Origin of the sequence: Bacillus sp. AR4-2 (genome assembly GCF_008274865.1) — a bacterium.
GTDB lineage: Bacteria > Bacillota > Bacilli > Bacillales > Bacillaceae_G > Bacillus_A > Bacillus_A cereus.
Genome location: NZ_CP031062.1, coordinates 3725891 through 3783561 on the forward strand (window position 1 = coordinate 3725891; position 57671 = coordinate 3783561).

The following is a 57671-nucleotide window of genomic DNA, read 5'->3' on the forward strand; positions in this document are numbered from 1 at the left end:
TTCTTGCCTTCTAATAATGTTTGAATAATAATTAATACAACACCAATACATAATGCTGAATCAGCTATATTGAATACTGGATAGTTGTACGAGAAAATATACACGTGAATGAAATCCACTACTTCTTGTCTAAATACACGATCAATAAAGTTACCAATTGCCCCGCCCAAAATTAGGCCTAACGAAATACCTAGAAGCTTGTCTGTTTTCGCATACTTTTTCATATAAAATACAATAAACACTACAAAAACAACTGTAATAATGTAGAAGAACCACATTTTATTTTCTAAAATACCCCAAGCAGCGCCTCTATTTCGATGTGATGTTATGTATAATACATTGTCGATAATCGGAATACTCGTACCCAATTCCATGTTCTTTACAATTAACCACTTCGATATTTGATCGATAGCAATGACGAATAACGCTATTACATAATATATCATTTTCATTTCCCCCACAAAGACAGTGTACCTCAAAATTTTAGCATAGCTGCTACCTTTTCACAATGAACCTTTATAGAAGAATAAAATAAATTAAAAAAAGGTAATATAATATCGTTGTGCGTATTCATACATTTACCTTTTCATAAAAGAATTCATGAATCGTACGGGCAGTCGGCATTGTCTTCATTTGCTTTGTCGAAATTAATCTCCCCGTATCTTCACAAATACCATACATGTCTATTTCCATTTTAAATAATGCGCGTTCTACATCCTTTAAATCCTCTTTTATATCATGTAATAGCAATTTTTTCTTTATCTCTTCCTTAATTTCATATCCAAGCTCTTGGCTGAACTCGACATCATATTTGTGCATTACTTCTTTAGCTAGTCTCTCTTGCAACTCTTTTCTCATCAATTGCAATTCTTCTTTTATTTCCATGTAAATTTCATTCACGTGTACATTCCTCCTAGCTGTAATGTACAGTTAGTGTGTCCGAAATTTATTTGCTTACCTCACACACATTTTTCCTTCACAGGAAAGAGTCTGAAAGTGATTTTGATATGCCATCAACAAAAAAACTGACTGCATCAATAGCAGTCAGCTTTTTTTATTATTTTACATAGTTTTCTTTAACAACTGTTGCACAACGCTCACATAATGTTTCATGTTCAGCATCTTTACCAATTGTTTCTGAAACTACCCAACAACGTTCACATGTTTCACCAGTTGCTTGAGCAACAACAACCGCTGTATGTTCATACTTCGGTGCATCTGCTGGCGCTTCATCCATCATACCACCAAGTTTATACTCAGAAACGATGAATAATTGCTTTAAGTCTTCGCTAATAGACTCTAACATAGCTTTCATTTCTGCAGTTGGATATAGCGTAATGCTTGCATTTAATGACTTACCGATTACTTTTTCATTACGAGCTACTTCTAGTGCTTTTAACACGTCATCACGTAATGTCATAAATGCATCCCATTTTGTTTTTAACGCTTCCGCGTCATCTAATTGTACAGCTTCTGGCATATCAGTTAATTGTACACTTTCTTCTGTTACGCCTGGAATGTATGGCCATACTTCATCAGCTGTATGCGGTAAGATTGGTGTTACAAGTTTCGTTAACGCAACAAGAACATCATATAATACAGTTTGAATCGCACGACGATCTTCGTGGTTTGCACCTTCAATATATAAAATGTCTTTTGCAAAGTCTAAATAGAATGAACTTAAATCAATTGTACAGAAGTTATGAATTGCATGATACACAGCAGCGAAGTCGTATGTCTCATATGCTTCTTTAACTTTTGTAATTAAGTCATTTAATTTCACTAACATGTAACGATCTACTTCACGAAGTTCAGCTACAGCTACTGCATTTTCACTTGGCTTAAAGTCGTCTAAGTTTCCTAATAAGAAACGGAATGTGTTACGGATTTTACGATACACTTCTGCTACTTGTTTTAAAATATCATCTGAAATACGTACGTCAGATTGATAGTCAACAGAAGATACCCATAAGCGTAAAATGTCTCCGCCTAATTGATCCATAATTTTCTTCGGTACGACGATGTTTCCAATCGACTTACTCATCTTACGTCCTTCACCATCTAGTACGAAACCGTGACTTAGTACGCCTTTATATGGAGCTTTACCTGTTACAGCAACTGCTGTTGATAATGAAGAGTTAAACCAACCACGATACTGGTCAGATCCTTCTAAATATAAATCAGCTGGACGCTGTAAATCTTCGCGCTCTTCTAATACCGCTTGGTGAGAAGAACCTGAATCGAACCATACATCCATGATGTCTGTTTCTTTACGGAATTCCCCATTTGGGCTACCTGGATGTGTAAATCCTTCTGGTAATAGATCTTTCGCTTCACGCTCGAACCATACGTTAGAACCGTGTTCACGGAATAAATCTGCTACATGGTTAATTGTTTCATCCGTAATAATTGGATCACCATTCTCAGCATAGAATACTGGAATTGGCACACCCCATGCACGCTGACGAGAAATACACCAGTCACCACGGTCACGAACCATATTATGAAGACGAGTTTCTCCCCATGCTGGTACCCATTTTGTTTCTGCTACAGCTTCTATTAATTCTTTACGGAATGCTTCAATAGATGCAAACCACTGTGCTGTCGCACGGAAAATAATTGGTTTTTTCGTTCTCCAATCATGTGGGTATGAATGTGTAATGAATGTTAGTTTCAGTAACGCGCCTACTTCTTCTAATTTTTCTGTAATTGGTTTGTTAGCTTTATCATAGAATAAGCCTTCAAATCCAGGTGCCTCATTTGTTAATACACCTTTATCATCGACTGGGCAAAGTACTTCTAATCCATACTTTTTACCAACAACGAAGTCATCTTCCCCGTGTCCTGGTGCTGTATGAACACAACCTGTACCTGCATCTGTTGTTACGTGGTCTCCTAGCATAACTAATGAATCACGATCGTAGAATGGATGTTTTGCAACTGTGTACTCAAGTTCGCTACCTTTTACTGTTTTCACAACTTCAGCATTTTCCCACTCTAACGTTTTTGCAACTGTCTCAAACAGCTCAGAAGCAATGATATATTTCTCATCGTTTACTTTTACAATGCTATATTCAAGCTCTGGGTGAACAGAAATACCTAAGTTTGCAGGTAATGTCCAAGGTGTCGTTGTCCAAATGATGTACTTTTCATCACCTTCTAATACGTTCTTTCCATCTTTTACAGGGAATGCTACGTAAATAGATGCTGATTTTTTATCTTGATATTCAATTTCAGCTTCCGCTAAAGCAGATTCACTCGTTGGAGACCAGTAAACTGGTTTTTGACCTTTATAGATATAACCTTTTTTCGCCATGTCACCAAACACTTTAATTTGTTGTGCTTCATAAGCTGGTTCTAAAGTAATATATGGATTATCCCAATCTGCACGTACACCTAAACGCTTAAATTGTTCACGTTGACGTTCTACTTGTTCATATGCATACTCTGCACATAACTTACGGAACTCAGCAACTGTCATTTCTTTACGTTTTACACCTTTATTTGTTAAAGCTTGTTCAATTGGTAAACCGTGCGTATCCCATCCTGGAACATATGGCGCACTAAAACCAGTCATTGATTTATAACGAACAATAAAGTCTTTTAATACTTTATTTAATGCATGTCCCATATGAATGTCACCATTCGCATATGGAGGTCCATCATGCAATACAAATAAAGGACGTCCTTTTGTATGTTCTTGTACTTTTTCGTAAATATTCATTTCAGCCCATTTTTCTTGCATTGCAGGCTCACGTTTTGGTAAATTCCCACGCATTGGGAACTCTGTTTTTGGCATCAGTAATGTATTTTTGTACTCCATGCTCAATTCCTCCTTACATGTATAAAAGAAACACTTAAAAAACGGAATAAAAAAGAGACCTTCTCATCCCAAAAAGGGACGAGAAAGTCTCCCGCGGTACCACCCTAGTAGATCATATACATGTGTATAGAATCCTCTTTATATTCTTAACGCGAATACACGCCTACGCTTACTCTATTTGTTCAGCGCGGAACTCCAGGGTGATATTCCCACTATCTCCTTATCCTGAGCTTACACCATCCTCAGTTCGCTATATAAGGTTTGAAAAGGTACTTATCCCTATCTTCGTTTTTCTTAATAAATATGTTGTTTAAAATTATATGTAATAATGAGAAAAACGTCAAGCTTACACTGTTTCTTCTTTTTTCAACAGTTCATCTACTTCGTCTTCTAATTCAATTAGTTTATCCCAATCATCGTTGTTTAACATCTCAAGCTGTGTTTCTAATAACATACGGAAACGAGTTCGGAATACTTTCGCTTGTTTCTTTAGCTCTTCAATATCAAAAGCAACTTTTCTTGATTTTACTAATGCTTCGTTAATAATACGATCAGCATTCTTTTCAGCTTCACGCACAATTAATTTCGCTTCTTTTTGCGCATTACGTTTTACTTCTTCCGCTGCTTCTTGTGCAACGACGATAGATTTGTTTAACGTATCTTCAATATTAGAGAAATGATCTAACTTCCCTTCTAACTGCGCAACTTTTTCTTCTAAAGCTTTTTTCTCACGAATGACCAATTCATAATCTTTGATAATTTGATCAAGAAACTCATTTACTTGATCTTCATCATAGCCACGGAATCCGCGACCAAATTCTTTGTTATGAATATCTAATGGTGTTAACGGCACAACGCCACCTCCAAGTAGTTATCTAAATTTCCTCTTTCAATTATATCTTTTCTTCGACAAAATAGGAGGATTTCCTTCTAAAAAACCAATCATTTTAGTATACCATACAAAATTCTCCATTTGTCGCGTTTTGTTCTACCTTCTACAGAAAATAATTTACTTCGGCCATATCCTCTAACAGAAAAAACATCTCCTGGATAGCATTCATAAGAAGTTTGCTCCACTGTTTTCCAATTGACTTTTACTAAACCATTTTTTATGAAAGGTTGTACTTTCTGTCTAGATAAATGTAACATTTCAGCTAACATAACATCTAAACGAAGTGAAGAAACCGTTCCAGATTTCTCTCCCCACGTTTCATCTATCTGTAGAATTTGTTCTCCTTGCACTGACGCTAAAGAGACTTTTACTTTCCCTATTGATTGTAAGTTCATCTCAATATACGATACAATTTCTTTCGCAACTACAATTTGGGCACGATTTTCTTGCAGCAAAATATCACCACATTTTTCTCTTGTTAAACCAAGAGACATAAATGTACCTAATATTTGCCTATGTTCTAGCGTATAAAACTTGGAAGGATAGTCAATTTCTAATACTTCTACTTGAAATTCTTCTTCATTTAATTCTAGATAGTCTGGATAAATAAGTGCTCTTTTACGCTCTGCATTAGGCGTTGCACCACCAAATTGCACAGCAACATCACCTTGTCCTATTACCATAGAAACAATTTGTTGTTGCCTAGGATCAAGAAAATCCGTTAACTTCACTTGATGGTATTCCGCCGCTCGCTTCCACTCTAGCACTTTATCCACAAAGACCTCCTCATCAGGCCTAAAATGTTCGTAGATGCTCATGTATTTACCTTCTTACTATAAAAAATAGCTTAATAAACTGAACAAACCAGTTTTAGCAAGTTTCAACGCAAAGATCGCAACGATTGGAGAAATATCAATCATTCCAAGCGGCGGAATAAAGCGGCGGAATGGTTCTAAATACGGTTCACAAATACGTGCCAGGAACTCTCCAAAAGCTGATTCCTTTGCACCAGGAAACCATGATAGGAGAATGTAAATAATAAGTGCCCACGAGTAAATCTCGATAGCATAACTTAACACTATAAAAACTGTTGTCATGGCGTATTACCACCTCTTTATATTTGTTTCTTCTTCTTCACCGAATAACTCTGAAATCGCACCAACAATATCTACATTTTCAGGTGTACACATAAATGTTTTCGGTCCTATTTTTTGAATGTCCCCGCCTATAGCGTATACAGTACCACTTAAAAAGTCAACGATACGTACCGCTTGATCAGTAGACATTCTCTGCAAATTAATTACAACAGCTCGTCTACCTTTTAAGTGGTCGGCAATCCCTTGTGCTTCCGAATATGTGCGTGGTTCTAATAAAACAACTTTTGAAGATTGTTTTGCTGTTTCAATACTCACAACATTTTGCTTCGGTTGCGCTTTCGGAAACGTAACGTCTTGTTGTTCTGGTGGATCTTGCTGCTTTTTCATGTCTGTTTGCTCCTTTTCATAACCATATTGAGCTGCTTCTTTTTCTTCCGGTGTATCAAAAAAGAAGTATTTTACTTTTGACCAACTCATAATAAGATTCTCCTTCCTTTTACGCTTTCCCTACTAAAATCGTTCCCAAACGAATATATGTAGCCCCTTCTTCAATTGCAATTGTGTAATCATTGGACATTCCCATTGATAATTCTTTACATGGCGCATGTAATAACTCTAGCTCCTGCACCTCTGTTTGCAGCATACGTAATTCCTTAAAACAGCGTCTGATTTCTTCCTCTTCTTCTGTAAATGGAGCCATCGTCATTAGTCCAACCACTTCAATTTTATCGAATTCTTGCAAACTTTGAATAAAAGAAACAACCTCTTCTATTGCCAATCCTTGCTTCGATTCTTCAGATGAGGTTTTCACTTGAATAAAGCATTTCACTTTCTTATCAGCACGTTTCTGAATTTCTTTCGCCAGCGAAAGACGATCTAACGAATGTAAATAATCAATTTCATTAATGATTTCTTTTACTTTTCTCGTTTGTAATGAGCCAATAAAGTGCCAATTAACTTTTGAACCGAAATGCTCGTATTTCTGTAAGAAACCTTCATTTCTATTTTCACCTAAATCGATAATTCCAGCTTCAATTACTTCGTTTGTTTTTTCAATCCCTACAGTTTTTGTAACTGCAACAAGTTTAATATCTTGCAACGAACGTCCAGCTCGAGCGCAAGATTCTTTAATAGCTTCGTTTACAATTACTAAATTTTCTTGTACTGTCACTTGCTTCCTTCCTCCTTAAAACCTATGAAACTCAACATTCTTCCTGTCTTACCTTGATCACGACGATGAGAGAAAAATAGTTGCTCTTCACAGCTTGTACAAAGAGATGACATTACAATATGCTCTTCTTTTATGCCTGCTTGTACACATAATATACGATTAATTTCTTTTAAATTAATTGCGTACTGCCCGTCAGAAATTTTTTGATGAGGAACAGCACCGCTAACTACTTCCTGTGCTGCTGTTAATACACGATCATCCACAACATAACAACAAGATCCGATCGACGGCCCAATTGCAACATGAATTTCATCACTTGAAATACCTTCTGCATTCCACTTTTGAATCATTTCCTTTGCAATCTCTTGTACAGTGCCTTTCCATCCAGCATGCGCAAGTCCTATCATACCATGTGATGGTGCATAAAAATAGAGCGGAACACAATCCGCGTAACAAGACGTTAACAGAACATCTTCATTACTCGTATAAATGCCATCTGTTTTTGAAATGCCGTCCTCATATGAATAGACACCACTTCCCTTTTCCTGTTGCCCTACTTTTTCAACATGATGAGCATGAACTTGTTCAGAGCAAATCCAGTTTTCTAATGGTTTTTGTAACTTATTTGCTAAAATGCGTCTGTTTTCATGAACGTTCTCCACGATATCATTCACATGTAATCCTAAATTCATCGCATGAAAGGAGCCCGTACTTATCCCACCATCTTTTGTCGTAAATCCAGCAGTAATGTTTCCAAGTTCTTTCCACGCTTGTAAATACAGTATACCGTCCACATATTTAAATGGTTCTCTCATAATAAAGCGGCTCCTTTTAATTAAAATAACAGAAAAAAGCATGGTACTTCCTGTCTATTTTACCATACTTTTATTTTTTCATAATCCTAACAGAAAAAAAAGAGGAATTTGTAATATTCTTTATGAAATTGTCGGTGTTTGTATTGATTCTGTTACAGAATTAACAGGATTTACTCTTACAAGTATGACATCCTCCCCAATTTTCACAATTTCCTTCCAAGGAATTACAATCTCAACATCTTTTCCAAAAATACCTAGCATACGTGTCTGTTTGGAAATAATAACAGAACAAACTTGCCCTGTGTTCATATCAATTTCAATATCTCCAATATTCCCAATCCTTTTTCCATCTGAAATATTTATAACATCCTTCATCTGTAACTCTGAAATTCGTATCACCATTTTTATCCTCTCCCTTATATGACAAATTGGAAACTGTTTCTCATATTTACAGGAAGCCATCTATACGAAACACCATGCTAGTTTCATTATATGAACACTAATCCCCTACTATGAGCACAAACCATATTACATATAAAAAGGTCTCACCATAATTGGTGAGACCTTATCCTTGAATCGTTTTATTCATTTGTTTAATAGCTGACTTCTCTAAACGTGATACTTGCGCTTGGGAAATCCCAATTTCTTCTGCAACTTCCATCTGTGTCTTTCCTTGGAAGAAACGTTTTCTAATAATCATTTTCTCTCTATCATTTAAACGCTTCATTCCTTCTTTCAATGCTAATTCTTCAACCCACTGCTCGTCCTTTTGTTTTTCATCACTTAACTGATCCATAACAAAGATAGGATCTCCCCCATCATTATAAATCGGTTCAAATAATGAAACTGGATCTTGAATCGCATCTAAAGCAAATACTATCTCTTCATGAGTTACTTCTAGCACTTTTGCAATATCCATTGCTGTTGGTTCTTTTGAATTTTCTGCAATCAATTTTTCTCTTACTTGCAAAGCTTTATACGCAATATCTCGCAATGAGCGCGATACGCGAATCGGATTATTATCACGCAAATATCTGCGTATTTCCCCAATAATCATCGGCACAGCATACGTTGAAAATTTTACATTTTGGCCTAAATCAAAATTATCAATTGATTTCATAAGTCCGATGCAACCAACTTGAAATAAATCGTCAACATATTCTCCTCTGTTATTAAATCTTTGGATGACGCTCAGTACAAGACGTAAGTTTCCATTCACTAATTTTTCTCTTGCGCTTATCTCTCCACTTTGCATTTCACGAAATAATTTACGCATTTCATCATTTTTTAATACTGGAAGTTTAGCTGTATCAACACCGCAAATTTCTACTTTGTTTCTCGTCAAAGTGTTCCCTCCTATCGGGAGTTGCTGTACAGTGTAAAGTATTTCCTTTGAAGGGGATTTTATGCATGTGGTTTTTTCACGATTTTTTATTTAAATTATCTTTCCTAATACAACTAAATAGAATAAGACCAGCCTACATAACGGCTGGTCTTATTCTTCACACCATTTTATTAAATTCTTTTCGTAATCTTTTTATAATTCTTTTTTCTAAACGCGAAATGTATGACTGTGAAATCCCAAGCATATCCGCCACATCTTTTTGCGTCTTTTCCTCTCCTCCAGCAAGCCCAAACCGAAGTTCCATAATTTGTTTTTCACGATCATTTAATTGGTGTAATGCTTTCATTAAAAGGTGACGATCTACAGTAGCTTCTAAATCTTTTGTAATAATATCATCATCTGTACCTAACACGTCAGACAATAACAGTTCATTCCCATCCCAATCAATGTTTAGTGGTTCATCAAAAGAAACTTCCGAACGATTTTTGTTATTTCGACGTAAATGCATTAAAATTTCATTTTCTATACAACGCGATGCATATGTTGCTAATTTTATTTTCTTTTCTGGATTAAATGTATTTACCGCTTTAATAAGGCCGATTGTTCCTATACTAATCAAATCTTCAATATTTATCCCTGTATTTTCAAACTTTCTTGCTATATATACAACGAGCCTTAAGTTACGTTCAATAAGTAATGACCTTGCTGCCTGATCTCCTTTTGGCAATTTATTCAAAAGAACTTCCTCTTCTTCTTTTGTTAACGGTGGTGGCAACGCTTCACTTCCACCAATATAATAAATTTCATCGGTCTTAATTCCTAATTTCAGCAATACTTTATACCAAAGGTATACTAAATAAAATTTTAATTTCATCATATTATCCCGCCTCTCATTTATTAAGCGATCACCATTTTTTGCGAAATCAACATTTTTGGATGCACAATACATTGATACTCCCCATTAGTAGACAGCTGTTGTGTATTTAATCCAATTAATACTTTGTTTACAACAATAGAACTACCTTCATGGTCAACTTGCACACTGTCAGGCTTAATTGCCCACAAAAATTGACTCTCTACTCCTACTGCACGGAAAGGAATTAAGCGTAATTTGGTCGCCCAACCAGAATCATTTTCTGGTATTTGAGGAATTTCTGTTTTGGAATAAATTTGTTCTGTTAACCAAGATGGTAAGCAATGTTCTAATGATGAAACATGCATAATCATAACAGGTGTTTTTGTTAATGGGTCATAAAGTTGGTTCCCACTGTCAATAAGACCTGCGAGTTCTAGTTCTTCTTCGGCTAATTGAATTTTTACTTTCACAATTTGATCATAGTGTATTTTCGTGACCTCTACGCTTTCAATACGCTTTTTAGAAAAATAATAAATTACTGGAAAACCAAAAATAACAAATAACCAACTAATTGGATCACCGTAAGAAATTGACTGAGATTGAACCAATCCATTTACCATTTCATTCGTTTGCAAAAAGAAATGAGTTCCAATTAATCCTCCGCCAACCATAAAGGTTACAAAGTAAAAAGTAAAAACAGTTTGTGCATAATTTCTAAATGTTGTAAACCCAAATGCTGTATACACAATAAGTAACGAGTACAGTAGTTTCATAATTGGATGTGTCATCATAGAAGCAAAAGGAGTAAAGGCAAAAATAACAATAGTTGAACCTATAAATGCCCCTAACACAAGCCTCCATCTTTTGATTTTCTTTTTTAACACGGTAGCTGTTAATAAAAGCAAAAGAAAATCAATGCAGGCGTTTAACAACCAAACAACGTCGGCGTAAACAACCAAACAATTCACCTCTTTTTTCAAGTTGAGACTAGTATAATGCATATCCAATAGGAAAGTGTGTCAATTTGCGGAGGTGTTTTTTTGTTATTTTGTGATTTCTAGACATAATCTGTCGGTAAAAAATAAAAGTACAAATTCATAGAATGATATACTCTTATTTTCACAAACAAAATATATTGAAATATACGAAATAAAAAAAAAGACCTGCTTAGCAGGTCTTTTCCATAAAAAACAAAAAGGAGCATGAAAGCTCCTTTTTTTATCGTCTACGACGGTTACGTAAAAATGCTGGAATATCGATATCATCTGAATCTGAATGACGCTCATGTACAACTGGCTCTTCACGCTTCATTTCACGTTTTACTTCACGCTGTTTTGAAGGTTGAGCTACTGGTTGTTGCTGTTGTTGCGTGTGGTTCGCATTCGGACGAATAATTGGTTTTGGTGGTTGAGTTGCAATGCTATCATCAAAACCAGTTGCAATTACAGTTACAACGATATCATCTTTTAATCCTTCGTTAATAACAGAACCGAAGATCATATTTACTTCTGGATCTGAAGCTGAAGCTACGATGTCTGCCGCTTCTTGTACTTCATATAAGCTTAAGTTAGCGCCACCCGTAATGTTCATGATAACACCTTGAGCTCCATCAATAGATGTTTCTAGTAATGGGCTAGAAATCGCTTTTTTCGCAGCTTCTGCAGCACGATTTTCCCCATTACCAGAACCAATACCCATTAAAGCAGAACCTCTATTAGACATAATTGTCTTTACGTCTGCAAAGTCTAAGTTAATTAAACCTGGCGTTGCAATTAAATCCGAAATACCTTGAACACCTTGACGTAATACGTTATCAGCTTCACGGAATGCTTCTAACATTGGCGTATTTTTATCAACAATCTCTAATAAGCGATCGTTTGGAATTACAATAAGAGTATCTACATTTTCTTTAAATGCTGCAATACCAGATGCTGCTTGCGTCGCACGCTTACGTCCTTCAAAAGTAAATGGACGTGTTACAACACCTACTGTTAAAGCACCTAATTCTTTTGCAACTTGAGCAACAACTGGAGCTGCACCAGTTCCAGTTCCACCGCCCATACCGGCAGTTACGAAGACCATATCCGCACCACGAAGTGCTTCTTGAATCTGTTCTTTACTTTCTTCTGCAGCTTTTTTCCCTACTTCAGGGTTTGCGCCTGCACCAAGTCCACGCGTTAATTTTCCACCAATTTGCATTTTTGTTTCAGCTTTTGATAGATTTAATGCTTGTGCATCAGTGTTCACAGCGATAAAGTCTACACCTTGTACACCGTGTTCAATCATACGGTTTACAGCATTGTTTCCGCCACCGCCGACACCGATAACTTTTATATTCGCTAATTGATCTTGAGTAGTATCAAACTCTAACATGTCGAAATCCCCCTAGAACCTCATTTTTCGTGTCCAATTTTAATCCCATAAATAACGGAATACACGTTTTACTTTTGACATCATGCGGTCATCATTTTGATTATTATTGTTTTGATTACGAGTTTTTTGTTTCGTGGGTTGCTGTTGTACCGGCGTTGGTGCTGGTGCTGGTACTGGTTCAAAATGCTCTTGCTTTTCCTGCACATTTTTCCCACGTAATTTAGCTTTTTGATAAGAATGTTTAATTAATCCAACTCCACTTGTATATTGGGGCTCACGCACACCAATATAATCAGGAGTTGCTACACGAACATTTTCATGTAAAATATCATATGCAAGATCAAGAACACCTGGCATAGAAGCAATTCCGCCAGTTAGTACATAACCAGAAGCCACTTGCTTTACTCCTAACTTACGCACTTCATCTTGAACAAACATTAAAATTTCCTCTACACGAGCCTCTATTATATCCGATAATTCCAACTGAGAATATTGTTCTGTTTGATCACTTCCCATAATAGGAACCGTAAACATCTCTTCTTCAGATGCTGTATCATAAAAAGCATGTCCATATTTCAACTTAATTTGATCTGCATTTTCTGTTGAAGTTTTCAACCCAATCGCAATATCTTTCGTTATATGGTCTCCACCTAATGGTAATACGCTCGTCGCTTGTAACTCTCCATCTTTAAAAATAGATAAAGTTGTAGATCCTCCCCCCATATCAACAAGGGCTACTCCTCTATTTTTTTCATCTGAAGATATTGCAACTGTTGCAGCCGCTAAAGGTTGAAGACAAATATCAACAATTTCAAGACCTGCTTTTTCTACACAACGAAGTAGGTTATGTAGTAAAGTTCTCGAGCCTGTAATAAGTGTACCTTCCATTTCTAATCTTACACCGATCATCCCGCGTGGATCGTTAATCTCGTCAAGACCGTCTACGATGAACTGTCGAGGTACCACATCAATAAACTCACGTTCTGGAGCAATTGACACAACTTGTGCTGCATCTAGAACGCGTAAGACATCTTCATTCCCGATTTCACGATCTTCATTTGAAACAGCGACTACTCCGTGACAAGGAAGTAGCTGTACCTGGTTTGCATTGACACCTACTACAACTTGCTCAATGTGGATTCCCACCATGCGCTCAGCTTGTTCAATTGCTTTTTTAATTGATCGAACAGTCTCGTCTATATCAACTATCGATCCCTTCTTTAAACCATTTGATTTTACATTTCCAACACCAATAATGTTTAAGCTGTCATTAACCATTTCACCAATGATGACTTTAACATTGGATGTACCGATGTCAAGACTAACATATATTTCATTGCTGTTCATTCTTTGGCACCTCCTTCTTTATTTATACCATACAACTCAATATATGGAACAACAATCGCAACTTTACTATTTATAAGAAAAATATTCAACGTCTTTATACGTTTCCCTTTTTTAACCCTATATTTTTCTTATTTTTATTTAGCATTCAATTAAGAATATCGCAGTAAACTATGAATAACTGCTTATCTTGAAATAATTCTATTTCGAGTGTAAAGTTTACCGCCAAGTATAAGTCTACACTAAGATGTACTCATAGAAAAGTGAAACTTGTACCAATACTAGTATGAATCTAAGAATTTTTACATATTTTTCATCAAATGAACCATTCTTCTAAATTCGTATACACATAATAGAACATTCGTTTCGTTTTTTCTGCTATAAGTAACGAAAACTACCATTCTATTCTTTTTTTTCTTCCGCACCTAATTCTTTCGTATATGCACCTACTTCTAAGTCAATTAATACCTTCTTACCTGGCTCAATTGTTTTTAAAATAAGCGGATAGGCTTCCATACGTTTTGCGAAATTTTGAATTGTAGTGCTCACTTCATAACCTTCATTCATATATAAAGTAAGATGATCTTCATTCGCATTCGTTGGTGAATAGCGAATCTCCGAAATAGATTTTAAAATAGCTGGTGTTAATTTTTCTAGTTCAGCGATTAACTCCTTCATTTTCTCTTCTTTAAAAGGTTCGAAAATCGGTGCTGCAACAGGAAGTTTTCCATTAGGTAGTACATCAAGTGTTTTTCCATTCTCTAATAACGGTTGTAATTTTCCCTCTTTATTTATATAACCAATCGTTACATATTCTTCGATATGAATATCAATATTGTTTGGAAAACGTTTTTTTACATTTACTGCTTTAATTTCTTTTCGCTTCGTTAAGTTTTCTTCAGCTTTATGTGCTGTCACTCGGAAATAACTTGTATCATATGTCACGCCTGAATCCTTCATTACTTGTTCATCCGTCATATAGTGATTTCCAAACACACTAATCTTTTTTATATTACTAAGCGGAGACCGAAAATAAATTAAAAAGAGCACTAATAAAAATAAAATTGATATGTATAAAATCAATCGATGATTAACATTTTTTTTGTTTTTTTTCTTTTGATTTTTCAATTTTGGTACACGATCTTGTAGTTTAATCACTTTACTATTATTCATGTACGATCCCCCTATGTAACATAAAGAACGGCATGTTCCTCATGCCGTTCTTATCTTCTTATTATAACATAAATGATAATGAGCGGAACGAATAACCGTTATCTTCCAATGATTTCTACTTCTGTGTGCATATCTACATCAAATTTATCCTTAATTGTATGTTTTATTAATTCAATTAAAGACAATACATCTTGCGCTGAAGCTCCCCCGGTATTAACAATAAAATTGCCATGCATTTCAGAAATTTGAGCTCCACCAATCCTATAACCACGAAGCCCTGCTTTTTCTACTAAATCTCCTGCAAAATGTGGGATTGGATTCCGAAATACACTTCCTGCACACGGGTGATTCCATGGTTGCGTTTCACGGCGGTAATCTTTATTATTTTGCATGCTACGTACAATTTCTTCACGTTTTCCCGCCTGTAATTGAAACACCGCCTCTAAAACAATACCAGGACGTTTCGTTTGCAATACAGATGCCCGATAAGAAAACTCCAGTTCTTTATTCGTTAACCAGTCAATTGTACCGTCTTCAAACAGAATGAGAGCCTTCGATAATACACTCGATATATCCGATTTATGTGCACCTGCATTCATATATACTGCACCACCGACACTTCCTGGAATACCGCTTGCAAACTCCAATCCAGCTAACCCTTGACGACTAAGTAAAGTTGACAATTTAATAAGAGGATATCCACTACTAACTCTTACCTTATGTTTTTCGACCTCTAAGTGATCTAATCCTTCTCCTAAACGAATAACAACACCTTCTATGCCTTGATCAGATACAAGAAGGTTTGAACCGCGACCAATTACAGTCCACTTCGTTTTGTATTGTTTTACTAACTGTAATGTTTTTTCAATACCGGCTACATGCTTTGGCACAATTAAAATATCCGCTGGTCCACCTATTTTCATAGTTGTATAACGTGCTAACGGCTCGTTAACTAAAACACGACCAACGTCTGCTTCTATAAGCTCATTTACTAATTGTTCCATAGACAATCTCCCCCATATTAAGTCTCCTTATGACAATAATATGCAGGGCGTTCACCTAACGTTATCCCTCTATTTACGGGCAGTACAGCTCCTAAATCAAAATTAGGCGATAATAAAGAAATTAGGCGGAATGAGGATACCAGTAAACATCCGATTAGTGAAAGGTAATAATCAACGAGAGAGAATCACTCCCCGCTGATTAAAGCCTCACTTTATTTTTTTACAAGCTTATTCATTACTTCATACAGCTTATTTGCTGCATCTGGAATACCTAGTTGCTTAGCAGCTAGCTTCATATTTTGTAATGTTTGTGCATCTAATAAAATCTCATCAATATCACGAATAAGCGTTTCAGCTGTTAAATCTTTTTCTAGTAACATTTTTGCCGCTCCTTTATCAACAACTGAACGTGCATTCTTTTCCTGATGATTATTTGTTACATACGGACTCGGTATTAACACACTTGGTTTTCCTAACGCTGTTAATTCTGCAAGTGTTGTTGCCCCAGCCCTTGAAACAACAAGGTCTACACCAGTTAGTACCTCTGGCATATTATGAATGAACGGCTTAATAATAACATTGCTTGGGTTCCCTTTTTGCTTCACGGCTTCCATCACTTTGTCATAATGTACTTCACCTGTTACATATAGTATTTCGTAGCTTTTGTTCCCAAACTGTTCAATTGCTTCAACGAAGGCATCGTTAATCGGTCTAGCCCCACGACTTCCACCAAATATAAGTACAGACTTTTTAGGAAGAGAAAGCCCAACTGAACGTTTCCCCTTCATTCCATTTTGATCCATTACCTCTGATGCTCGTGGATTACCTGTCATTACCACTTTTGACTCTGGAAAATGCTCTATAGCTGCTTCAAAACAAACAGCAACTTTATCAACATAACGGCTTAAAAACTTGTTCGTTACACCTGGTACACTATTTTGTTCATGTACAATAGTTGGAATACCTAATTTGGCTGCAGCGTATACAACTGGTCCACATACATATCCACCCGTTCCAATTACGATATCCGGATTAAAACGACGAATATATCGTTTACTATCCTGTACACCTTTTAGAAAACGCATTACTGTTTTCACATTATCTAATGATATTTTTCGTTTAAATCCACTTATAACAATAGATTGAAATGGTATACCTGCTTTTGGAACGATTGTACTCTCTAGTCCATTTTCCGTACCAATATATAAAAATCTTGCTTCTGGATTTAACTTTTTTATTTCTCTAATTAAAGCAAGAGCTGGATAAATATGACCACCAGTACCCCCACCACTCACTAATACACGCACTACTAACTCCTCCGCTTCTCTTTTCTTATTTCCATTATATTTATTTCTATATACATATTGCATTTTTACACACATACGAAAAACCCTGTCTTATAAACAGGGTTTAGTAGCGAGAATGGCGACTTATATTTAATAATACACCTACTGCCATTAACATTAATGTCAAACTTGATCCACCATAACTTAAAAACGGCAAGGTAATACCCGTAACAGGCATCAGTCCTGTTACAACACCAACATTAATCATTACTTGAATCGCAATCATCGCCACAATACCTACTGCTAAAAACGTACCATATAAATCTGGCGCTCCTAATGCGATACGAATCCCGCGCCATAATAATAGACTAAATAATAATAACACAAATGAACCACCAATAAAACCTAATTCCTCGGATAAGATCGCAAATATAAAGTCAGTTTGTGGTTCAGGTAAATAAAGAAATTTTTGTCTACTTTGTCCAAGTCCAAGCCCAAATAATCCACCAGGTCCAATTGCAAGTAATGATTGGATAATTTGAAATCCACTCCCGAGCGGATCTGACCACGGATCTAAATATGATGTAATGCGTTTCATTCGATACGGTGCTGATGCAATTAACCCTACAAATCCTGCTACACCAATCAAACCAAACATTGCAAAGTGAAAGACCCTCGCTCCCGAAATGAATATCATAATGATACATGTCCCAACCATTACCGTTCCTGTCCCAAGGTCTGGCTGTAACATAATCATCCCAAAAGCAAGAAACACAAAACTAAGAGCCGGTAATAAACCACGTTTAAAAGATGTAATCAATTTTTGCCGTTCTGCTAAAAACTTTGCCAAGAAAATAATCATCGCAAACTTCATAAATTCTGACGGTTGAATCGAAAATGCTCCGATTCCAATCCAACTTCGTGCTCCTCCTCGAACAAGACCTACTCCAGGAATAAGAACGAGAATAAGAAGAATGAAGCAAACTAGCAAAATCACTTTTGAATACGTACGCCACACCCAATAATCAATTTTCATAATAAAAAACATAGCTACTACACCAAGACCCGCAAACAGTAATTGTCTTTTTGCAAAAAAGAATGAGTCCCCCATTTTATAAGAGGCCCAAACTGCACTCGCACTATAAACCATAATCATTCCGATTGTCAACAATGAAAGTGTTACGATGATGAGCATAAAATCAGGCGTTTTCTTCATTACCCACAAACACCACCTCTTTAGGCAGAACCTTTTGCCCTATGTAACAAAACATCAGTAGGTGTTAGCCTACTGATGTTTTGATTTACTTTATATAAGTTTATGCACAGCTTGTATAAAAATGTCTCCTCTTTCTTCAAATGTTTTAAATTGATCCCAGCTTGCACACGCTGGAGAAAGAAGAACGACATCACCATCTTTAGAATGAGCATAAGCTTTCACCACTGCTTCATCTAAAGTATCGACACTTTCAATTATATCTAATCCTGCTTTTTCTGCCGCTCTTACTAGTTTAGGAGCTGTTTGTCCAAATGTTACAATCGCTTTTACATTTTTGAAATACGGAATTAAATCATCGAATTCATTTCCGCGATCAAGCCCACCTGCTAGTAACACAATCGGTTGTGTAAACGCAGATAGTGCTTTCTCAGTCGCTAACATATTCGTTGCTTTTGAATCATTATAAAACTTACGGTTGTTAATCGTTGTTACATATTCTAAACGATGTTTTACACCCGTAAAACGTTTTAACACGACCGTAATTGCTTCATTAGAAGTACCTAATAATTTCGCAATACTCATCGCAGCTAAAATATTTTCTAGATTATGTTGACCAGGTAAAACGATATCGCTTACTTCAACAACTTTTTCACCTTTGAAATAAAGAGCGTTATCTTTTATACACGCACCATCTTCAATTTCTTTCGTTGTCGAAAACAGGATTTTTTGACCTTTAGAATACGCAGACAAAGCCATCACATCTGCATCATCCGCATTTATTACACTATAATCATTTTCTGTTTGGTTTTTAAAAATATTTGCTTTTGCTAAACCATATTCTTTCTTCGTCCCATGATAATCTAAGTGGGCCTCAAATAAATTTAAAAACGCAGCAATTTTAGGTTGGAACAATTCTACTCCCATCAATTGAAACGATGAAAGTTCTGTAACTACAACTTCATTTTCTTTTGCATCCTGTGCTACTTCACACGCTACAGTTCCAATGTTCCCTGCAATTACAGGATGCTTTTGTCCTTCTTTTAGCATTTCAAATGTCAGCATTGTCGTCGTCGTTTTACCGTTAGACCCCGTAATCCCAACAAATGGTGCTTCTGAAATACGATATGCTAATTCAACTTCCGTAACAATCGGAATTTGTTTTTCTTTCGCAGCAACTAATATTGGATTAGAATACGGGATTCCTGGATTTTTTACTACAAGAGAAATATTTCTCTCTAATAATTCTAAAGGATGACCACCGCATACAACGTCCATTCCTTTTGCTTGTAATTCTGCAGCAAGTACATTCTCTGCTAAAGGCTTTCCGTCATTTACAATAACATTTGCCCCTAGCTTTTGTAACAATGTAGCTGCTGCATAACCACTTTTTGCAATACCCAATACAAGAATATTCTTATTTTGAAATTCAGTTACAGTTTTCAATTACATCCACACCCCGATATAAATTCCTAACACAGCTAATAAAAATCCTGCAGACCAAAACGTCACAACAACACGCCACTCTGACCAACCGCATAATTCATAATGATGGTGTAATGGACTCATTTTAAAGACACGTTTTCCTGTTGTTTTAAATGAAATGACCTGAATGATAACCGATAAAGTTTCCATTACGAATACTCCGCCAATAATTACAAGTAGCAATTCTTGTTTTAATAAAATCGCTACAGCTGCAATGGCTCCACCTAAAGCTAATGAACCTGTATCTCCCATAAACACTTTTGCTGGATTCGCATTGAATACTAAAAATCCAAGTACAGCTCCTACAACTGCCATACAGAATATCGCTACTCCAAATTGCTCTTGTGCCACAGCAATAATACTAAATGCTCCAAATGCAATAGCAGCTGTTCCTGATAATAAACCATCTAAACCGTCAGTTAAGTTAACTGCATTTGATCCACCAATAAGCATAAATAGTACAAGTACGAAATACGCCCAACCTAATTCAAACTTAACATCCGTTCCCGGAATCATGATGTATGTGTGGAACGCTTGCCCTTTTCCAATTAAAAAGAATGCAATAGCAATAACAAGCTGACCTACTAATTTTTGCTTTGATGTTAAACCAAGATTTCTCTTCTTAACTACCTTTATGTAGTCATCTAAAAATCCAATCAATCCGTAACCAAACGTCACTAATAGTAATAACGAAACCTCTGCACCTAAATAATTAAACTTAATCGCCATAATAAGTGAAGTTACCATCATAGATACGTATATGACGATACCACCCATTGTCGGTGTCCCTGATTTTTTTTGATGTGACTTCGGTCCCTCATCACGAATACTCTGTCCGAACTTTAATTTTCTTAAAAATGGAATAAACAATGGCGAAAGGGCAACAGAAATTAAGAATGCTACCCCAGCCGTTACTAATAAACCTTGCTCAAGCACATGTAGTCCTCCTCTCACGTTGTTACTCTTCGTTGTTTAAACGCCCTGTAATTGCTTCTTTAGCAACTTCACGATCATCGAAATGATGAACTTCTTTACCAATAATTTGATACGTTTCATGCCCCTTACCAGCAATAATAATGATATCATCTGCTTTCGCTTTAGCGATTGCATGGTGTATTGCTTCTTTTCTATCAATGATCATTTCATAATTTTTCCCGCTTGCACCATGTACCATATCATCTAAAATAGCCGCTGGATCTTCACTTCTTGGATTATCTGATGTATAAATTGCATGAGTTGCATATTTTGTTGCAACACTTGCCATTATCGGTCTCTTCGTTCGGTCCCTATCGCCGCCACAACCAACGATACAATACACATCACCTTTTGCAAATTGTTTTGCAGTTTTTAATACATTTTCTAAACTATCTGGCGTATGTGCGTAATCAACAATAACTGTATAATTTTGCCCTCCATCAACAACTTCAAAACGTCCTGGAACCCCAGCTAAATCCTTTATAACAGCAATGATTGTTTCTAATTTCACACCCGAAACAAGTCCTGCTGCTGTTGCTGCAAGTACGTTATATACATTAAATTTACCTATTAATTTCATTGTAACATTTACACTTTCATATGGTGTGACAAGCGTAAATGTAGTCCCGCCACTCGTCATAACGATATTTTTTGCCATAATGTCACTTGTTGTATCAATACCATATGTTACAACTGTTGCTGCAGTACTTCTCATATACTCTTCTGTTACATTATCATCGCTATTCAGCACAGCGTACTTTTCACGATTATGATTATAACTATTGCCAAGCTGTGCAAATAGTAACCCTTTTGCATGTTTATATTCTTCCATCGTTTTATGATAGTCTAAATGATCTTGTGTTAAATTCGTAAACACCGCTACATCGTAATCACATCCGTGTACACGACCAAGATTTAACGCATGTGACGAAACTTCCATTACCGTGCTGTCCACACCTTGTTCAACCATTTTTGAAAACGTCTGTTGAAGTGTTAGTGCATCTGGTGTTGTATTTTTCACCTCAAATGTTTCATCACCGATTTTCATATTAATCGTTCCAATTAGCCCTGTTTTATGACCATGTGCTCGCATAATCTCATCCATAATATGCGATGTTGTTGTCTTTCCATTTGTACCTGTAATTCCGATTAAATGTAACTTGTGTGTCGGTTGACCATAAAAATAATCAGCTAAAACCGCTAACGAACGAAAAGTATTTTTCACAAGTACAACTGGAACGTCAACATCAATTGGTCTTTCCGCAACAATAGCAGCCGCTCCTTGTGCCGCTGCTTGCTTAGCAAAATCATGGCTATCAACCGTATATCCTTTCATACATACAAATAAGCTTCCCTCTTTCACTTTACGTGAATCAGCTTCTATAGATGTGATTTCTGGATTTTCTTTTGGAACAACTGGAAAATCATGCAAACATGATACAAGTGTATGCAACTTCATTTCACTAAACCCTCTCTACATTGTTTATTTATCTTTTTTTCAGTAAGCAACACATTACCTCCTATATAAGGAGGTAAGTGCTACTGACCTATTTATGAATGAGACACTTACTGTCTCAAATTAAGTAACTGTTCTATAAAGAACTCACTTCCACCAATTGTACCATAAAACGTACTATGTTACCTTTAATTCCCGAAGTAAATTCTAATTTTTGAGCCTTCTTTTACTTTAGCTCCCGCTTCTGGTGATTGTTTAATTACTTTCTCTCCATCTCCACTTATATCAAGCTTCAAATCGACGAGTTGTGTTTGTAAGTCTTTCTTTTTCATTCCAATTAAATTCGGAACTTCCACAGTTGGTGTATCGCCCCATTTATATTCTTTCTCAACTTGTTCTTTTCTCGGTTTCACTCCCATAACAGGAAGCGCATCTCGAAGGATATTCCCGACAATCGGAGCTGCTACCACTCCACCAAACTGTGTAACCCCTTTTGGATTATCAACAGCAACATACACAACAATCTCTGGATCATCCGCTGGAGCAAATCCGATAAAAGATACTATATAATTATTCTCTAAATATTTACCATCTTTCACCTTTTGAGCAGTACCCGTTTTTCCACCTACACGATATCCATCAATATAAGCACCTTTACCAGAACCTTTCGCTACAACATTCTCTAATGCATAACGAACTTTTTCTGAAGTTTCCTTGGAAATAACTTTTCTTTTCTCAACAGGTGTCTTTTTACTAACAACTTGATTATTTTTCGGATCAATAAACTCCTTAGCTATATACGGCTGATACAATGTTCCACCATTTACAGCCGCCGCTACAGCTGCTACTTGTTGAATTGGTGTAACAGAAACCCCTTGGCCGAATGAAGTTGTTGCTTGCTCTACTGGACCAACTTTATCTAAATTAAATAAAATCCCACTGCCTTCACCTTGCAAGTCAATTCCAGTCTTCTGCCCAAAACCAAAATTACGAATGTATTTAAATAATCGGTCTTTACCAAGGCGATCACCAAGTTCAATAAATCCCGGGTTACATGAGTTTTGAACGACTTCTAAAAACGTTTGACTGCCATGACCTCCTGCTTTCCAGCATTTCAATCTAGCTCCACCTACTTCAGCTGCTCCATCATCATAAAACGTATCCTTCTCTAAGTCTACTAAATTTTCATTCAATGCTGCAGCTAATGTAATGATCTTAAATGTCGAACCAGGCTCATACGTACTCCATACAGGTAGATTTCTGTTATACACTTCTGGAGAGACACTTTGAAAATCCGCTGGGTCAAAACTCGGTCGACTAGACATACCTAAAATTTCACCATTTTTAGGATTCATTGCAATCGCAATCATACCGTCAGGATTATAAGTTGACTCCGCAATATTCATTTCTCTTTCCATAATCCTTGTAATACGCGCATCGATTGTTAATCCTAAATTTAAACCAGCTTCTGGCTTTTTGAAATCATCACCAACATTAGGCATCCTTTGTCCTTTCGCATCTGCAAAAAAACGCACATGACCTTTGTCCCCATTTAGCTCTTTATCATAATATTTTTCTAGTCCCATAAGACCTTGGTTATCGCTACCTGCAAAACCTAATACATGTGATAAAAAGTTTCCAAATGGATAGTACCGGATAGAATCCTCTGCGATATACACGCCCTTCAAACTTAATCCTCGTACTTCTTTCGCTTTGTCATGTGATATTTTCCTTCCGCCTTTATCTAACCTTACAATCGATTCTTTTTTTGTAATCCTTTTATAAATCTCATCTTTTTCCACACCTAATACTGCAGCTAACTTCTCTGCAGTCTCTGCTGGTTTTTCAATTTGCCTCGGTACAACAAAGACAGTTGGAGCACTTTTATTCGTGGCAAGTTCCACACCATTTCGGTCTAAAATTTTCCCACGTTCGGGTTCAAAAGTAATATTACGACTCCATGAATCTTTCGCACGATCCGTTAACATATTCCCAAGAAAAAATTGCACATATCCAAGACGAATATCGATAATAGTGAAAATAAGTATACCTGATATAAGTATAAAAATAAGTCGTTTTCTAACTGTTACATTTGATACACGCATATCGGAACAAGCCTCCCTTACGCCTAGCTTGTTCCAATATATGCTTGTACTTATTTAATTAGAACTTATTCTCTTTTACCATTACGGCTTTTCTGCTTCTTGCTGTGGTTCGAGTGGCGGTACGAGTGTGACACCTAATTCTGTACCAGGTTGTAATAATGTTCCTTCCGCCACACTTTGTTCTGTTACGTATCCTGTACCAGAAGGTTTCAAGTTAAGCTGTAATGTCTTCGCTAAATTCATAACATCACGCAGTGCCCATCCTTGTATATTTGGCATTGTAGGCTTATCTCCTACCAAGAAGACTCGGTCGCCTTTTAATGTTTGTTCAGTCGCTTTTGGTACTTGTTGCTGTACTTTCCCTTCACCTAGTACGATTGGACGAAGTTTTGCTTTATCAATCGCTTTCCCCGCTTCAGCCATCGTTTTACCAGTTACATCTGGAACAGTAGTTTGTTGTTCTTTCAGATGTTTTTTCGGATCTTTCACTTCATTTGGCTTAATCTTTAAATACTCTAAACTATTTTTTGTTACATATTTAAAAATATCAGCTAAAGGTTGTGCGCCGTTCTCGTCATCTTTTAATTTCGGCTGTTTAACAGCTACATACACGACAAGTTGTGGATCGTCCATTGGTGCCATACCTAAGAATGAGAATATATAATTCTGTCTTCCTGTCATATAGCCGCCTTTTCCATCCGGAATTTGCGCTGTACCTGTTTTACCACCAACTGAATATCCATCAATTTTATAAGCTGTCCCTGTACCTTTCGGAGATGTAACAACACGTTCTAATAACTGTCTTACTTGCGCTGCTGTTTCCTTTGTAACAGGTTTTCCTACTTCTTCTGGCTTATGTTCTAATTTTACTTTGTCTGTTATCGGATCTACAATTTTATCAATTGCATAAGGTTTCATCATTTTCCCATCATTTGCAATGGCCGTTGCAGCTTGTACAAGCTGAATTGGTGTTACAGTGGAACCTTGTCCAAAAGCTGTTGTCACTTGTTGTATTTGCTGATCAAATAAAATTGTATTCGATCCTTCACCTGATAAATCAATGTTCGTTTTTTCATCTAATCCAAAACTATGAATATATTTTCGGAAACGTTCTGGACCAAGTTTTTGATCTCCTAAAATTGCAAACGCTACGTTTGAAGAACGCTCTACCCCTTCATCAAACGTGATAGAGCCCCAACCAGCACCGCCATTATGATCTTTTATTTTCCTATTTCCGACTTGATATGTCCCGGATTGATAATAATCTTGTCCTTTGTACACACCTTCATTAATAGCTGCCGCTAACGTAAAAATTTTCATTGTTGATCCAGGTTCAAATGCATTGGCAATCGCGTCATTGAAGAAATATTTAATTTGGCGATCATTAGGGTCATAACTAGGTTTAGTAGACATCGCTAATATTTTCCCAGTTTTCGGATCTGCAACAATCCCTATTAAACTTTCTGGCTCATATTGCTTACTTGCTGCTTTCATCGCGTCTTCTAAATAACTTTGGACACGTTGATCAATTGTTAAATAAGCGTTATCTCCATTTTTAGGTGCCTTTACATTAACTTTTCCCCCATCAAGGGACACACCTTTACGATCACCTGTATATGCTACTTCTCCGTTCGAAGCACTTAAGTATTTATCCAAGCTTTTCTCTATGCCAAATTGACCTACCGAGGTTCCATTCTCATTTGGTTTTGCATGACCTATAACGTAAGATGCAAAATCACCGTTTGGATACACCCTTGCATTTTCTGTAATAAAAGATATTCCCGGCAACTTCAACGCTTCTATTTGTTCCTTCTTTTCTTTCGTCAAATCCTTGCCTAACGTTCCAAATTCGACTTGACTTCTACCTTCCTTGTTTAAAGAAGCTAAAATATCCTCTTCGCCTTTTCCAAGTACTCCTGCAATTTTCTTTGCAGTATCTTCTTTATTCTCAACTGAGTTAGCACCTTTTAGTGCAGCTACCATTTTGTAAGAGTTTGCGTCTTGCGCTAACACATGACCGTTTTGATCATAAATGGTTCCTCGGTTCGCTTCAAGAACTCCTGTTTTACTATGCTTTTGTTTAGCAAGTGCATCTAAATCCTGATTATGAACTGTTCCTGTTGATTGTATGTAAAAAAATCGGGCTAATAACAGCAAAAAGAGCAGGAGGAAAAATATCATAAAATAACCTGCTCCCTTATTGGTATGAAATTTAGTCATATTCTTCTTCATCGTTCCTTCACACCTATTGCCTTATTTGAGGCCTTTCACATTATTCGCATTAATTTCTAGCCCGTGTTTTTTTGCAACTTCAGCGATCCGTTCATAGCGACTTAACTTCTCTACTTCAGCTTGTAATTCTTGATTTTCTTTTTGCTGCTGTACAATTTTTTCTTCTATCGTCGCTGCTTCTACATTAACTTGATAAAGGCCTGCTTTATTTCCAATAAACGCGACACAGGCATACAATAAAAAGCCAATAAACGCTACATACAACAGTTTTTCGATTCTTGTAATTTTCGCTTTAACCTTCGGCTTAGCCATCTGCTGTGGGGGCGTTTGAATTTGCACCTCTTCTTGCGCTTGTTGTTTGTACTTTACAGCTAAATTAGTCATACCTCTCTCTCCCTTTTATCGTTTTTCAGCGATTCTCAACTTCGCAGAACGCGCACGATTATTTTCTTCTAGCTCTATATCAGAAGGTAAAATCGGTTTTCTTGTAATAAGCTTTAATTTCGGCTTAAATTCATCAGGAATAATCGGTAATCCTGGCGGCAATTGTGGCGTTGTACTATTTCGCTTAAACGTTGTTTTACAAATACGATCTTCTAATGAATGGAATGTTATAACACTAACCCTTCCACCTGGCTTAACCATCTCAATAGCAGATTCCAATGCTTCTTCAAATACTTTTAATTCATCATTTACAGCTATACGAATTGCCTGAAACACTCGCTTAGCAGGATGCCCACCCGTTCTGCGAGCAGGAGCCGGAATACCTTCTTTAATTAGCTCTACTAATTCTCCTGTCGTTTCAATAGCTTTATTCTCACGATAAGCTTCAATTTTTCTTGCAATTTGTTTTGAAAATTTCTCTTCACCGTATTGGAAGAAAATCCTTACAAGTTGTTCATATGACCAGCTATTTACAACATCGTACGCTGTTAATGGGGCATCTTGATCCATCCGCATATCTAGCGGTGCATCATGATGATAACTAAAGCCTCGTTCTGGTGTATCTAATTGTGGGGATGAAACACCTAAATCAAATAAAATACCGTCTACTTCTGTTATACCTATTTCCTGCAGTTTTTCAGCTAAATAACGGAAGTTACTCTTTACTGTTATAAACTGTTCACCGTATGAAGAGAACTTTTCTTTCGCGTTTTGAATCGCTATCTCATCTTGATCAAACGCTATTAATTTTCCACCTTCAGTTAATTGGGATAATAAATAAGAACTATGTCCTCCTCCCCCCAGTGTACAATCTACATATGTACCATCTGGCTTTATATCTAAGCCGTCTACTGTTTCCTTTAAAAGCACTGTTACGTGTTTAAACATTGTTGCACCTACTCTTTTTCCAATTAATTATGTTGAATGTATCCCTTCCTCTAAACACATATTTCACGCTTAGAGAATGAAATAATACGAAAGAACGACTCATTTAACTTACCAACAAAGGCAACATACTATACAAATCGCTATTTTCTTTTATTATATACTAAATTTTATCATCTTTTGCGGGAATTTAAATAAAAAACTGTCGAAAAAGCGAATAATACGTTTACATTTTGTGCTATTTTGTCATATATTTAAGTATCCAACACAATTGCCATATTTAACACTTTTTTGATTGATAATTCAGAAAAAAATCACTTCACAGTAAATTCAACGGAATAAAAATAAAATCCTGCTCCAAAGAGCAAGATTTTATAGTTTTATAACATGATGTTTTCCGTCCCAAGAAAAAGGTTTTTCCATTACACGATCAACGAAATCCAAACCAAACTGATTTAAATAATAACATACATTCCACACACGTTCTTGCGGTGCACCTAATGGACGAAGTGCGAATTGTATACGGCGGAATTTATTTAGCTGAACCTCATACTTTTTCTCAACATTTCTTTTCAACATTCTTTCCAGCAGTTCAATTTGTTCATTAATTTTCAATTCGTTTTTCCCTGCAAACGCACCTAACCCTGGCTCTATTTTCTTTACAAATTGCTGTAAAGATGTATGAATATCGGCAATTTCTTTTTTCGCCTTTTCAAAATGATCATCAATCGGTTCCTCTATTTGATTAGACAACCAGTTTTCACGCAATTTATCGACATCATTTAAAAACGGATCACTTTCTCTCAATTGCAAATCAAATAAATCCGTCGCTATATCTCTCTCCACATAAGTAATTGTAAGACGAGGAACGACAGGTGGCATTTGAAAACCGACAGTATGGAATACTTGTTGTAATTCACTCCAATAAGCTAATTCTCCTGGACCTCCAATAAATGCGAGCGTAGGAAATACATACTCTTGCATAAGAGGACGTGTTACAACATTATTACTAAAACGTGCCGGATTTCTCTCCATCTCTTCAATCAACTCTTCGTATGAAAAGGAATGCGCCCCATCCTTTCCAACAAACTTACCTTGTTGATCTTCAAGCAATACTCGTTCATTATCTATTTCCATGAATATATGCACTGCATGAGACTTCGTTTCAATAATCGGTTTGTATCCTAGTTCTTTCATTACTTCTTGCTGATTACGAAGCCCCTCTTGTATCTCTTTATACTTACTTATAATTCGCTTAAAAAATGGAATTTCTAACTTTCTTAATTCAGGATGATGTGAATCAACAAGGATTAAACCAGAATTAGCAAAGATTTTCGTAATAAGATGAGCAAAGAAATCTACATACGTATTCGATTTTTTCAAAGCATCATCAACAAATTTTAATACATCCTTTGTAAAATTTGTTTCTGGGTATGTTTTAAAAATCTCTTCAATCCAATTTCTACAATCTTCAACAGAAAGTTCAGACTCAGAAGCACTCGCTTTTTTCGGATTACGGTCATAAAAAATAGTTTTTTTCATCTTTTTATTTTTCGCTACAAAAGTATGGTTAATCTCATCCATATCATGGTCTTCACCCGCAATCCAGAAGACAGGGACAACTTTAACTCCTAAACTTTCTTCCTTTTCCTTTGCAAGCTGTAAAATTGAAATAACTTTATGAATTGTATAAAGCGGTCCAGTTAATAACCCTGCTTGTTGTCCAGCTATAACAACATATGTATTTTCATCTCCAAGCGCTTTTACATTTTGAAGTGTAGATTCTCCCGCTTGTAATTTTGTATTATATTCTAATAAATGCGCTACTAAATCTTGGCGGAAAAACTCCCTTTCACGCAAATCATGTAAACGTTGTTTAAAAGCATCTTCTGTTAACATATAATCAAAACATGACTGTATCTCTTTTTTACCGTTCATATAGTCCGCTACAACACCTTGTTGCGGAACAGAGATTTCTTTTATCTCCATATAATTCTTCCTTTCGTATCCAGTTCTCTCACCAATCCACATTGTAGTCAATGTTTCACGTAAAAGCAAAGAATAACACTTATACTCTTGTTTCTAACCCTTTTATTGCATCGAACAAAAATTGAAGTGTCGGAACTGGTAGTTGCTGTTTCTTAGCTTCTTCTAATACATATCCAACAATCGCATTAATTTCCGTCTGTCTATTCGCTCTTACATCCGCTAACATAGAGGATGTATTACGAGACGTTCCTTCACACACATTTCGTACCATTTGCCATACCATTTCTTTTTCTCCTCTAATAAGAAATGCGACCTCCTGAAACACTTGCTCCATCATTTGATAAAAAAAACGATTCGTGATTAATTCACCATTCTTAACTCCCAATAGTGCTGTCAATGGATTGATACATACATTTACTACTAATTTTTTGTGCATAATCTCTTCCCAATCCGTTTCTATTTGAACTGGAAAATAAGTAACAGGAAAATAACGGCATATTTTCTTGAAATGTATAGATTGACCACAAACCACTCCAAATTTTGTTACCCCTATCCCAGTATGATGAACGATATGCCCTCCCTCTTTTTTCGCACCATGTTCTACAATACCAACAGCTATATTTTCACTCCCTATTTTCAGCATCTTTTGAAGATGCGACATTCCGTTTTGCAAAAAGATTAATGATGATGCCCCTTCCACAAACGGTAGTACGTCATCTATATGATATTGCTTCACAGAAATAAATATATAATCTAAATTTTGTGCTACCATACTTTCTATCGGTAAAACAGATGGATATACTGTTTCACATCTTCCATCTCTAATACAAGTTACACCTGTTTCATTCAACTCTTCAGCCTGCTTAGCCGTTCTTGTAAACAACGTAACATCTTGGTTACTTTTTTGTAAATAAAATGTATACAATAGACCAATAGCACCTGGTCCGACAATTCCAATTTTCATTTTCACACAAGGGATTCACATTAAGCGCCCTTGCCTCCCCTCCTTTTTATATCTTTTTAAAGTACATGAGCACGCCCTATAATTTCGTTGTCCTCTGCCAAACAAATACACTCTCTTTTTTCGCTATGTATAATACTGCCTATTAATACACTTGTACTCTTAGTTTAGCAAATCCTCAAAAAAATAATAAAAGAAATATACTATCTTCTTCATAAAAATAAAAAAATGAGTTATACTATTATTGTAAATATTTTTACTTTTCTGCATTCAACAAGATAACAAAAGGATGTGATGTAATGGGATTCCCAAAAGTTGAGCGCTTGCTCATCAATTATAAAACGTTAGATGAATTCAAAAAATTTAAAGGGTGCGGAGCCCAAGAACTATCTATGCTGGAAGAATTGCAAGCAAACATTATTGAAAACGACAGTGAATCTCCATTTTATGGCATTTATTATGGTGGATCACTAATCGCACGTATGAGTCTATATATGAAAAGAAACGGCGGAGAACCATTCGAAATTACAGGTCCTTACCTAGAACTTTATAAACTTGAAGTATTACCAACTTTTCAAAAACAAGGATTCGGGCAAATGCTTGTAAATCATGCGAAACAAATGCAATTTCCTATTAAAACAATAGCACGTATTCATTCAGCTGGTTTTTGGGATAAATTAAATTTCAACCCCGTATCAGTAACTGATGGTGATTTTTATATTTGGCATCCAGAAACAAATTTGAATGCGGTTACAAACGAAGAATCGGCTTAAGAAATAAAAAAACAGCTGTATAACAGCTGTTTTTTATTTCTTAAGCTTCTCTAACTTCTCATTCGAGCGAGCATTGTTTCTTTCCGCTACCATTACACTTCTTTTTTGATCGATATAATCAAGTAATGTTCTATACTCTTCTTCATATACTGATAATCGCTCCAGAAGGCGCTCTCTTTCTGTTTGTAATGATTCAACTTGTTGTTGCAACACCGTTAAAGAGTTTTCATCTTTATAATTTTGCAAGAAATCAATAACATCATTCAACGTAATTGACGTAGGTTCTAACACCTTTGTCTCTTTCACTTCATAATGTTCTACTTTACGAAGTTGCTTTGCTTCCTCAATACGTTCTTTATATTGCTTTCTTACGTAAGAATTCCACCTAAACCCACATGCTGCTGGTGTACGAGATAAATTTTTTCCCACTTCCTTAAAGGCAGAAAGTTGTGTTCCACCTTCTCGAATATGCCGGAGTACTACTTCTGCCAGAAGCAAATCTTCATCATCAGTCCAAGCATCTTGTCTTGTTGTCGCCATCTCTCTAGTCCTCCCTATGCATTTTTTATTAAGCATATGCAGTTACTAGAAAAGATAGAATACAACAACTAAAGATTAAGACAAAAAAAATAAACGCAGAAGATATCTTCTGCGTTTATTTTCCCGCAATTACTTGCTGATTACTTCTTTACCTTTGTAAGTACCGCATGCTTTACATACACGGTGAGCTAATTTCGCTTCACCACAGCTTGGGCACTCTACCATACCAGGTACTGATAATTTGAAATGCGTACGACGCTTTCTTTTTACTGTTTTAGAAGTTCTTCTAAAAGGTACAGCCATTCTTCCCACCTCCTTAAAAGAAATAGTTATTTTCATATGAAGGCCTGAACCAGTCTTCCGATTATTTGTCAAAAAACTTTGCAAGTCCTGCCAATCTTGGATCAACAGTCTTTTCTTTGTCTTCTTCCGAAATCACTTGCCAGTCTTGACCTTGCGTCGGTGCTCCACCAGAAACATCATCACTGAAAATTTGCATTGGAATCTCCAAAAGTATATTTTCCTTGATTACGGGCAGTAAGTCAAGTACTTCTCCTTCTAAAGAATGAATTTCAGCTTCAGTTTCAAATTCTTCTTGTGAAGTTTGGAACACCTCAGTTGTTTTAATGTCAAATGGTAATGTCACATCTACTAAAGAGCGAGAACATGGTAAAACCATGCTTCCAGTTATATGTAGATGAAACGTAAACTTACCGGAGCCAAAATCAACTCTTCCCGTTACATGAACAGGATTAATTTCACGAATATCTTTCTCGACCTCTTTTAGCTCACTTACATCTACCATCTCATCCAATGTCAATCCTTTATTTCTCAATTTATTCAATTGATGGATGGACCATTTCATATCATATCACCTCAAGGCAACAAACAAAATTATAGCTAGCCATTTTATATTTGTCAATGTTTTTTCTTTACACTATAATGAAGTCATCATAGTAAATAATATATAGAGTATCACGTTTTTCAAAAAGATGCTACATCGAAAGGAGAGATTACCATAAAAGCTGGTGGTATTGTTGTTGAATATAACCCTTTTCATAACGGTCATCTTTATCATGTGCAACAGACAAAAAAGTTAACACAATCCGATATAATAATTGCCGTTATGAGTGGTCCTTTTTTACAGCGTGGTGAGCCCGCACTCATTTCCAAATGGTATCGCACTAAAATGGCCTTAGCAAACGGCGTAGACCTTGTTGTAGAGCTTCCATACGTCTTTGCAACACAAAAGGCTGAAACCTTCGCAAATGGTGCTATTTCCATTTTAAATGCCCTACGTGTTTCCGAAATTTGTTTCGGTAGTGAGGATGGACAAATCGAAAATTTTTATAATACCATCTCCATACAAAAAAACGAAGAAGAGACTTTTAACTGCCTTGTAAAACAATTCATGGACGCTGGTAATAGTTATGCAAAAGCAACATCGGATGCTTTCTCACACATTTTAACATCTGAAAAAAACATAGATATGTCACAACCAAATAATATTTTAGGCTTCCAATATATGAAAGCAATTCTGTCACAAAATAGCTCTATACAAGCTCAAACTATAAAAAGATTTGCCTCTCATTATCATGATGAAACATTTAATGACCAACATATTGCAAGCGCGACAAGCATCCGAAAACAACTCTTTAGCGAAGAAGGATCATTTACAACAATTGAACCTTTTCTCCCACAGGCAACCACTTCGCTTTTAGCAAATTACAAACAAAACTACGGGATATTACATAATTGGGAACAATACTTTTCATTTTTTAAATATAGACTCATGACGATGTCTCCAGGGGACTTACGACATATATATGAAATAGAAGAAGGTTTAGAGCATCGTATTTTATCAAAAATACAAAACAGTTCCTCCTTCTATTCATTCATGGAAGCATTAAAAACAAAACGTTATACATGGACTAGATTACAAAGAGCTTGTACACACATTTTAACAAACACAACAAAAGAGGATATACGTAGCGCAAATATAGAACAACACGCACCATATATTCGCCTGCTAGGCATGTCACAAAAAGGACAAACTTACCTTTCAAAAAATAAGAAAAAAATCGAACTTCCAATCCTTACTCATACAAAAACATTCGACCATGCCGCTTTAGATATAGAGAAAAAAGCAAACTCTGTATATTTCTCCATCATGCACGAACCGTTACGCACACAACTATTAAAACAGGATATAACACACCATCCTATTCGCTATGATGAAACAACTACAAAATTCCTATAAAAAACCTCTCTATTTCAGAGAGGTTTTTTCCTTATCCATCTTTTCTAAATATGTTAACGCATCATCCAGCGTATCCACTGGTACAATTTTCATTTTTGTTTTAATATCCTTTGCAGTCTCAAGTGCATCTTTATAGTTCGATTTCTCCGCACCTTTTTCATTTGGCGCAAAGAACACTTCAGCCCCAGCATCGCTAGCAGCCACCACTTTTTGATTTATACCACCAATCGGGCCCACTTCTCCTTTTTCATTAATTGTACCTGTTCCAGCTATTTCATGTCCTTTCGTTAAGTCTTCTTCCACAAGTTGATTATATATTTCTAATGTGAACATTAAACCTGCGGATGGTCCACCAATTTCATGAGAATTAATTTTCACTTTCGGATCGACCACTAATTCTCTTTCCGTAACGATAGAAACACCTATACCGACACGTCCATTCCCATTAGGAATCGTCTTTACATTTAAATTCTCTTTCAATTGTTTTCCATTTCTCATGTACTCAATACTTACAGCATCATTTTCTTTTTTCCCTGTCATATATTCAATAAATTGCTCCGTCTTTTCAAACGTTTTTCCGTCAACAGCTATAATAACATCACCAAGCTTAAGCTTTCCTTCTGACGGCATTCCTTTTGCCACACCAGCAACTAATACACCTTTATTTTCAAAAGATACTGAGCGATTTGCACGTTTATATGCATTATAAATTGCTGCATTTTGTGAATCTTTCATCGCATAATTTTGGCGAAATTGATATTCTTCATCACTCTCACCTTTTTGCAATATTTCTTCCGCTTTCGAAATATGTGTATATTTATTAAACTGTGCCGCTATTAAATTCACCACATTTGCTGGTCCCATTGAAACCGTAACAAGCATAAAATCACCAGATTCTTTCGTTCCACCCTCAACTTGAACATAAGGCTCTAATTTGGCAGCCATTCCTGGTTTTGTTATATAATACGGTAAACGTACGTAAACAAGTAACATCGCCAATATAACCCCTATTAAGATTGCATATATAAACCGAAAACGCTTAAACATTATGTTTCTCCTTCCACTGCTCAATTAATAAATAAATATTTGAAATATGTTTTTCTGCTTCTACTTCTCCAACTCGAATAATGTCTTCAATGTTTGTAAAAGCACGTGAACTAAATTGCTCTACAGCTGGTCGCATCATTAAATCCGATGCAATTTGCCGATTCATTACAAGCTCATGCTGCATAATTTCAATACTTTGCATGATTACGTCATAAATGGACGTAACATCGCCATTTACCTTAATTGGAGATACATCAACAGCGATAACAATATCGGCCCCTAACTCTTTCACAACCGATACTGGGATGCGATCAATGACTCCACCATCCACTAATAATCTTCCATCTATTTTTTCTGGTACAAACACTCCAGGAACAGATATGCTAGCCCTCACCGCATCTGCAACTGGCCCACTTGTAAAAACCACTTTTTCCCCCTTCAATATGTCAGTAGCCACAACAGCCGTCGGGATATCTAACTCTTCTAAATTTTTATTATATGTAAACATTTTAATCATATCTTTGACACGTTTTCCAGCAATAAATCCCATTTTCGGTACCGTGAAATCTAAATAATACTTCCGCTTAAAAACAGATGCCAATTTATACAATCTTTCAACGTTACTACTTGCCGCATAAAACGTACCTATTAGCGCCCCCATACTACTTCCTGCAATCATGTGAATAGGGATACCCGCTTCCCTTAAAACCTTTATTACACCAATATGAGCAAACCCTTTCGCTCCTCCAGACCCAAGTGCTAAACCAATCTTTGGTTCTTTCATTTTTCTCACCCTTTAATTTTTTTCATTCCTTTTTCATACTTATGGTCTAAATTCACTACGTATCCACGTATACTGAAATGAACGTTTTTTGGGACAAAGGGGGATTTACTTACATGTATGAAAAATGGAAAACCGCTTTCCTTACCATATCAACGCTATTTTTAACCTTTTCTCTTGTACTCCACCCCCAAGCCGCTTTGCAAGCTTCTATTCGCGGGTTAAATATATGGTGGGAAGTTGTATTCCCTTCACTACTACCGTTTTTCATCATTGCGGAACTTCTAATTAGTATCGGTGTTGTAAAATTTATTGGCGTTATATTAGAACCACTCATGCGCCCACTTTTTCGCGTTCCAGGGATAGGCGGATTTGTTTGGGCGATGGGAATGGCTTCTGGTTTCCCTGCAGGCGCCAAATTAAGCGCTAGACTACGAAAAAGCAATCTTTTAACTCAGATTGAAGCGGAGCGCCTCGTTTCTTTCACAAATTCTTCTAATCCACTTTTTATTTTCGGTGCTGTGTCTATCGGTTTTTTTAATAATCCGAAATTAGGAATTATATTAGCCGCTGCCCATTATTTCAGTAACTTTGCTGTCGGATTAATTATGCGTTTTTACGGCGATAATACCGCTTACAAAATTAATACACACACTACAAAAAAACGTCGCTTTCAAAACCCTTTTTTAATCCTTCACGAGACACGCTTACAAGAAAAAAGACCAATTGGTAAATTACTTGGGGATGCCATTGTTTCTTCTATTCAAACATTACTTATGATTGGCGGATTTATTATTTTATTCTCTGTGTTAAATAAAATGATTACTGTATTTCACATTACAGCAGCTCTTTCTTTTATTATGCAACATATTTTATCATTCTTCCAACTAAGTACAGATTTTAGTATACCTATATTATCAGGTATTTTCGAAATGACACTCGGAAGCCAAATGATTAGTCAAATAAATGAAACACCGCTCTTACAACAAGCTATGGTAACAAGCTTCATTTTAGCATTTAGTGGTCTTTCTATTCAGGCACAAGTTGCTAGCATATTAGCTGAAACAGATATCCGATTTAAACCCTATTTTTTCGCACGAATTATTCAAAGTATTCTTGCCCCTATTTTTACATTTGTATTTTGGACACCATTTTATGAGAAAGTGAGTTCTTTCTCGCCTATGCCAAAAGATATTCCTGTATTTTTATCCGAGCATCCTTCTATACTACATGAAATTTGGACATCTTTTATACATTATGGACCAATTTTCACATTATTTTGTCTATACTTATATGTTATTTTATTATTTTTGCGCACATATAAAGAAAAACCCCGTTCACTTTAACGGGGTTTGAAACTTTTCTTTTAAAGCACGTTCTACAATAGGAGGTACAAGATCTACTACACTTCCTCCATACCTCGCAACTTCTTTTACAATACTCGAGCTTAAAAATGAATATTGATTGTTTGTCATAATAAAAAATGTTTCAATATTTTCATCTAATTTTCGATTCATAGAAGTAATTTGCATCTCATATTCAAAATCAGAAACTGCTCGTAAACCACGTAATATTGCATTTGCATTACGCATTTTTGCATACTCTACTAATAGCCCACTATGCGAATCTACTTTTACATTCGGGATATCCTTTGTCGCTTCTCGAATTAATTCTAATCGCTCTTCAACTGAAAAGAATGGTTTTTTTGATGAATTGTTTAAAACGACTACGTACACCTCATCAAATACTTTTGCTCCCCTTTTAATAATATCCAGATGCCCAAGGGTAATTGGATCAAAACTTCCTGAAGAAATAGCTATACTTGTCATTCTGTCCCCTCACCTTCATACTTATAAATCGATATTGCAGTAACCCCATAATTCTCAGCTCGTACTTTTACAAGCCTTCCTATTGAATTAGGTAAAACTACATCATTACCATGCTCTGCCATAATTAATCCATCACTATGTAGCAATCCATGTTGATCCATTATACTAATTAAAGATACAATTTTTTGCTCTTTATATGGAGGATCTATCAATATAAGATCGAATGACATTTCACGTTTTATTAGCGCCTTTACTGCACGTTCAGCATCATTTCGATATACTTCAGCTTGTTCCTGTACTCTACAACTTTCTAAATTTTGATGAATTACTTTTATCGCTTTACTATCCCGATCAACAAAAATTGCTTTATCAATCCCTCTGCTCAAAGCCTCAATTCCAAGACCACCACTACCACCAAATAAATCAAGGGCGATACCACCATCAAAATAAGGACCTATCATATTAAAAATAGATTCTTTTACTTTATCTGTCGTTGGACGTGTTGTATTACCAGGAACCGCTTTAAGTGGGTGTCCTTTACATTTTCCTGAAACTACTCTCATCTGTTGTCACTACCTTTATTTCAATCTATCGAGCGATTATAGAAAGCCATTCCCACTTCGGTAACCGTTAACAAACCACATTCACCTAACTATAGGAAAACTCGGCCTCAAATAACCTCTCGTTATTTTTATGTATTCATCTCATCATTCACTAATATGAACCCAATATGTATATTAGTTCCACTTTATCTTTTTTATCCTATCACAAAATAAAAAAAAGAAAAATAAAAAGCCCAACATAAAATTTAATTTCATTATGTATATCTTCATTTAGATTGGACATAAATAATTATAACAACATCACCTTCGATGTTGTTGCCAACCGCGGAGAAGACTTACGTTTCCCCATAAGTTCTTCCTCCGGTTTCTCCTCTCCCTTTGCCTTCTTACTAGTACATGCTAGTATAAGAAGGGCCCTGCTATGCAGGGTTTTTTTTCTTTGTGTGCTTTTCATTTAAAAAGTGAAATGGTACAGTAAAAGAAAGAGGAGGAAAAGATATGATTCAACGCTTTATAGAACTTGGAGAAGGCTACTCTGATTTATATGAATTACTTGAAATTGCCAAAACAAATCAAGAACGTATAGCACATATGTTACAATTTGAAACGATAAAAAACGATAAAAAAGTATGTTCGCTTGTTGTAATATTAAAACCAACTACTACTGGTGATTTCCAACCATTATACATATGTCGTGAAGGCATTCCTGTATTTGAAAATAAAAAAAGTAAACGTGTCATTTTATTTGAAGAAACGGCGGAACAACTCGGAAAAAAAGTGGCTACCTTTACTGTAAAACCATCTACAACTTTCCCAGAAAAAGAACTATTTTTTAATCATTTAATTGGTATTTTACGAATGAACAATTTCATTCCTCCGATGAAATAACACGTTATTTCAAGTGAAAAATCCCCGGCTAAATTTAGCCGGGGATTTTTTCTATTAGCTATAATCGTATTCTTTTGCTCGATCAGGACGGGAATTTTCAAATTCCGTTTTTAAATACGGGCGATACGACTGTTCTATCTTTTTCACAAAAGGAAGTTTGTTCAACTTATGCATCATATGCTCAATTTGTTCCATATCACAATATACTACAGCATATTTTAATCGTTTTGATATGTAATGTATGTTACCATATTTCCTTAAAATCTTGGCATGTTTCAATGAATGTAAATAAACAATCATACTTTGTCGTTGCCCGAACATAATCTTCTCCATCTTCTCCTTTTAAAAACATATATTTTATATTCTATGAAAACCAATCAGAAATTTATAACATTACAGGACAAACTCTGTATACGTTTTCTTCCAACTTCTAAAAAACGGGGTACATCACCCCGTTTTTTTACAACCACAACCTCCGCCAGTACCACAACCTCCACCACAGCCACCAGCATCAAAGAATGGATTTCCTGTTGGCACTTTAATGGAAGAAGACACTTCCGAACCGATTGCTACACTAACTTCGTCTAATAACTTCTGCAAAGCAGTTTCTGCTCTTTTAAAAGCTGCAACCTTATCATGTAAGTCCACAGAACGCTTTAATTCTCTCATTTTCATTGACACGGTAGTATAGTCAGGATGGTATTTTCCAAAACGCTGTACTTCCTCATACCGTTCTTTCATCGCTGTAAATTGCTGAATGAGCGTCTGAAGTTCCATATCTTCATGTAATTCTCTATAATACTTACGATAATCTTCTGCTATATCTGAACAGATAATCGCTTTTGCAAGCTGCTCTGCCTTATCTAATATTAATACGCTTTCTAGCGTCGCTACAATCATGAGAGACACCTCCGAGTATCCATCATACCACATTTAGATTAGAACTACTAATTGAAGTGACTTACTCAAAAGAAAGATATAATGAAACTATTTTTACACTATATCCGTACACACTTATACATTAATATGTTCCGCTATATTATATTTAAGAACATCCCACTTTCCACTATTTTGTTTCACATAACTAATACACGCATTTTTTAATGGTGTCTTAAATGTAATTTCATCTGGTTCTATGGCATGTAAAATCGCTTTTATCGCGTGTGAGTGAGCAACAATAATAATACGTTTGCCAAAATGAGTTGTCGCAACATCTTCTAAAGCAGCAAAGCAACGAGCTACAATCTCTTCATCTCGCTCCATACCTTCTACTTTACCTTCAGCAATCAACTCTCTAACAGCCGCAACCGGCTTCCCTGAAGCTTCTCCAAAATTCCGTTCAACAAATCGCTCATCTAATAAAATCGATTGTAATCCAACTGTCTTTGCAATTTCATTAGCCGTTTCTTGCGCTCTAATTAACGGGCTACTTATAATGATATCCCACGTTTCTTCTTGTAAAGCAGCTGCACTCTGACTCGCTTGCTTCTTACCAACTTCATTAAGCGGAATATCTTCTCGCCCCTGAATAATTTCTTGAAAATTCCAATCAGTTTGTCCATGTCGTACTAAACAAATTTCCGTCATGCTGCAACTCCTTTTTAAATAATCAACCTCTATTGTAACAAAAGTTCTGCATGACGGACATATTTTTCACTTCCAATTAGGTTGCATTTTGTTGCTTCATATACTGAAACATATCAATCATGATCGAAGCAACGGCCAATTGATTTTGAAACTTTTCCACTTTATCTGGTATTGTTTTTTTGAAATGTTGCATCGCCGCTAACTCAAAAGCCTCTTTTTCTTCAGGATTTCGTGTTAATTTTCTATACCAGTACGGTTGCTCTCTAATATAGCGAGATAAATCCTCATCAGCCTTTATAAACTCCATAATTTCTGCTCTCATCATCTTTCCCCCTAATCCTTTTGAAAGAAAAACGGGTTATTTTCTGAAGTACTTTGCTCTTGCTGCGTACGGTTACCTTGAAATTGCTGAATAACTTGTTGCACGCTCCCAATTGCACTCGTCACATTGGCTAAATGGTTCTGCATTTGTTCCACGTCCAACTTTTTAAAAAAAGAAAGCATTTGCCCCATCACATCAGCAGTTTTTTCCTCTTCAGTTCGATTATCTTTTTCTTTTTTATTTTCTTTTACCGAAGAAAACGCAGGCGCTCCATCCGGTCTATAAGTTGCCCATATTGGATCTTCTTCACCAAGTAAGTACCATTCTTCATAAAATTGTTGCCATGTTTTATGACCACTTCTAACCTCATGAACCATTTTAGGGTGATGGTTTACAAATTCTTTAAACTGTTGAACCGATGGATGTAACGGTCCTTTTGTTGTTGGCATAATCCTCACCTCTCCATGTATATCTACTATATAGTAAGAAAAAAAAGGCGCATGGTTCGCCTATTTTTAGACGATTCATGCACCTTTTTTTCTGCTATTTTCATACGGTCAGATTCCCACCTACAATTCAGTGAATACGAAGTAACTAATTTGGTGATGTTAACACCCCACCGCTTACAATTTCACTTTATTTTCGAATAAAGTTTTGTGTATAAAATTTATCGTATACACCAACACCTAATCCTGTAAATTGTTCATTTAATAAATTCTTTCTATGCCCCTCACTATTTAACCAACCTTGCACTGCCGCAATTCCATCACTATGTTGCGCCGCTATGTTCTCACCAGCAAGTTGAAATCCTACTTTCCCGCGCTGCAAACGATCTCCTAGTGTACCTAATGTAGGTGAGTCATGAGAAAAATAATTATTGTCTTTCATATCTTTACTGTGACCAACAGCAACATCTGCTGTTTCCTGATCCCATGTTAATAATGGTAATTTATGACGACTTCGAATGATATTTGTTAAATCAAAAATTTGTTGCATATTCCCATTTTCTACTTGTTTTATTTTTTCTGGAGTCAATGGTTGTTCTGCTATTAATTCACCTGAATAAACGAGCTGATACGGTCTTTGGCGTAATAAAGTTTCATCATCCATATAACGAACACCAACAAGCTCATGTGTAAATTGATCAAAATACAATTGCGCCCATCCATCTTCTACAGGTATTAACGGTTGTTCCATGACTTCGGTATCAGATAGCTCAAATTGATAACTATTTTTCCCTCTTTTTAATGAAATTTCATGCGAAAGCGGACTTTTTTTATATACTTCTTCATATTTTTCATTTATATAATAAGGTGGAACCTTAACTTGTTCACCAGCTGCGTATGCCGTTACAACTTTACGTTCAGAAACTCCAAATTGAACATACTGAGTTAAATCCTGGTTGTATACCCACCATTCATATCCGTATGCAGATGGCTCTATTCGAGAGGGTTCTCCCCACTTCGCTAATAAGTTTTCAGAGTCTTCACCAATCATATTTAAAACAGTGTCTGAGGAGTCTTCCTTAATTTGCTTTTTCTTTTTCACAATTTTATTTTCTTGCTTTGATTGAGATGGGGTTAATATATATTGTGAAACGAGTAATTTCCCGTATAAATCAACAGCTAAAATTAAAAATGTAATCATTACGATACGCAATAATTTCTTCAAACGATATACCTCCTGAACAAAACATAAAATTGAGATATACACAAATCCTTTTCTTTCTTTTTGTGTGTACCGTACTCTTTTCACTATATCATATTTTTGTGAAAAAAGTCTGGATTATCCCTTTTCTCTCAATATGAATTGCACTTTCTTATTATTCATACTATTATAAAAATAATGGTGTAACATTAAAAAAGGAGGTATTATATGCAATTTACAAATACGAAATTTAATGGAGCCGTCGTTGAATTAACTCTTTTAACTGAAATCATGGAAAACAACCACTTCGTACTTGCCGGACAGTGGGATTATGAGCGAGTTACATACGATTATAAATTTGAAATATTAAAGGATGTTTATTATTTACGAGTGCAAGGAGTTGCTGTTGAAGGTGACATTGGCAGTAGACACGCTGAAGTAAAACTACTTCCCCCCTTATTAGGAAAACATTATTATCCTCACGGCGTTGAATATGGTGATGATGAGACTTTCCCAACGAATGTACTTCAAAAAAGCGAACAACTCCTACAAAATGTCGAAAAAGAGTTAAAAGAATTTCAAATTATTGATTAACAAAAACAAGCGCATCAATATGATGCGCTTGTTTTATTTCCCTTTCCTAAGAATGAATCGTTTTTTTTACTGGATATCCATAAATAGATCCATCTTTTACTTTAATCTCATCTTCCCAAGGAACCTTATATTTACCTTCAGCTAAATCTTTTACAAACGTATATGGATTTTCTTTCACCCCACCAGGAGTTGCTACATATCCTCTTGAACCTAGATTATATATATTATTTTCCAATCCCCATCCTAATCTAGCCTGATCTGCTAGTTCTGGATATACTTCAGCAGTAACAATCTCCCAAGGATTTCGATGTCCCTGTACTAAAGTAGTCCCATCAAAATTACATACTTGTCCTTCACCAAAGTAATAAAATACGCCATCATAACCCGCTAAGTTTACCGACAATGTATACATTAAATTCTGCCATGCATTTGAACGATTGGTTAGCATCCATTGTTCACTAACTTGTGTACTATATCCAGAAATACGAATTAAGACATTTGCACCTTTATAGGCCGCTTCACGAGCTACTTCAGGGAACATGCCATCATGACAAATACAAACAGCTAATTTACTTCCTCCAGGTCCATCACAAACAGGTAAGCCTAAATCTCCAGCTTTCCAAGGCTCGACTGGCACCCAAGGATTTAGCTTACGATACTTCAAAATCATTTCACCTTGTGGATCAATAATAACTGCTGTATTATATGGCTCTCCACCATCAGGATTTTTCTCCATTATTGAAAAAACACCATATACTTTAGATTCTTTACATGCCTCAGCAAATAAGTCTGTTTCTGGCCCAGGCACTGTGCATAAAAATTCTTCTGTAGTCCATTTTTTTGTATTGAGCCCTTGTGTACTATATTCAGGAAATACTATCAATTCTAAACCAGGGTAACCTGATTTGGTCGAATGAATTGTTTTTATGATTTGTTGAATTTGTTTATCAATGTCTGCACGCGATTCTACTACTGGTACTGGATATTGAATTAGTGCTGTCAAAAAACCACTAATCGGCTTTACCATACTTCCACTACTACCCATTTAAACTCCCCCTTAAAATAGTTCGTGTTTATTAAAGATAACAATATATATTTGTAACTCTCTAAAAAACTTGCACTACATATGGAATTATTACGCATGAAAGCTAGTAGTAAATTTTATCTCCACTTTTAGTACACGCCTACACTAACTTAACATAAAAAGTTAGAAAATTCAATCTTTTTAAGGTAGCTAAAAAGAAAAAGCGCATGGAATCCCGTACACTTTTTTACTTAATCTGTAAATACGGCGGCAATTGTTGCAACTGCTCCTTATCCTTTTCACGTTCTCTACGTGCCCATCTAAAGAATACATAGCCTATAATTGTACCGTACACTATTTCCTGGACAATTTTCATTATGATACCACCAGTTTGCTGATCTTGTACGACTGGCATCCAGTGCAAAAATTCTGGTCCCGTTATATTTAAATCTGATAAAGTGCCCGCTGGTACACATAGTTCCATCGCTTTCATCCAAGCAGCCGGATCCGTATACGTTGCAAATAACGGGGCTGTCGCAAAAATGATTAACGCACATGCAGGCGTTAATAATATGCCGTTAGCAAACATATAACCAAGTTTCTTTATATCACTTAACGTTTGATATTCTGGTAATGGATTTAACATCGGCCACCACATCATGATTGCTGTAAAAAACAATATAGCGAGACAAATAGGATGAGCTATTTGACTTTGTTTTACCGTATCAAAAACAACTGGTAAATGATAAAAAGAAAACAGGCCGTTAAATACAAATAACGCAATAAGCGGTTTAGCAAATGCCTTTAATATAATTTGAACAAACTTAAAAGAAGTAATGTAACGATATAACCAAATTGGTATACCAAGCAACAGTAACGGTGGAACTGCAATATACATGACTGCCATTTCAAACATATGAGCACTAAATATAATATGGCCAATTAAATCAATAGGCCCTCCCTTTACAAAATACAAAAGAACAATACCAGTCGTAAAATAAAAAATTTGCTTCTTACTTACCTTCGTCGCATTTTCAAATCGCATTCTATATGGCCCAATAATTAAGAAGTACCCAATAAGAATCGAAAGCATAAATAATAAAAAGATTGGACTCCATAAAGCCTGAAAACCAAATATCCACAAGTTACTCATTTTCACACCTACCTTCGTAAGGTTATCTCATAATATGAAGAGGGAGCTGTGACAACACAAGCTCCCTTATTTTTCACTTTTCAAATCCACACGATTGTCATAAAAGCTAAAATTGTAATTAACCCTATTAGCAGACCAGAGTAAAGAAAGAAACTTGCTGCTTCATGTCCTTTATGACTCATATGCATAAAATAATACAATTGAAAAATTACTTGTACCACTGCTAATAGTAAAATAAACGGTACAGAGAAAATCGGACTAAAAGTTTTTGGATACGCCACCGCTACAAATGCAACTAATGTTAAAAAAATCATTAATGCAAACGTAATAACTTGATGCCTCATTTCCTCCGCACTTTTTCTCTTCCGATAAACAAGATCAACTTTAGGATTATTCGTTTGCTTTATCGCCATTGTTTATCCCACCATTCCCATTAAATATACTACAGTGAAAATAAACACCCAAACTACGTCAATAAAGTGCCAATAAATCGATGCAACATAAAACTTCGGTGCATTGTATAAATTTAGACCTCTCTTCGCATTTCTAAAGATTAATGTTAAAATCCAACATAACCCAAACAATACGTGGAGTCCATGTGTACCAACAAGAGCATAAAACGCAGAGCCAAACGCACTACTTCTCATAGTATGCTTAAATTCATGTGTATAATGATAAAACTCATATATCTCAAATCCTAAAAACCCTAAACCTAGCAATACTGTTACTAGTAACCAAAGCTGCATTTTCTTAAAGTTAAAGTTTTTCATGTGATACATCGCATATACACTCGTTAAGCTACTCGTTAATAAAAGCATCGTCATAATGAAAACGAGTGGCATTTGGAACATCTCTTGAGATGTTGGTCCACCATTTGTAGAATTCTTTAACGCTAAATATGTTCCGAATAAGGAAGCGAACAACACTGTTTCGCCTCCAAGAAATAACCAAAAACCGACAAACTTATTTTTCCCTTCAAGGGTTGCTTTTTCAGGCTCTGCTGGAAATGTTTCATTCGTTAATTTTTCATCTACATGCATTATGCCTTGCCCCCCTTATCCTCTAAATCTTCTTTATGAATATGATACCCATGATCATCAATTACTGAACGTAGGAACATTGTGCCAAATGTAATGATTAAACCAATAATTGCTACTAATAACCAGAACTTATCTTTTCCGCCCTGCATATACATCGCACCAAATGCCGCTATAAACAATCCGAAAGAAATGACAAATGGTGAAAACGAAGGATTTGGCATATGAATATCACCAACTGGTTCCGCTGCTGTCATTTCTTTATTACCTTCACGTTTTTCAATCCAAAACGGATCTAATCCGCGAACAAATGGTAATTGTTTAAAGTTATATTCTGGTGTCGGTGCTGGCATTGTCCATTCTAATGTACGTGCATCCCACGGATCACGACCAGCTTTTTCTTTTGATACTGTCGTTTTAATTACATTGAATAGAAGAACAATCGTTCCAAGAGCCATAAACACCGCTCCGATGGAACTAATCATATTCCCCATTTCCAACCCTTGCCCTTCAAGATATGTGTAGTAACGGCGTGGCATACCAATCAAGCCAAGGAAATGCTGAATAAAGAAAGTTAAATGGAAGCCGATAAAGAATAGCCAAAACGTTATCTTTCCTAATGTTTCATTTAATACTTTATTAAACATCAGTGGCCAATAATAATGAGCTCCTGCAAGTAAACCAAATACAACACCGCCAACGATTACATAATGAAAATGCGCTACTACGAAATAGTTATCATGAAATTGATAATCAGCTGGTGCAGATGCTAGCATAACCCCTGTAACTCCACCCATTACGAATGATGGAATGAAAGCTACTGCCCACATCATTGGTGTCGTAAAACGAATACTTCCGCCCCACATTGTAAAGAGCCAGTTGAATATTTTGATACCCGTCGGAACCGCAATCGCCATTGTTGCGACTGAGAAAATAGCATTAGCAACTGGACCAAGTCCAACAGTAAACATATGGTGCGCCCATACCATAAATCCTAAAAATCCAATTAATACAGTCGCAAACACCATCGATGAATAACCAAACAATCGTTTTTTCGAAAATGTTGCGAAGATTTCTGAGAATATTCCGAAAGCTGGGAGTATAAGAATGTATACTTCTGGATGACCGAAAATCCAGAATAAATGCTCCCATATAATTGTATTCCCGCCCAATGCCGGATTAAAGAAACTTGTTCCAAATAAACGATCTAACATTAAAAGTCCTAATCCTACAGTTAACGGCGGAAAAGCGAATAATATAAGCGAAGATGTTACAAATGTTGTCCATGTAAACATCGGCATACGCATATACGTCATTCCTGGAGCGCGCATATTAATAATGGTTACAAGGAAGTTAATTCCTCCAATTAGTGTACCAATACCTGAGATTTGCAAGCCGAGTACATAGAAATCAACACCATGACCTTTAGAGGCTAAAGCTAAAGATGCATAAGATGTCCATCCTGCATCAGGTGCTCCACCTAAAAACCAACTTAAATTTAAAAATACTCCACCAAAGAAAAATAACCAAAATCCGAGTGAATTCAAAAACGGGAACGCTACATCACGTGCACCAATTTGAAGTGGTACAGCGGCGTTCATAAATGCAAACACGAGTGGCATAGCTGCGAGGAAAATCATTGTTGTACCGTGCATCGTTAATACTTGATTATAAGCATCCCCAACAAGAAAAGCGTTGTTAGGAATCGCTAATTGAAGGCGAATAAATAGAGCTTCTATTCCGCCTATTACAAAAAACAATCCACCTGCAATTAAATAGAGAATGGCAATCTTTTTATGGTCTACTGTCGTTAAATAATCCCATATGACAGCACCCATCCCCTGTTTTTTTGCTACAGAACTCACGTTTTCAACCTCCCCTTCGCGAATAGTCCCTCTTTACTTTTCAACTTTTAACGTTTGTAAGTATGCATTTAATGCATCAATTTGATCATCCGTTAAGTTGCCATATTTGCCAGTCATTTTGTTTCCTGGCTTCATATTTTCAGGATCTTTCAGCCATTTTTTTAAGTTTTCTTCATTGTTTTCGGCAATACCGGCAACCATATCGCGATCCGCAAAGTTTGCTAAGTTTGGTGCGATACGAGCGGAAGGTGGTCTACTATCATTAGATCCAACTGCGTGACAACCAATACAGCTTTTATTAAATATTTCTTGGCCCTCTTGCGCCTTTGTTGAAGCTACTTCTTTCTTCCCATCAATCTTCTTCATATCAGCAAGCCATTTTTTGTACTCGCTTTCATCTAAAGCTTTCACTTTAAATTGCATTAAAGAATGTGATGGGCCGCAAAATTCTGTACAAAAACCATTATAAGTGCCCGATTTATCTGCCTTTAACCACATTTTGTTCACATTGTCTGTATTTGTATCCATTTTCCCTGCTAAAGATGGAACCCAAAATGAGTGTTTAATATCGGCACCCTTCAAATTTAAATACACTTTCTTACCTGTGGGGATGACCAAATCTTGCGAAGTTACTATCTTTTCTGATTTATAAGAAAATTCCCACCAATAAAGATTCGCTGTTACATCAACAACGATAGTATCTTTATCAATATTCTTTTTCTCCATCGCACTTACATCAGCAAGTTTGAATGTATATGTAACTGTTGGAACAGCTAAGATTAGTAAAAGAATAATCGGAATAACTGTCCATATAATTTCTAGCTTGTGATTCCCTTCAACTTGCTCTGGAATATAATCTTCCTGACCTTTCTTTTGTCGGAAACGCACAATTACATATAAGAAAATAATAGTAACTACTAGTACTACTCCTACCATGATTGCACTCGCCAGTAGAAGTAAATCATATTGCATTTTTGCTACTTCTCCTTGCGGAATTAAAGTAGATTGAAAGGCTTTACCGCATCCCCCTAACAGTAAAGCCAGCAGTGAAACGAACGAAAGCAGTCGCCACTGTTTCTTCATACAAACAACCCCCACTTTCCTTGTGAATTAGATTGTACTTTATAGTTAAGTAAAGTAAATCTCAACGTAAAGAAATCCAATTATGTCGTTGTCTTAGAAGAATGTAACTACAATCATTGATACAAATAAGATTGTTAAATAATTTAGGGAATAAACAAACATTTGCACGGACCATTTGATGTCATCTTTCTTACGGAAGCCATAAAATCCTAAAACGATCCATCCGATGTTAAGCAGTGTTGCAATTACCATAAATGTTATCCCTAGTCCACTCATATAAAATGGTAGTGGTAATAAACATACTGTCCAAATCATAATTTGGCGTTTCGTAATTTCAAATCCATGAACTACAGGAAGCATTGGAATTCCTGCATTTCGATATTCATCAACACGTTTCATTGCTAATGCAAGGAAATGTGGGATTTGCCAAATAAACATAATTAAAAATAACATCCAAGCAATTGGATGGCCTAAAGATGGATCGATTGCTGCCCATCCAATTAAAGGAGGAACTGCACCAGATATACTACCTACAACAGTATTTAGTGTATACTTTCTCTTTGTCCATAAACTATATAGAACAACATATGTGAAAGCACCAATAAATCCCATTAAGACTGCCATTGGTGTTGTTAATAATAAAAATACAAAACCAAGAAGTAATATGACTAGTCCAAATGTAAGTGCAAATCCTGGTTTATACTTTCCAGTAACCGTTGGACGGGTCTTTGTTCTTTCCATTAATGGATCGATGTCTCGATCAATGTAGTTGTTTAAACAACATACCCCTGCCATAACTAATCCAGAACCAACGATTGTAAAGAATAACTTATCCAGATTGTCCATTACACTTAATCCATTAAAGTGTAATGCCAACCAAAATCCTGTAAATACAGTAAGTGTATTTGAGTTTACAATCCCCATTTTAACGAGTGCTTTTAAATCTTGTAACCGAGTTGTTTCCGGTACACTTGTAACAGCGGACTCATCATGCAGCTCACTTGTTGCATGGTTCATCACTCTAACCCCCTCTTAAAACTTTCATCTTTCTTTTTGCGCATATTTCAAATGAAATAATTCGCTTCTATATAGCAATATTATTACAGTAGAAACATTGTTAACCCATTCTACTACTAATCTACGCTCATACTCCAATATATTAAATCATATTTCCCGAACATTTTGTGAAGAAAACATGAACTTTTTGTGTCGAATATAAAAAACTTCATTCTGACTTGTCCTTATCATAACATGATGTTACCTTCTATAATAAACTATTTTGTCCTATTTAACACGTATTCTCCCCATTTCTTTTCAAAATAGCCTATTTTTCACCCAAAATTTTCCTTAGGAACCCTGTTTTTACACCTGTTTTCTCCCCATTTCCTTCCTCCTCCATTTCTTTGCTATTTTATTATTTTTTATATATCATAGGAACTAGCGCGTTTTATTCTATACATAATGGAATGAAAATATTTCGCAATAACTTCATAGCAGAAAGATGGTGAAAGAGATTGCAACGCTTTATTAAATGGTTAGCAGTCATTACAAGCCTTGATTTATTAATAGTTTTATTAGGAGGCGCTTTAGTTACAAAAACAGGTTCTGGTCAAGGTTGTGGTAAATCATGGCCACTTTGTAACGGTGAATTTGTTCCATCTAATTTATCAATGGAAACTATTATTGAACTTAGCCACCGATTAACATCAGGATCAGCTGGAATTCTTGTCACTCTCCTTTGTATTTTGTCCTGGAAATATTATAAACATGTGCGTGAAACAAAAACGTTAGCAATTTTATCCTTCGTATTTTTAGTTGCACAAGCATTAATGGGAGCAGCAGCAGTTGTTTGGGGCCAAATGCCCGCTGTACTTGCTATCCACTTCGGTATTTCCTTAATTTCATTTGCTTCTGTCATTTTATTAACGTGTCTTATCTTTGAAATTGACCAAAAATTTGATGCACGTTCACTTATTATGGACAAAAAAATGAAATTTCATATTTATGGTGTAACAATTTACAGTTATATCGTCGTCTACACAGGCGCTTTAGTACGTCACGAACGAGCTAGCTTAGCCTGTCCAGACTTTCCTTTATGTAGCAAAAACAGACCTATGCCAACTCAACTACATGAATGGGTTCAAATGGGCCATAGAGTTGCAGCGATGTTAATTTTCGCTTGGATACTATACGCGATGATTCTCGCTATTCGCCATTACAAACAGCAACCTGTCGTATATTGGGGATGGATCATTTCATTTATCCTTGTTACACTTCAAGCTGTAGTAGGAGTTTTAGTTGTATTTACAAACGCTAGTTTAGCGATGGCATTGTTACATTCTCTATTTATTTCTTGCTTGTTTGCTGTACTATGCTATTTAGTTATGTTAGGAACAAGAAGTAAAGTGAATGCAAAAGAAGCTGCATCAACTTCTAAACAAACAAAATAATATAAAACTAAAATTCCTTGCCGAATTGGCAAGGGATTTTTTTGCAATAAAAAAAGAGCTGTATTTACACAGCCCTTTTTTTATTTTAGTGATCTAATTCAATAAGTAAATCACCCGTTTGAATTGCATCACCATCGTTAACATATACTTTCTTCACTTTACCATTGAACGGCGCTTGAACTGTCGTTTCCATTTTCATCGCTTCTGTAATTGCCATAGAATCGCCTTTTTTCACTTCGTCGCCTTCTTTTACAACTACTTTAATTACCGTTCCTGGCATCGTTGCACTAATATGATTTGGATTCTCACGGTTTCCTTTCACACGTTGTGCAACTGTTGCTTTTACACTCTCATCTTTCACGATAATTTCACGTGGTTGACCGTTGAATTCCAAGTAAAGAACACGGTTTCCATCCGGCTGAGGTTCTCCAATTGATACTAGTTTAACCATCAATGTTTTACCCTGTTCAATTTCTACATCAATTTCTTCACCTAGTCTCATACCATAGAAGAACGTCGGTGTATCAAGTACAGATACATTTCCATAAAGCTCAGCAACTTTTTCATAATCCATAAATACTTTTGGATATAAAGCATATGCCACTACATCAAAAATCGTTACTTCGCGTCCAAGTTTATGGAATAATTCTTCTTTTAACGCTTCGAAATCTACTGGCTCTAGTAATTCACCTGGTCTTACTGTTAATGGCTCTTTCCCTTTTAAAATAATCTTTTGTAATTCTTTCGGGAAACCACCGTACGGTTGACCTAAATCACCAGAGAACATTTCAACAACAGACCCTGGGAAGTCCATCGCATGTCCACGCTCTAAAACATCTTGTTCTGTCAGATGGTTCTGAACCATAAATAATGCCATATCACCAACAACTTTTGATGATGGCGTTACTTTTACAATATCTCCAAACATGTCATTCACACGGCGGTACATTACTTTCACTTCATCGAAGCGATCTCCTAAACCAACCGCCTTCGCTTGTTGCTGAAGATTACTATACTGCCCACCCGGCATTTCATGCATATATACCTCTGTATGCGGCGCATTCATACCACTTTCAAACGGTGCATAGTATTTGCGTACATCTTCCCAATAATGAGATAGTTTTTCTAAAGAATCTATATTAACATCTGGTTGTCTTTCGTTTCCACCTAATGCATAGTATAGCGTGTTCGCACTTGGTTGTGACGTTTGACCAGCCATAGAACTCACTGCTACATCGACGATATCAACACCCGCTTCAATTGCCTTCGTATACGTTAATATACCATTTCCACTCGTATCGTGCGTGTGCAGATGAATTGGAATCGACACTGTCTCTTTTAATGCAGAAACTAAATCATATGCTGCATTTGGTTTTAGTAAGCCCGCCATATCTTTAATACCTAAAATGTGAGCTCCTGATGCTTCTAACTCTTTTGCTAAATTTTTATAGTAATTTAAATCATATTTACTACGCAGTGGATCATGAATATCCCCTGTGTAGCACATTGTTGCTTCTGCAATTTTACCAGTGTCTCGTACAGCGTCAATTGCAACTCTCATGCCTTCCACCCAGTTTAAGCTATCAAAAATACGGAATACATCAATGCCTGCTTGAGCAGAACATTCCACAAATTTTTGAATTAAATTATCTGGATAGTTTTTGTATCCAACTGCGTTTGAAGAACGAAGTAACATTTGGAATAACACGTTCGGCATTTTTTCACGAAGATCTAGTAATCGTTCCCATGGATCTTCTTTTAAGAAACGATACGCAACGTCAAATGTTGCACCGCCCCACATTTCCGCTGAGAATAGGTTCGGTAACATTCTCGCTGTTGGCTCCGCAATTTGATGTAAATCTTTTGTACGAATACGAGTTGCAAGTAATGACTGGTGTGCATCACGGAATGTTGTATCCGTTAAAAGTACACGCTTTTGATCCTGTACCCATTTTACTAATCCGTCCGCTCCACGCTCGTCCAAAATTTGTTTCGTTCCATTTTGGATTGGCTCTGAATGTTTTAAACATGGAATACGAGCATCTGGGAATATTGGTTTTTCTTTTTTACCTACCCCTGGGAAACCATTTACTGTTACTGTACCAATGTAATTTAACATTTTCGTTCCACGGTCTTTACGTTTCGGGAACAAGAACAATTCAGGTGACGCATCGATAAATGAAGTATCATATTCTCCTGATAAGAAGTTTTTATGTTTTACTACATTCTCTAGGAATGGAATATTTGTTTTAATACCACGAATACGGAATTCTTTTAAGTTACGTTCCATTTTTGCAGCAGCTTGCTCAAAAGTAAGTGCCCAAGTTGTAACTTTTACAAGTAAAGAATCGTAGTACGGTGTAATAACTGCACCTTGGAAGCTATTTCCTGTATCAAGACGTACACCAAAACCACCGCCTGATCGATACGCCATAATTTTTCCTGTATCCGGCATAAAATTATTTAGCGGATCTTCAGTTGTTACACGAGATTGAATTGCAAATCCATGTACAACTACTTCCTCTTGCTTCGGAACACCTACCATTTTGCTATGTAATGCATGTCCATCAGCTATTAAAATTTGTGATTGAACAATATCTACTCCCGTAATCATTTCTGTAATCGTATGTTCTACTTGAACACGTGGATTTACTTCAATAAAGTAAAACTCATCATCTTTTACAAGGAATTCTACTGTTCCTGCATTTAAATAATTTACATTTTTCGTTAACTTCACAGCAGCATCACAAATACGCTGACGCAGATCATCTGAAAGTGATACACTCGGTGCAATTTCTACAACTTTTTGATGACGACGTTGTACAGAACAGTCACGCTCGTATAAATGAACAACATTGCCTTCTTCATCTGCTAAAATTTGTACTTCTATATGTTTAGGTTTTTCAACGAATTTTTCGACGTAAACTTCATCATTACCAAAGGCTGCTTTCGCTTCTGATTTCGCTCGATTATATGATTCTCCTAATTCCTCACTAGTACGCACAATACGCATACCACGACCGCCACCCCCAAGGGATGCTTTAATAATAATCGGGTAATCATACTTTTCAGCAAATTTTTCGACTTCTTCTAATGAATTTACTGGACCATCACTACCAGGTATAACTGGAATTTGTGCTAGCTGCGCTTGTGTTCTTGCTTTCACTTTATCTCCAAACATATCTAAATGCTTACTTTTCGGACCGATAAAGATAATTCCTTCTTCTTCACAACGTTTAGCGAATTGAATATTTTCTGACAAGAAACCATATCCAGGGTGGATTGCATCTACATGATTACTTTTTGCAATCTCAATAATGCCTTCAATATCTAGATAAGCATCAATTGGTTTTTTTCCTTCCCCAACTAAATAGGACTCATCGGCTTTATAGCGATGATAAGAACCACTATCCTCTTTAGAATAGATTGCAACTGTTTTTAATCCAAGTTCCGAACAAGCTCGAAACACACGAATTGCAATCTCTCCACGGTTAGCTACCAATACTTTTTGAATACGTTGCAGCTTTGTCATGATTTTCCCCCTCTACTTTCCTACCACTCTAGAGATAAAATATATACACACCTTAAAAAGCGTGAAGTTCTTCACTTTCCACATTATATTATACTTAGAAAGCTTCACTTTATTTTTATCCATCATACCTTATTTTTTAACAAATGATAAGTTTTCTGTGCAATTTGTTTCACAAAAATAGTATAGCATACCTCTTCCTTTTCTAACAACTTAATTGTATATCACATTAAACTAAATGTGATATATTGTTTAACCGAAAGATATATTAATACATCACATTTAAAACTACTTAAAAATAAAAACACATTATGCTCTAAAGCATAATGTGTTTTTATTTTACAACTACAAGATGTGGTCCATTTTGTTCTCTTTCTTTCATTAGACCATTCTGTTGTTTCTCTTGTCGTTTCACGTGACTAGCAATATTGAGTAGTATCCCCATCGCAAGTAGATTAGCTAATAAAGAACTACCACCGTAACTGACAAACGGTAATGGTACTCCGGTAAGTGGTATTACTCCAGACATACCACCAACATTAATAAACGTTTGAACTCCAAACAAGCTTGCAATTCCGATAGCTATTAAACTTCCAAATGGATCTGTACACTTTTGTGCGACTCTAAATGATCGAATAATTATAAGCAATAAACAAATCAAAATGATTGCTACGCCTATAAAACCAAGTTCTTCCGATATAATTGCCATAATAAAATCCGTTTGTGGTTCTGGTAAATAACCATACTTTTGCACACTATTTCCTAATCCCCTACCATTAAGCCCTCCAGAAGCAATTCCAATAAATGAATTTACCAATTGGAATCCATCCTTTTGAGGATCATTAAACGGATCAAGGAAAACAGAAAAACGTGCCTTTTGATATGGATTTAATGCATAATTGCCAAGAAGATATAGTGCCGGAATCCATACTATAGAAGTTAAAGCAATTCGTTTAATCCATAAGTTAACCTGTACTCCCGAACAAAGGAACATAATTCCTACTGTTCCTGCAATTAACAAATCAGTACCTAAATCATTTTGCTTTAATATTAAAAACATGATTATACCAACACCAATGAGTACTGGACCTGACCCTTTGAAAACAGGTGTATTCGTTTCTTGTCTTTTCGCAAAAAAATGAGCTAATATGAGGATAACCGTTATCTTTACAAATTCCGCAGGCTGTATTCCAAATATCCATCCGTTTGCACCGTTTACTGACTTAGTGAAAAAGGCAGCTGCAGCTAATAAAGCAACACTAGCACCGTAACTCCCCAACAAAAAAATTCGTTTTCTCCAAACTTTATATGGGATAGTAGCAATAATTATTAATACTATTGTCCCAGCAACTAAAGTAATTAATTGTCTTTTAAAAAAGAAATTTGCTGGTTTATCAAATCGCGAAATCGCAACAATGGAACTAGAACTATATACCATTATTACCCCCAGCACACATAAGATAACAAGAGGAAGTAACAATGAATAATCCATTGATTTCCATACTTTTTTCATTTCATTTCCTCTTTCTGTTTCAATTTAATTATTGTTGTATTCCATATGTACATTGATTCTTCCTGCTTTATTATACAAATAAAAAGCTCAAACTAATTTAGTTTGAGCCCCCTTATTTGAACCCGTTATTGTTGTTTGTTTGTAAATGCTTCATGAAGTGCAGATAACTCACGTTCGAGCTCACCTAACATTGCTTTCCCTTGTTCTTCTGCAATAAGACCAAGGCGAACTGCAAAATCGACCTCGCGGGATAGTCCAAACA

57 protein-coding genes and 1 other annotated feature (2 of these 58 running past the window's edge) are annotated in these 57671 nt (G+C 36.0%); of the genes, 6 read left to right on the top strand and 51 right to left on the bottom strand.

All coding sequences use genetic code 11. From position 1 onward, the window contains the following. From lspA to panE, 28 genes are all read right to left on the bottom strand, one after another. Nucleotides 1-446, bottom strand: partial view of a lipoprotein signal peptidase LspA gene (lspA, locus tag DN399_RS19070; RefSeq protein ID WP_000642180.1) — the 5' portion only. 13 nt of this gene lie to the left of the window's left edge; the window shows 446 of its 459 coding nt (coding positions 1-446); the start codon lies at nucleotides 444-446; the stop codon falls past the left edge of the window. 124 nt (nucleotides 447-570) lie between these two features. After that, a complete protein-coding gene (locus DN399_RS19075) occupies nucleotides 571-900 on the bottom strand; it encodes a TraR/DksA C4-type zinc finger protein (RefSeq protein ID WP_001002955.1) in 330 nt (109 codons plus the stop codon). A 157-nt stretch (nucleotides 901-1057) separates the two neighbouring features. Continuing rightward, a complete protein-coding gene (gene ileS2 / locus DN399_RS19080; protein ID WP_000455951.1) occupies nucleotides 1058-3823 on the bottom strand; it encodes an isoleucine--tRNA ligase in 2766 nt (921 codons plus the stop codon). 71 nt (nucleotides 3824-3894) lie between these two features. Further along, nucleotides 3895-4118: a binding site (T-box leader), on the bottom strand. A 51-nt stretch (nucleotides 4119-4169) separates the two neighbouring features. After that, nucleotides 4170-4676 (bottom strand): septum site-determining protein DivIVA, encoded by a 507-nt coding sequence (gene divIVA / locus DN399_RS19085; protein ID WP_001131611.1) that lies wholly within the window; start codon nucleotides 4674-4676, stop codon nucleotides 4170-4172. 89 nt (nucleotides 4677-4765) lie between these two features. Continuing rightward, nucleotides 4766-5533, bottom strand: a complete 768-nt coding sequence (locus DN399_RS19090) for a YlmH family RNA-binding protein (RefSeq protein WP_002164454.1) — start codon at nucleotides 5531-5533, stop codon at nucleotides 4766-4768. A 15-nt stretch (nucleotides 5534-5548) separates the two neighbouring features. Beyond that, on the bottom strand, nucleotides 5549-5812 hold the full coding sequence (locus DN399_RS19095; RefSeq protein ID WP_000214232.1) for a YggT family protein: 264 nt from the start codon (nucleotides 5810-5812) through the stop codon (nucleotides 5549-5551). 6 nt (nucleotides 5813-5818) lie between these two features. After that, on the bottom strand, nucleotides 5819-6289 hold the full coding sequence (locus DN399_RS19100; protein WP_000119129.1) for a cell division protein SepF: 471 nt from the start codon (nucleotides 6287-6289) through the stop codon (nucleotides 5819-5821). Nucleotides 6290-6308: 19 nt separating this feature from the next. Next, nucleotides 6309-6983: a YggS family pyridoxal phosphate-dependent enzyme gene (locus DN399_RS19105; protein ID WP_000218005.1), complete on the bottom strand. Its 675-nt coding sequence runs from the start codon at nucleotides 6981-6983 to the stop codon at nucleotides 6309-6311. Beyond that, nucleotides 6980-7798: a peptidoglycan editing factor PgeF gene (gene pgeF, locus DN399_RS19110; protein ID WP_001209008.1), complete on the bottom strand. Its 819-nt coding sequence runs from the start codon at nucleotides 7796-7798 to the stop codon at nucleotides 6980-6982. Before pgeF ends, DN399_RS19105 begins: the two co-directional genes overlap by 4 nt. 120 nt (nucleotides 7799-7918) lie before the next feature. Beyond that, nucleotides 7919-8200, bottom strand: a complete 282-nt coding sequence (locus DN399_RS19115; RefSeq protein WP_000236750.1) for a YlmC/YmxH family sporulation protein — start codon at nucleotides 8198-8200, stop codon at nucleotides 7919-7921. Between the two features lie 163 nt (nucleotides 8201-8363). Further along, a complete protein-coding gene (gene sigG, locus DN399_RS19120; protein ID WP_000197753.1) occupies nucleotides 8364-9143 on the bottom strand; it encodes an RNA polymerase sporulation sigma factor SigG in 780 nt (259 codons plus the stop codon). Nucleotides 9144-9300: 157 nt separating this feature from the next. Beyond that, the gene (gene sigE / locus DN399_RS19125; protein WP_000976948.1) at nucleotides 9301-10020 is read right to left on the bottom strand and encodes an RNA polymerase sporulation sigma factor SigE; all 720 of its coding nucleotides are present in this window, start codon (nucleotides 10018-10020) and stop codon (nucleotides 9301-9303) included. Nucleotides 10021-10040: 20 nt separating this feature from the next. Then, a complete protein-coding gene (gene spoIIGA, locus DN399_RS19130; RefSeq protein WP_000261975.1) occupies nucleotides 10041-10958 on the bottom strand; it encodes a sigma-E processing peptidase SpoIIGA in 918 nt (305 codons plus the stop codon). Nucleotides 10959-11217: 259 nt separating this feature from the next. Beyond that, complete coding sequence (ftsZ, locus tag DN399_RS19135) at nucleotides 11218-12372, bottom strand: cell division protein FtsZ (protein ID WP_000888984.1); 1155 nt, start codon at nucleotides 12370-12372, stop codon at nucleotides 11218-11220. Between the two features lie 39 nt (nucleotides 12373-12411). Continuing rightward, the gene (gene ftsA, locus DN399_RS19140; protein WP_001087558.1) at nucleotides 12412-13719 is read right to left on the bottom strand and encodes a cell division protein FtsA; all 1308 of its coding nucleotides are present in this window, start codon (nucleotides 13717-13719) and stop codon (nucleotides 12412-12414) included. A 399-nt stretch (nucleotides 13720-14118) separates the two neighbouring features. Beyond that, a complete protein-coding gene (gene divIB, locus DN399_RS19145; protein ID WP_001065794.1) occupies nucleotides 14119-14889 on the bottom strand; it encodes a cell division protein DivIB in 771 nt (256 codons plus the stop codon). A gap of 98 nt (nucleotides 14890-14987) precedes the next feature. Beyond that, nucleotides 14988-15893 (bottom strand): UDP-N-acetylmuramate dehydrogenase, encoded by a 906-nt coding sequence (gene murB / locus DN399_RS19150; protein ID WP_149149897.1) that lies wholly within the window; start codon nucleotides 15891-15893, stop codon nucleotides 14988-14990. 212 nt (nucleotides 15894-16105) lie between these two features. Beyond that, nucleotides 16106-17200 carry an undecaprenyldiphospho-muramoylpentapeptide beta-N-acetylglucosaminyltransferase gene (murG, locus tag DN399_RS19155; RefSeq protein ID WP_025709060.1) on the bottom strand — a complete coding sequence of 365 codons (1095 nt, stop codon included), beginning with the start codon at nucleotides 17198-17200 and terminating at the stop codon, nucleotides 16106-16108. Nucleotides 17201-17303: 103 nt separating this feature from the next. Beyond that, nucleotides 17304-18395, bottom strand: a complete 1092-nt coding sequence (gene spoVE, locus DN399_RS19160; RefSeq protein ID WP_000753524.1) for a stage V sporulation protein E — start codon at nucleotides 18393-18395, stop codon at nucleotides 17304-17306. Nucleotides 18396-18485: 90 nt separating this feature from the next. After that, a complete protein-coding gene (gene murD, locus DN399_RS19165; RefSeq protein WP_000860116.1) occupies nucleotides 18486-19838 on the bottom strand; it encodes a UDP-N-acetylmuramoyl-L-alanine--D-glutamate ligase in 1353 nt (450 codons plus the stop codon). Next, nucleotides 19839-20813 carry a phospho-N-acetylmuramoyl-pentapeptide-transferase gene (mraY, locus tag DN399_RS19170; protein ID WP_000893060.1) on the bottom strand — a complete coding sequence of 325 codons (975 nt, stop codon included), beginning with the start codon at nucleotides 20811-20813 and terminating at the stop codon, nucleotides 19839-19841. It abuts the gene before it with no gap. Between the two features lie 22 nt (nucleotides 20814-20835). After that, the gene (murE, locus tag DN399_RS19175; protein WP_000766320.1) at nucleotides 20836-22311 is read right to left on the bottom strand and encodes a UDP-N-acetylmuramoyl-L-alanyl-D-glutamate--2,6-diaminopimelate ligase; all 1476 of its coding nucleotides are present in this window, start codon (nucleotides 22309-22311) and stop codon (nucleotides 20836-20838) included. Between the two features lie 185 nt (nucleotides 22312-22496). After that, nucleotides 22497-24413 (bottom strand): stage V sporulation protein D, encoded by a 1917-nt coding sequence (locus DN399_RS19180; protein ID WP_001266234.1) that lies wholly within the window; start codon nucleotides 24411-24413, stop codon nucleotides 22497-22499. Nucleotides 24414-24494: 81 nt separating this feature from the next. Then, nucleotides 24495-26645: a penicillin-binding protein gene (locus tag DN399_RS19185; protein ID WP_000739963.1), complete on the bottom strand. Its 2151-nt coding sequence runs from the start codon at nucleotides 26643-26645 to the stop codon at nucleotides 24495-24497. A gap of 21 nt (nucleotides 26646-26666) precedes the next feature. Further along, the gene (gene ftsL / locus DN399_RS19190; RefSeq protein ID WP_000182804.1) at nucleotides 26667-27029 is read right to left on the bottom strand and encodes a cell division protein FtsL; all 363 of its coding nucleotides are present in this window, start codon (nucleotides 27027-27029) and stop codon (nucleotides 26667-26669) included. A gap of 15 nt (nucleotides 27030-27044) precedes the next feature. Then, nucleotides 27045-27977: a 16S rRNA (cytosine(1402)-N(4))-methyltransferase RsmH gene (gene rsmH, locus DN399_RS19195; RefSeq protein WP_000472508.1), complete on the bottom strand. Its 933-nt coding sequence runs from the start codon at nucleotides 27975-27977 to the stop codon at nucleotides 27045-27047. A gap of 369 nt (nucleotides 27978-28346) precedes the next feature. Continuing rightward, nucleotides 28347-29963, bottom strand: coding sequence for a bacillithiol biosynthesis cysteine-adding enzyme BshC (gene bshC, locus DN399_RS19200; RefSeq protein WP_016123283.1), 1617 nt, complete (start codon nucleotides 29961-29963; stop codon nucleotides 28347-28349). 79 nt (nucleotides 29964-30042) lie between these two features. Further along, nucleotides 30043-30927 (bottom strand): 2-dehydropantoate 2-reductase, encoded by an 885-nt coding sequence (panE, locus tag DN399_RS19205; RefSeq protein WP_033687782.1) that lies wholly within the window; start codon nucleotides 30925-30927, stop codon nucleotides 30043-30045. A gap of 296 nt (nucleotides 30928-31223) precedes the next feature. Here panE and DN399_RS19210 point away from each other — a divergent pair, with 296 nt between their 5' ends. Continuing rightward, on the top strand, nucleotides 31224-31697 hold the full coding sequence (locus tag DN399_RS19210) for an N-acetyltransferase (protein WP_000506694.1): 474 nt from the start codon (nucleotides 31224-31226) through the stop codon (nucleotides 31695-31697). 33 nt (nucleotides 31698-31730) lie between these two features. On the opposite strand, the gene DN399_RS19215 is transcribed toward DN399_RS19210, so the two are convergent. The 3 genes from DN399_RS19215 to DN399_RS19225 all read right to left on the bottom strand — a co-directional run bounded on the left by DN399_RS19215 (nucleotide 31731) and on the right by DN399_RS19225 (nucleotide 33102). After that, the gene (locus DN399_RS19215; RefSeq protein ID WP_000246467.1) at nucleotides 31731-32237 is read right to left on the bottom strand and encodes an RsfA family transcriptional regulator; all 507 of its coding nucleotides are present in this window, start codon (nucleotides 32235-32237) and stop codon (nucleotides 31731-31733) included. 129 nt (nucleotides 32238-32366) lie between these two features. Then, nucleotides 32367-32540: a 50S ribosomal protein L32 gene (rpmF, locus tag DN399_RS19220; RefSeq protein ID WP_001984764.1), complete on the bottom strand. Its 174-nt coding sequence runs from the start codon at nucleotides 32538-32540 to the stop codon at nucleotides 32367-32369. 61 nt (nucleotides 32541-32601) lie between these two features. Beyond that, a complete protein-coding gene (locus DN399_RS19225; RefSeq protein WP_000872149.1) occupies nucleotides 32602-33102 on the bottom strand; it encodes a YceD family protein in 501 nt (166 codons plus the stop codon). A gap of 213 nt (nucleotides 33103-33315) precedes the next feature. Here DN399_RS19225 and DN399_RS19230 point away from each other — a divergent pair, with 213 nt between their 5' ends. Then, complete coding sequence (locus tag DN399_RS19230; protein ID WP_002182932.1) at nucleotides 33316-34497, top strand: nucleotidyltransferase; 1182 nt, start codon at nucleotides 33316-33318, stop codon at nucleotides 34495-34497. Between the two features lie 9 nt (nucleotides 34498-34506). Here DN399_RS19230 and DN399_RS19235 read toward each other — a convergent pair whose 3' ends face one another. Together DN399_RS19235 and DN399_RS19240 are read right to left on the bottom strand one after the other, a co-directional pair. Then, on the bottom strand, nucleotides 34507-35544 hold the full coding sequence (locus DN399_RS19235; protein WP_000476280.1) for a SepM family pheromone-processing serine protease: 1038 nt from the start codon (nucleotides 35542-35544) through the stop codon (nucleotides 34507-34509). Further along, on the bottom strand, nucleotides 35537-36328 hold the full coding sequence (locus DN399_RS19240; RefSeq protein ID WP_000662588.1) for a patatin-like phospholipase family protein: 792 nt from the start codon (nucleotides 36326-36328) through the stop codon (nucleotides 35537-35539). The genes DN399_RS19235 and DN399_RS19240 overlap by 8 nt, the downstream gene beginning before the upstream one ends. A gap of 113 nt (nucleotides 36329-36441) precedes the next feature. Here DN399_RS19240 and ylbJ point away from each other — a divergent pair, with 113 nt between their 5' ends. Then, the gene (gene ylbJ, locus DN399_RS19245; RefSeq protein ID WP_000273082.1) at nucleotides 36442-37671 is read left to right on the top strand and encodes a sporulation integral membrane protein YlbJ; all 1230 of its coding nucleotides are present in this window, start codon (nucleotides 36442-36444) and stop codon (nucleotides 37669-37671) included. Here ylbJ and coaD read toward each other — a convergent pair. Continuing rightward, the gene (gene coaD / locus DN399_RS19250) at nucleotides 37663-38154 is read right to left on the bottom strand and encodes a pantetheine-phosphate adenylyltransferase (protein WP_000200601.1); all 492 of its coding nucleotides are present in this window, start codon (nucleotides 38152-38154) and stop codon (nucleotides 37663-37665) included. The genes ylbJ and coaD overlap by 9 nt on opposite strands. Beyond that, nucleotides 38151-38717 carry a 16S rRNA (guanine(966)-N(2))-methyltransferase RsmD gene (gene rsmD, locus DN399_RS19255; protein ID WP_006928276.1) on the bottom strand — a complete coding sequence of 189 codons (567 nt, stop codon included), beginning with the start codon at nucleotides 38715-38717 and terminating at the stop codon, nucleotides 38151-38153. Before rsmD ends, coaD begins: the two co-directional genes overlap by 4 nt. A 498-nt stretch (nucleotides 38718-39215) precedes the next feature. Between rsmD and DN399_RS19260 the strand changes: the two genes are divergently transcribed. After that, nucleotides 39216-39605, top strand: a complete 390-nt coding sequence (locus DN399_RS19260; protein WP_000616017.1) for a DUF7147 family protein — start codon at nucleotides 39216-39218, stop codon at nucleotides 39603-39605. Between the two features lie 54 nt (nucleotides 39606-39659). Here DN399_RS19260 and DN399_RS19265 read toward each other — a convergent pair whose 3' ends face one another. The 6 genes from DN399_RS19265 to DN399_RS19290 form a co-directional block, all read right to left on the bottom strand. Further along, complete coding sequence (locus DN399_RS19265; protein WP_002082261.1) at nucleotides 39660-39926, bottom strand: YlbG family protein; 267 nt, start codon at nucleotides 39924-39926, stop codon at nucleotides 39660-39662. 126 nt (nucleotides 39927-40052) lie between these two features. Continuing rightward, entirely contained in the window at nucleotides 40053-40505 is a 453-nt protein-coding gene (locus tag DN399_RS19270; protein WP_000634366.1) for a YlbF/YmcA family competence regulator, read from the bottom strand. Between the two features lie 114 nt (nucleotides 40506-40619). Beyond that, complete coding sequence (locus tag DN399_RS19275; protein WP_000134946.1) at nucleotides 40620-41192, bottom strand: histidine phosphatase family protein; 573 nt, start codon at nucleotides 41190-41192, stop codon at nucleotides 40620-40622. A 76-nt stretch (nucleotides 41193-41268) separates the two neighbouring features. Beyond that, nucleotides 41269-41514, bottom strand: coding sequence for a YlbE-like family protein (locus DN399_RS19280; protein ID WP_001200990.1), 246 nt, complete (start codon nucleotides 41512-41514; stop codon nucleotides 41269-41271). An 11-nt stretch (nucleotides 41515-41525) separates the two neighbouring features. Further along, entirely contained in the window at nucleotides 41526-41963 is a 438-nt protein-coding gene (locus tag DN399_RS19285) for a YlbD family protein (RefSeq protein ID WP_001143346.1), read from the bottom strand. Nucleotides 41964-42150: 187 nt separating this feature from the next. Beyond that, entirely contained in the window at nucleotides 42151-43185 is a 1035-nt protein-coding gene (locus tag DN399_RS19290) for a CAP domain-containing protein (protein ID WP_000735378.1), read from the bottom strand. A gap of 204 nt (nucleotides 43186-43389) precedes the next feature. Here DN399_RS19290 and DN399_RS19295 point away from each other — a divergent pair, with 204 nt between their 5' ends. Next, the gene (locus DN399_RS19295; RefSeq protein ID WP_001160947.1) at nucleotides 43390-43755 is read left to right on the top strand and encodes a YugN family protein; all 366 of its coding nucleotides are present in this window, start codon (nucleotides 43390-43392) and stop codon (nucleotides 43753-43755) included. 46 nt (nucleotides 43756-43801) lie between these two features. On the opposite strand, the gene DN399_RS19300 is transcribed toward DN399_RS19295, so the two are convergent. From DN399_RS19300 to ctaB, 7 genes are all read right to left on the bottom strand, one after another. Further along, a complete protein-coding gene (locus DN399_RS19300; RefSeq protein ID WP_000535802.1) occupies nucleotides 43802-44800 on the bottom strand; it encodes a formamidase in 999 nt (332 codons plus the stop codon). A 226-nt stretch (nucleotides 44801-45026) separates the two neighbouring features. Then, nucleotides 45027-45932, bottom strand: coding sequence for a cytochrome c oxidase assembly factor CtaG (gene ctaG, locus DN399_RS19305; RefSeq protein ID WP_000069022.1), 906 nt, complete (start codon nucleotides 45930-45932; stop codon nucleotides 45027-45029). Between the two features lie 80 nt (nucleotides 45933-46012). Continuing rightward, nucleotides 46013-46345, bottom strand: a complete 333-nt coding sequence (gene ctaF / locus DN399_RS19310) for a cytochrome c oxidase subunit IVB (protein ID WP_000985706.1) — start codon at nucleotides 46343-46345, stop codon at nucleotides 46013-46015. Between the two features lie 3 nt (nucleotides 46346-46348). After that, nucleotides 46349-46972: a cytochrome c oxidase subunit III gene (gene ctaE / locus DN399_RS19315; protein ID WP_000557861.1), complete on the bottom strand. Its 624-nt coding sequence runs from the start codon at nucleotides 46970-46972 to the stop codon at nucleotides 46349-46351. Continuing rightward, nucleotides 46972-48807 (bottom strand): cytochrome c oxidase subunit I, encoded by a 1836-nt coding sequence (gene ctaD, locus DN399_RS19320; RefSeq protein ID WP_153578907.1) that lies wholly within the window; start codon nucleotides 48805-48807, stop codon nucleotides 46972-46974. Before ctaD ends, ctaE begins: the two co-directional genes overlap by 1 nt. A 60-nt stretch (nucleotides 48808-48867) precedes the next feature. After that, on the bottom strand, nucleotides 48868-49917 hold the full coding sequence (gene coxB, locus DN399_RS19325) for a cytochrome c oxidase subunit II (RefSeq protein WP_000745268.1): 1050 nt from the start codon (nucleotides 49915-49917) through the stop codon (nucleotides 48868-48870). Nucleotides 49918-50010: 93 nt separating this feature from the next. Next, nucleotides 50011-50934: a protoheme IX farnesyltransferase gene (gene ctaB / locus DN399_RS19330; protein WP_001015058.1), complete on the bottom strand. Its 924-nt coding sequence runs from the start codon at nucleotides 50932-50934 to the stop codon at nucleotides 50011-50013. A 497-nt stretch (nucleotides 50935-51431) separates the two neighbouring features. Between ctaB and ctaA the strand changes: the two genes are divergently transcribed. Then, nucleotides 51432-52367 carry a heme A synthase gene (ctaA, locus tag DN399_RS19335; protein WP_001188742.1) on the top strand — a complete coding sequence of 312 codons (936 nt, stop codon included), beginning with the start codon at nucleotides 51432-51434 and terminating at the stop codon, nucleotides 52365-52367. An 85-nt stretch (nucleotides 52368-52452) separates the two neighbouring features. On the opposite strand, the gene pyc is transcribed toward ctaA, so the two are convergent. The 3 genes from pyc to DN399_RS19355 form a co-directional block, all read right to left on the bottom strand. Next, nucleotides 52453-55899 carry a pyruvate carboxylase gene (pyc, locus tag DN399_RS19340; protein ID WP_000164085.1) on the bottom strand — a complete coding sequence of 1149 codons (3447 nt, stop codon included), beginning with the start codon at nucleotides 55897-55899 and terminating at the stop codon, nucleotides 52453-52455. Nucleotides 55900-56230: 331 nt separating this feature from the next. Next, nucleotides 56231-57409, bottom strand: coding sequence for an FtsW/RodA/SpoVE family cell cycle protein (locus tag DN399_RS19350; protein WP_033692897.1), 1179 nt, complete (start codon nucleotides 57407-57409; stop codon nucleotides 56231-56233). Nucleotides 57410-57534: 125 nt separating this feature from the next. After that, nucleotides 57535-57671, bottom strand: the final stretch of a protein-coding gene (locus DN399_RS19355) for an Fpa/YlaN family protein (protein ID WP_000135694.1). Its footprint extends 151 nt past the window's final position; 137 of the gene's 288 nt are visible here — the last part of the coding sequence; its start codon lies off the right edge, out of view; it ends in the stop codon at nucleotides 57535-57537.

Coding starts and splice junctions, on each gene's coding strand:
- ileS2 (WP_000455951.1), bottom strand. CDS start 3,823: ATGGAGTACAAAAATACATTACTGATGCCAAAAACAGAGTTCCCAATG.
- DN399_RS19090 (WP_002164454.1), bottom strand. CDS start 5,533: ATGAGCATCTACGAACATTTTAGGCCTGATGAGGAGGTCTTTGTGGAT.
- DN399_RS19095 (WP_000214232.1), bottom strand. CDS start 5,812: ATGACAACAGTTTTTATAGTGTTAAGTTATGCTATCGAGATTTACTCG.
- DN399_RS19100 (WP_000119129.1), bottom strand. CDS start 6,289: ATGAGTTGGTCAAAAGTAAAATACTTCTTTTTTGATACACCGGAAGAA.
- pgeF (WP_001209008.1), bottom strand. CDS start 7,798: ATGAGAGAACCATTTAAATATGTGGACGGTATACTGTATTTACAAGCG.
- DN399_RS19115 (WP_000236750.1), bottom strand. CDS start 8,200: ATGGTGATACGAATTTCAGAGTTACAGATGAAGGATGTTATAAATATT.
- sigE (WP_000976948.1), bottom strand. CDS start 10,020: ATGATGAAATTAAAATTTTATTTAGTATACCTTTGGTATAAAGTATTG.
- ftsZ (WP_000888984.1), bottom strand. CDS start 12,372: ATGTTAGAGTTTGATACTACTCAAGATCAATTAGCGAATATAAAAGTT.
- ftsA (WP_001087558.1), bottom strand. CDS start 13,719: ATGAACAGCAATGAAATATATGTTAGTCTTGACATCGGTACATCCAAT.
- divIB (WP_001065794.1), bottom strand. CDS start 14,889: ATGAATAATAGTAAAGTGATTAAACTACAAGATCGTGTACCAAAATTG.
- murB (WP_149149897.1), bottom strand. CDS start 15,893: ATGGAACAATTAGTAAATGAGCTTATAGAAGCAGACGTTGGTCGTGTT.
- spoVE (WP_000753524.1), bottom strand. CDS start 18,395: ATGAAGAAAACGCCTGATTTTATGCTCATCATCGTAACACTTTCATTG.
- murE (WP_000766320.1), bottom strand. CDS start 22,311: ATGAAGTTGCATACACTTGTATCATGTTTGCATGATTTTCCAGTTGTT.
- DN399_RS19180 (WP_001266234.1), bottom strand. CDS start 24,413: ATGCGTGTATCAAATGTAACAGTTAGAAAACGACTTATTTTTATACTT.
- DN399_RS19185 (WP_000739963.1), bottom strand. CDS start 26,645: ATGAAGAAGAATATGACTAAATTTCATACCAATAAGGGAGCAGGTTAT.
- ftsL (WP_000182804.1), bottom strand. CDS start 27,029: ATGACTAATTTAGCTGTAAAGTACAAACAACAAGCGCAAGAAGAGGTG.
- rsmH (WP_000472508.1), bottom strand. CDS start 27,977: ATGTTTAAACACGTAACAGTGCTTTTAAAGGAAACAGTAGACGGCTTA.
- bshC (WP_016123283.1), bottom strand. CDS start 29,963: ATGGAGATAAAAGAAATCTCTGTTCCGCAACAAGGTGTTGTAGCGGAC.
- panE (WP_033687782.1), bottom strand. CDS start 30,927: ATGAAAATTGGAATTGTCGGACCAGGTGCTATTGGTCTATTGTATACA.
- DN399_RS19210 (WP_000506694.1), top strand. CDS start 31,224: ATGGGATTCCCAAAAGTTGAGCGCTTGCTCATCAATTATAAAACGTTA.
- DN399_RS19215 (WP_000246467.1), bottom strand. CDS start 32,237: ATGGCGACAACAAGACAAGATGCTTGGACTGATGATGAAGATTTGCTT.
- rpmF (WP_001984764.1), bottom strand. CDS start 32,540: ATGGCTGTACCTTTTAGAAGAACTTCTAAAACAGTAAAAAGAAAGCGT.
- DN399_RS19225 (WP_000872149.1), bottom strand. CDS start 33,102: ATGAAATGGTCCATCCATCAATTGAATAAATTGAGAAATAAAGGATTG.
- DN399_RS19235 (WP_000476280.1), bottom strand. CDS start 35,544: ATGTTTAAGCGTTTTCGGTTTATATATGCAATCTTAATAGGGGTTATA.
- DN399_RS19240 (WP_000662588.1), bottom strand. CDS start 36,328: ATGAAAGAACCAAAGATTGGTTTAGCACTTGGGTCTGGAGGAGCGAAA.
- ylbJ (WP_000273082.1), top strand. CDS start 36,442: ATGTATGAAAAATGGAAAACCGCTTTCCTTACCATATCAACGCTATTT.
- coaD (WP_000200601.1), bottom strand. CDS start 38,154: ATGACAAGTATAGCTATTTCTTCAGGAAGTTTTGATCCAATTACCCTT.
- rsmD (WP_006928276.1), bottom strand. CDS start 38,717: ATGAGAGTAGTTTCAGGAAAATGTAAAGGACACCCACTTAAAGCGGTT.
- DN399_RS19260 (WP_000616017.1), top strand. CDS start 39,216: ATGATTCAACGCTTTATAGAACTTGGAGAAGGCTACTCTGATTTATAT.
- DN399_RS19265 (WP_002082261.1), bottom strand. CDS start 39,926: ATGTTCGGGCAACGACAAAGTATGATTGTTTATTTACATTCATTGAAA.
- DN399_RS19270 (WP_000634366.1), bottom strand. CDS start 40,505: ATGATTGTAGCGACGCTAGAAAGCGTATTAATATTAGATAAGGCAGAG.
- DN399_RS19275 (WP_000134946.1), bottom strand. CDS start 41,192: ATGACGGAAATTTGTTTAGTACGACATGGACAAACTGATTGGAATTTT.
- DN399_RS19280 (WP_001200990.1), bottom strand. CDS start 41,514: ATGAGAGCAGAAATTATGGAGTTTATAAAGGCTGATGAGGATTTATCT.
- DN399_RS19285 (WP_001143346.1), bottom strand. CDS start 41,963: ATGCCAACAACAAAAGGACCGTTACATCCATCGGTTCAACAGTTTAAA.
- DN399_RS19295 (WP_001160947.1), top strand. CDS start 43,390: ATGCAATTTACAAATACGAAATTTAATGGAGCCGTCGTTGAATTAACT.
- DN399_RS19300 (WP_000535802.1), bottom strand. CDS start 44,800: ATGGGTAGTAGTGGAAGTATGGTAAAGCCGATTAGTGGTTTTTTGACA.
- ctaG (WP_000069022.1), bottom strand. CDS start 45,932: ATGAGTAACTTGTGGATATTTGGTTTTCAGGCTTTATGGAGTCCAATC.
- ctaF (WP_000985706.1), bottom strand. CDS start 46,345: ATGGCGATAAAGCAAACGAATAATCCTAAAGTTGATCTTGTTTATCGG.
- ctaE (WP_000557861.1), bottom strand. CDS start 46,972: ATGCATGTAGATGAAAAATTAACGAATGAAACATTTCCAGCAGAGCCT.
- ctaD (WP_153578907.1), bottom strand. CDS start 48,807: ATGGGTGCTGTCATATGGGATTATTTAACGACAGTAGACCATAAAAAG.
- coxB (WP_000745268.1), bottom strand. CDS start 49,917: ATGAAGAAACAGTGGCGACTGCTTTCGTTCGTTTCACTGCTGGCTTTA.
- ctaB (WP_001015058.1), bottom strand. CDS start 50,934: ATGAACCATGCAACAAGTGAGCTGCATGATGAGTCCGCTGTTACAAGT.
- pyc (WP_000164085.1), bottom strand. CDS start 55,899: ATGACAAAGCTGCAACGTATTCAAAAAGTATTGGTAGCTAACCGTGGA.
- DN399_RS19350 (WP_033692897.1), bottom strand. CDS start 57,409: ATGAAAAAAGTATGGAAATCAATGGATTATTCATTGTTACTTCCTCTT.